The organism is Streptomyces malaysiensis subsp. samsunensis, from assembly GCF_024519315.1.
Classification (GTDB): Bacteria; Actinomycetota; Actinomycetes; order Streptomycetales; family Streptomycetaceae; genus Streptomyces; species Streptomyces malaysiensis.
Map to the genome: position 1 here is coordinate 114,213 of NZ_JANIIC010000014.1, position 57,210 is coordinate 171,422.

Annotated in this window: 46 protein-coding genes, 5 tRNA genes and 4 pseudogenes (1 of these 55 cut by a window edge); 25 read left to right on the forward strand and 30 right to left on the reverse strand. The window is 70.0% G+C overall.

The features are described from left to right. A protein-coding gene (locus tag NQU54_RS14725) for a lysophospholipid acyltransferase family protein (protein WP_257631449.1) crosses the window boundary here: on the reverse strand, nucleotides 1-698 show its 5' portion. Its footprint begins 61 nt before the window's first position; 698 of the gene's 759 nt are visible here — the first part of the coding sequence; the start codon lies at nucleotides 696-698; its stop codon lies off the left edge, out of view. Between the two features lie 170 nt (nucleotides 699-868). On the opposite strand from NQU54_RS14725, the pseudogene cofC reads away from it, so the two are divergent. Then, nucleotides 869-1,483, forward strand: a pseudogene (gene cofC / locus NQU54_RS14730) (2-phospho-L-lactate guanylyltransferase); the annotation flags it as partial. 474 nt (nucleotides 1,484-1,957) lie between these two features. On the opposite strand, the gene NQU54_RS14735 reads toward cofC, so the two are convergent. The 4 genes from NQU54_RS14735 to leuC all read right to left on the reverse strand — a co-directional run bounded on the left by NQU54_RS14735 (nucleotide 1,958) and on the right by leuC (nucleotide 5,060). Further along, nucleotides 1,958-2,533, reverse strand: coding sequence for an HU family DNA-binding protein (locus NQU54_RS14735; protein ID WP_257631450.1), 576 nt, complete (start codon nucleotides 2,531-2,533; stop codon nucleotides 1,958-1,960). Nucleotides 2,534-2,658: 125 nt separating this feature from the next. Next, a complete protein-coding gene (locus tag NQU54_RS14740; protein ID WP_257631451.1) occupies nucleotides 2,659-2,904 on the reverse strand; it encodes an SCO5555 family protein in 246 nt (81 codons plus the stop codon). A gap of 125 nt (nucleotides 2,905-3,029) precedes the next feature. Then, complete coding sequence (leuD, locus tag NQU54_RS14745) at nucleotides 3,030-3,623, reverse strand: 3-isopropylmalate dehydratase small subunit (RefSeq protein ID WP_257631452.1); 594 nt, start codon at nucleotides 3,621-3,623, stop codon at nucleotides 3,030-3,032. A gap of 6 nt (nucleotides 3,624-3,629) precedes the next feature. Further along, nucleotides 3,630-5,060 (reverse strand): 3-isopropylmalate dehydratase large subunit, encoded by a 1,431-nt coding sequence (gene leuC / locus NQU54_RS14750; RefSeq protein WP_257631453.1) that lies wholly within the window; start codon nucleotides 5,058-5,060, stop codon nucleotides 3,630-3,632. A gap of 141 nt (nucleotides 5,061-5,201) precedes the next feature. Between leuC and ndgR the strand changes: the two genes are divergently transcribed. Continuing rightward, complete coding sequence (ndgR, locus tag NQU54_RS14755) at nucleotides 5,202-5,918, forward strand: IclR family transcriptional regulator NdgR (protein WP_030834082.1); 717 nt, start codon at nucleotides 5,202-5,204, stop codon at nucleotides 5,916-5,918. Between the two features lie 17 nt (nucleotides 5,919-5,935). Here ndgR and NQU54_RS14760 read toward each other — a convergent pair whose 3' ends face one another. After that, nucleotides 5,936-6,427 carry a DUF4188 domain-containing protein gene (locus NQU54_RS14760; protein WP_257631490.1) on the reverse strand — a complete coding sequence of 164 codons (492 nt, stop codon included), beginning with the start codon at nucleotides 6,425-6,427 and terminating at the stop codon, nucleotides 5,936-5,938. Nucleotides 6,428-6,523: 96 nt separating this feature from the next. Here NQU54_RS14760 and NQU54_RS14765 point away from each other — a divergent pair, with 96 nt between their 5' ends. Then, the gene (locus NQU54_RS14765) at nucleotides 6,524-7,162 is read left to right on the forward strand and encodes a MerR family transcriptional regulator (protein WP_257631454.1); all 639 of its coding nucleotides are present in this window, start codon (nucleotides 6,524-6,526) and stop codon (nucleotides 7,160-7,162) included. Between the two features lie 53 nt (nucleotides 7,163-7,215). Here the strand turns inward: NQU54_RS14765 and NQU54_RS14770 are convergent. The 8 genes from NQU54_RS14770 to NQU54_RS14805 form a co-directional block, all read right to left on the reverse strand. Further along, nucleotides 7,216-7,291 (reverse strand) — tRNA-Glu (locus NQU54_RS14770). Between the two features lie 22 nt (nucleotides 7,292-7,313). Continuing rightward, nucleotides 7,314-7,385 (reverse strand) — tRNA-Gln (locus NQU54_RS14775). Nucleotides 7,386-7,398: 13 nt separating this feature from the next. Continuing rightward, a tRNA-Glu gene (locus tag NQU54_RS14780) sits at nucleotides 7,399-7,471 on the reverse strand. 32 nt (nucleotides 7,472-7,503) lie between these two features. Then, nucleotides 7,504-7,576 (reverse strand) — tRNA-Glu (locus NQU54_RS14785). Between the two features lie 50 nt (nucleotides 7,577-7,626). Further along, nucleotides 7,627-7,698: transfer RNA gene (locus tag NQU54_RS14790), tRNA-Gln, on the reverse strand. Nucleotides 7,699-7,865: 167 nt separating this feature from the next. Then, the gene (gene gltX, locus NQU54_RS14795) at nucleotides 7,866-9,353 is read right to left on the reverse strand and encodes a glutamate--tRNA ligase (protein ID WP_257631455.1); all 1,488 of its coding nucleotides are present in this window, start codon (nucleotides 9,351-9,353) and stop codon (nucleotides 7,866-7,868) included. Next, nucleotides 9,346-10,137 (reverse strand): fumarylacetoacetate hydrolase family protein, encoded by a 792-nt coding sequence (locus tag NQU54_RS14800; RefSeq protein ID WP_257631456.1) that lies wholly within the window; start codon nucleotides 10,135-10,137, stop codon nucleotides 9,346-9,348. Before NQU54_RS14800 ends, gltX begins: the two co-directional genes overlap by 8 nt. A 119-nt stretch (nucleotides 10,138-10,256) precedes the next feature. Next, nucleotides 10,257-10,472 carry a hypothetical protein gene (locus NQU54_RS14805; protein ID WP_102937196.1) on the reverse strand — a complete coding sequence of 72 codons (216 nt, stop codon included), beginning with the start codon at nucleotides 10,470-10,472 and terminating at the stop codon, nucleotides 10,257-10,259. A 592-nt stretch (nucleotides 10,473-11,064) separates the two neighbouring features. Between NQU54_RS14805 and NQU54_RS14810 the strand changes: the two genes are divergently transcribed. The 8 genes from NQU54_RS14810 (at nucleotide 11,065) to NQU54_RS14845 (ending at nucleotide 21,647) form a co-directional block, all read left to right on the forward strand. Then, entirely contained in the window at nucleotides 11,065-15,039 is a 3,975-nt protein-coding gene (locus NQU54_RS14810) for a sensor histidine kinase (RefSeq protein WP_257631457.1), read from the forward strand. Nucleotides 15,040-15,048: 9 nt separating this feature from the next. Further along, nucleotides 15,049-15,462, forward strand: a complete 414-nt coding sequence (locus NQU54_RS14815) for a roadblock/LC7 domain-containing protein (protein ID WP_020868201.1) — start codon at nucleotides 15,049-15,051, stop codon at nucleotides 15,460-15,462. A gap of 106 nt (nucleotides 15,463-15,568) precedes the next feature. Beyond that, on the forward strand, nucleotides 15,569-15,979 hold the full coding sequence (locus NQU54_RS14820; RefSeq protein ID WP_014055140.1) for a DUF742 domain-containing protein: 411 nt from the start codon (nucleotides 15,569-15,571) through the stop codon (nucleotides 15,977-15,979). Continuing rightward, nucleotides 15,960-16,544, forward strand: coding sequence for a GTP-binding protein (locus NQU54_RS14825; protein ID WP_257631458.1), 585 nt, complete (start codon nucleotides 15,960-15,962; stop codon nucleotides 16,542-16,544). Before NQU54_RS14820 ends, NQU54_RS14825 begins: the two co-directional genes overlap by 20 nt. A gap of 336 nt (nucleotides 16,545-16,880) precedes the next feature. Next, a complete protein-coding gene (locus tag NQU54_RS14830) occupies nucleotides 16,881-19,919 on the forward strand; it encodes a sensor histidine kinase (protein WP_257631459.1) in 3,039 nt (1,012 codons plus the stop codon). Between the two features lie 10 nt (nucleotides 19,920-19,929). Next, nucleotides 19,930-20,343 (forward strand): roadblock/LC7 domain-containing protein, encoded by a 414-nt coding sequence (locus NQU54_RS14835; RefSeq protein WP_020868201.1) that lies wholly within the window; start codon nucleotides 19,930-19,932, stop codon nucleotides 20,341-20,343. Nucleotides 20,344-20,425: 82 nt separating this feature from the next. After that, entirely contained in the window at nucleotides 20,426-21,088 is a 663-nt protein-coding gene (locus tag NQU54_RS14840) for a DUF742 domain-containing protein (protein WP_079153119.1), read from the forward strand. Continuing rightward, nucleotides 21,069-21,647 carry a GTP-binding protein gene (locus NQU54_RS14845; protein WP_075200410.1) on the forward strand — a complete coding sequence of 193 codons (579 nt, stop codon included), beginning with the start codon at nucleotides 21,069-21,071 and terminating at the stop codon, nucleotides 21,645-21,647. Before NQU54_RS14840 ends, NQU54_RS14845 begins: the two co-directional genes overlap by 20 nt. A 178-nt stretch (nucleotides 21,648-21,825) precedes the next feature. Here NQU54_RS14845 and NQU54_RS14850 read toward each other — a convergent pair whose 3' ends face one another. The 5 genes from NQU54_RS14850 to NQU54_RS14870 all read right to left on the reverse strand — a co-directional run bounded on the left by NQU54_RS14850 (nucleotide 21,826) and on the right by NQU54_RS14870 (nucleotide 28,339). Then, entirely contained in the window at nucleotides 21,826-22,065 is a 240-nt protein-coding gene (locus tag NQU54_RS14850; RefSeq protein ID WP_079153120.1) for an acyl-CoA carboxylase subunit epsilon, read from the reverse strand. A 57-nt stretch (nucleotides 22,066-22,122) separates the two neighbouring features. Beyond that, the gene (locus NQU54_RS14855; protein ID WP_069866523.1) at nucleotides 22,123-23,706 is read right to left on the reverse strand and encodes an acyl-CoA carboxylase subunit beta; all 1,584 of its coding nucleotides are present in this window, start codon (nucleotides 23,704-23,706) and stop codon (nucleotides 22,123-22,125) included. 378 nt (nucleotides 23,707-24,084) lie between these two features. Then, nucleotides 24,085-25,683, reverse strand: coding sequence for a citramalate synthase (gene cimA, locus NQU54_RS14860; RefSeq protein ID WP_257631460.1), 1,599 nt, complete (start codon nucleotides 25,681-25,683; stop codon nucleotides 24,085-24,087). Nucleotides 25,684-26,007: 324 nt separating this feature from the next. Further along, the gene (locus NQU54_RS14865) at nucleotides 26,008-27,093 is read right to left on the reverse strand and encodes a branched-chain amino acid aminotransferase (protein ID WP_257631461.1); all 1,086 of its coding nucleotides are present in this window, start codon (nucleotides 27,091-27,093) and stop codon (nucleotides 26,008-26,010) included. A 202-nt stretch (nucleotides 27,094-27,295) separates the two neighbouring features. Continuing rightward, nucleotides 27,296-28,339 carry a 3-isopropylmalate dehydrogenase gene (locus NQU54_RS14870; RefSeq protein WP_257631462.1) on the reverse strand — a complete coding sequence of 348 codons (1,044 nt, stop codon included), beginning with the start codon at nucleotides 28,337-28,339 and terminating at the stop codon, nucleotides 27,296-27,298. 127 nt (nucleotides 28,340-28,466) lie between these two features. Between NQU54_RS14870 and NQU54_RS14875 the strand changes: the two genes are divergently transcribed. Beyond that, nucleotides 28,467-30,056, forward strand: coding sequence for a purple acid phosphatase family protein (locus NQU54_RS14875; protein WP_257631463.1), 1,590 nt, complete (start codon nucleotides 28,467-28,469; stop codon nucleotides 30,054-30,056). On the opposite strand, the gene NQU54_RS14880 is transcribed toward NQU54_RS14875, so the two are convergent. The 3 genes from NQU54_RS14880 to NQU54_RS14890 all read right to left on the reverse strand — a co-directional run bounded on the left by NQU54_RS14880 (nucleotide 30,050) and on the right by NQU54_RS14890 (nucleotide 33,323). Further along, nucleotides 30,050-30,172, reverse strand: coding sequence for a hypothetical protein (locus NQU54_RS14880; protein ID WP_087684456.1), 123 nt, complete (start codon nucleotides 30,170-30,172; stop codon nucleotides 30,050-30,052). The genes NQU54_RS14875 and NQU54_RS14880 overlap by 7 nt on opposite strands. Before the next feature lie 536 nt (nucleotides 30,173-30,708). Beyond that, nucleotides 30,709-32,340: an L-glutamate gamma-semialdehyde dehydrogenase gene (gene pruA / locus NQU54_RS14885; RefSeq protein ID WP_257631464.1), complete on the reverse strand. Its 1,632-nt coding sequence runs from the start codon at nucleotides 32,338-32,340 to the stop codon at nucleotides 30,709-30,711. Between the two features lie 56 nt (nucleotides 32,341-32,396). After that, nucleotides 32,397-33,323, reverse strand: a complete 927-nt coding sequence (locus tag NQU54_RS14890) for a proline dehydrogenase family protein (protein WP_257631465.1) — start codon at nucleotides 33,321-33,323, stop codon at nucleotides 32,397-32,399. A gap of 165 nt (nucleotides 33,324-33,488) precedes the next feature. Here NQU54_RS14890 and NQU54_RS14895 point away from each other — a divergent pair, with 165 nt between their 5' ends. From NQU54_RS14895 to NQU54_RS14925, 8 genes and pseudogenes are all read left to right on the forward strand, one after another. Beyond that, nucleotides 33,489-34,775 carry a PucR family transcriptional regulator gene (locus NQU54_RS14895; protein WP_257631466.1) on the forward strand — a complete coding sequence of 429 codons (1,287 nt, stop codon included), beginning with the start codon at nucleotides 33,489-33,491 and terminating at the stop codon, nucleotides 34,773-34,775. Between the two features lie 118 nt (nucleotides 34,776-34,893). Continuing rightward, nucleotides 34,894-35,598, forward strand: coding sequence for a TnsA-like heteromeric transposase endonuclease subunit (locus NQU54_RS14900; RefSeq protein ID WP_257631467.1), 705 nt, complete (start codon nucleotides 34,894-34,896; stop codon nucleotides 35,596-35,598). Then, nucleotides 35,595-36,938, forward strand: a complete 1,344-nt coding sequence (locus NQU54_RS14905) for a helix-turn-helix domain-containing protein (RefSeq protein WP_257631468.1) — start codon at nucleotides 35,595-35,597, stop codon at nucleotides 36,936-36,938. The genes NQU54_RS14900 and NQU54_RS14905 overlap by 4 nt, the downstream gene beginning before the upstream one ends. Before the next feature lies 1 nt (nucleotide 36,939). Then, nucleotides 36,940-37,776: a hypothetical protein gene (locus NQU54_RS14910; RefSeq protein WP_257631469.1), complete on the forward strand. Its 837-nt coding sequence runs from the start codon at nucleotides 36,940-36,942 to the stop codon at nucleotides 37,774-37,776. Continuing rightward, a complete protein-coding gene (locus tag NQU54_RS14915) occupies nucleotides 37,773-38,909 on the forward strand; it encodes an ATP-binding protein (protein WP_257631470.1) in 1,137 nt (378 codons plus the stop codon). The genes NQU54_RS14910 and NQU54_RS14915 overlap by 4 nt, the downstream gene beginning before the upstream one ends. Next, nucleotides 38,906-39,325, forward strand: a pseudogene (locus tag NQU54_RS50085) (TniQ family protein); the annotation flags it as partial. The gene NQU54_RS14915 and the pseudogene NQU54_RS50085, both read left to right, overlap by 4 nt. A gap of 183 nt (nucleotides 39,326-39,508) precedes the next feature. Beyond that, nucleotides 39,509-41,569 carry a LysR family transcriptional regulator gene (locus tag NQU54_RS14920; RefSeq protein WP_257631471.1) on the forward strand — a complete coding sequence of 687 codons (2,061 nt, stop codon included), beginning with the start codon at nucleotides 39,509-39,511 and terminating at the stop codon, nucleotides 41,567-41,569. Nucleotides 41,570-41,893: 324 nt separating this feature from the next. After that, nucleotides 41,894-42,502, forward strand: a pseudogene (locus NQU54_RS14925) (TnsA-like heteromeric transposase endonuclease subunit); the annotation flags it as partial. A gap of 68 nt (nucleotides 42,503-42,570) precedes the next feature. On the opposite strand, the gene NQU54_RS14930 reads toward NQU54_RS14925, so the two are convergent. Continuing rightward, entirely contained in the window at nucleotides 42,571-43,443 is an 873-nt protein-coding gene (locus NQU54_RS14930; RefSeq protein ID WP_257631472.1) for a class I SAM-dependent methyltransferase, read from the reverse strand. 124 nt (nucleotides 43,444-43,567) lie between these two features. Continuing rightward, a complete protein-coding gene (locus tag NQU54_RS14935) occupies nucleotides 43,568-44,173 on the reverse strand; it encodes an XRE family transcriptional regulator (protein ID WP_257631473.1) in 606 nt (201 codons plus the stop codon). A gap of 86 nt (nucleotides 44,174-44,259) precedes the next feature. Here NQU54_RS14935 and NQU54_RS14940 point away from each other — a divergent pair. From NQU54_RS14940 to trxA, 3 genes and pseudogenes are all read left to right on the forward strand, one after another. Beyond that, nucleotides 44,260-45,264 (forward strand): annotated as a pseudogene (locus NQU54_RS14940) (NAD(P)/FAD-dependent oxidoreductase). A gap of 130 nt (nucleotides 45,265-45,394) precedes the next feature. Then, nucleotides 45,395-47,008 carry an MFS transporter gene (locus NQU54_RS14945; RefSeq protein ID WP_257631474.1) on the forward strand — a complete coding sequence of 538 codons (1,614 nt, stop codon included), beginning with the start codon at nucleotides 45,395-45,397 and terminating at the stop codon, nucleotides 47,006-47,008. 135 nt (nucleotides 47,009-47,143) lie between these two features. After that, the gene (gene trxA, locus NQU54_RS14950; RefSeq protein ID WP_257631475.1) at nucleotides 47,144-47,512 is read left to right on the forward strand and encodes a thioredoxin; all 369 of its coding nucleotides are present in this window, start codon (nucleotides 47,144-47,146) and stop codon (nucleotides 47,510-47,512) included. A gap of 582 nt (nucleotides 47,513-48,094) precedes the next feature. On the opposite strand, the gene NQU54_RS14955 is transcribed toward trxA, so the two are convergent. Beyond that, nucleotides 48,095-48,745, reverse strand: a complete 651-nt coding sequence (locus NQU54_RS14955; protein WP_257631476.1) for a TetR/AcrR family transcriptional regulator — start codon at nucleotides 48,743-48,745, stop codon at nucleotides 48,095-48,097. Nucleotides 48,746-48,841: 96 nt separating this feature from the next. On the opposite strand from NQU54_RS14955, the gene NQU54_RS14960 reads away from it, so the two are divergent. Next, nucleotides 48,842-50,470 (forward strand): MFS transporter, encoded by a 1,629-nt coding sequence (locus NQU54_RS14960; protein WP_257631477.1) that lies wholly within the window; start codon nucleotides 48,842-48,844, stop codon nucleotides 50,468-50,470. Between the two features lie 339 nt (nucleotides 50,471-50,809). Here the strand turns inward: NQU54_RS14960 and NQU54_RS14965 are convergent, their stop codons facing one another. Together NQU54_RS14965 and NQU54_RS14970 are read right to left on the reverse strand one after the other, a co-directional pair. Then, entirely contained in the window at nucleotides 50,810-51,394 is a 585-nt protein-coding gene (locus NQU54_RS14965; RefSeq protein WP_257631478.1) for a Uma2 family endonuclease, read from the reverse strand. A 111-nt stretch (nucleotides 51,395-51,505) separates the two neighbouring features. Further along, complete coding sequence (locus tag NQU54_RS14970) at nucleotides 51,506-52,120, reverse strand: TetR/AcrR family transcriptional regulator (RefSeq protein ID WP_306278721.1); 615 nt, start codon at nucleotides 52,118-52,120, stop codon at nucleotides 51,506-51,508. A gap of 71 nt (nucleotides 52,121-52,191) precedes the next feature. On the opposite strand from NQU54_RS14970, the gene NQU54_RS14980 reads away from it, so the two are divergent. Next, on the forward strand, nucleotides 52,192-52,776 hold the full coding sequence (locus NQU54_RS14980) for a peroxiredoxin-like family protein (RefSeq protein ID WP_257631479.1): 585 nt from the start codon (nucleotides 52,192-52,194) through the stop codon (nucleotides 52,774-52,776). Between the two features lie 92 nt (nucleotides 52,777-52,868). Here the strand turns inward: NQU54_RS14980 and NQU54_RS14985 are convergent, their stop codons facing one another. The 3 genes from NQU54_RS14985 to serA all read right to left on the reverse strand — a co-directional run bounded on the left by NQU54_RS14985 (nucleotide 52,869) and on the right by serA (nucleotide 57,031). Then, nucleotides 52,869-54,359: an MFS transporter gene (locus NQU54_RS14985; protein ID WP_257631480.1), complete on the reverse strand. Its 1,491-nt coding sequence runs from the start codon at nucleotides 54,357-54,359 to the stop codon at nucleotides 52,869-52,871. A 74-nt stretch (nucleotides 54,360-54,433) separates the two neighbouring features. Beyond that, nucleotides 54,434-55,219, reverse strand: coding sequence for a TetR/AcrR family transcriptional regulator (locus tag NQU54_RS14990; RefSeq protein WP_257631481.1), 786 nt, complete (start codon nucleotides 55,217-55,219; stop codon nucleotides 54,434-54,436). A gap of 210 nt (nucleotides 55,220-55,429) precedes the next feature. Beyond that, on the reverse strand, nucleotides 55,430-57,031 hold the full coding sequence (serA, locus tag NQU54_RS14995; protein WP_257631482.1) for a phosphoglycerate dehydrogenase: 1,602 nt from the start codon (nucleotides 57,029-57,031) through the stop codon (nucleotides 55,430-55,432). Nucleotides 57,032-57,210: the final 179 nt, after the last annotated feature.

Sequence of the window (57,210 nt, forward strand, 5' to 3'; positions counted from 1 at the left end):
CGGTCGTACCTCTGGGCGGGCGCCCGCTCTCCGCGCACCTCGGCGAGGAGGTCGGTGATGGCGTCCATGATGGTGTCGGTGGCCGCCCTGAGGACCTCCGCGGTGGGCTCCTGGCCGTAGAACCCGGACAGGTCCACCGGCGGCCCGGCGTGCACCTTGAGCGTCTTGCGCGGGAAGAGGCGGACCCGCTTCTCCTTGGCGTACGGCGGCACGGCCTCGTTGGCGCCCCATTGGGCGACGGGGATGACCGGTGCCTTGGTGAGCAGCGCGACCCGCGCCGCGCCCGTCTTCCCGCGCATGGGCCACATTTCGGGGTCCCGGGTGAGGGTGCCCTCGGGGTAGAAAGCCACGCACTCGCCCTTGTTGATGGCGTCCACGGCGGACCGGAAGGCGTTGGCGGCGTCGGTGGACTCGCGGTAGACGGGGATCTGGCCGGTGCCGCGGAGCATGGTGCCCACGAGGCCGCCTCTGAAGAGAGCGGCCTTGGCGAGGAAGCGCGGCACCCTTCCGGTGTTGTACTGGAAGTGCGCGTAGGAGAGCGGGTCGAGATACGAGTTGTGATTGATCGCGGTGATAAATCCACCGTCGGCGGGAATGTGCTCCATTCCGTGCCAGTCCCGCTTGAACAGAACCACCAGCGGCGGTTTGCACAAGACCGCTGCCATGCGGTACCAGAAGCCGATTCTGCGGCCGGACACTCGGAACATCCTCTCTTGGACCCTGCTGACCTGCTGGCTTGCTGCCGTTCGGGCAGCCGCACAAGTGTCGCTCCAGGCACCCCGTCTGTCGAGGACACCGTAACCCCGCACGTCTTCGGCGAGCCGGACAGCAGGTCAGAATGAGGCCCGTGGGAACAAACGGAGCCCCTGTGACCTGGACCCTCGTAGTGCCGCTGAAGCCCTTGTCACGGGCCAAGACCCGGCTCTCCGACGCCGCGGGGGACGGCCCCCGCGCCTCGCTCGCGCTCGCCTTTGCCCAGGACACGGTGGGCGCGGCGCTGGCGAGTCGGTGGGTGCGGGGGGTGACCGTCGTCACCGACGACCCGCTCGCCGGACGTGAGCTGTCGGCCCTCGGCGCCCGGATCGTGCCCGACTCTCCGGGGCGCGGGCTGAACGCGGCGCTCGCGCACGGCGTCCGCGCGGTCCGCGGGGAGCGCCCGGGGGCGGCCGTGGCGGCGATGAACGCCGATCTCCCCGCGCTGCGGACGGCGGAACTCGACCTGGTGCTCGAGGCCGCCTCCGGCTTCCCCCGCGCCTTTCTCGCGGACGCCGCGGGAGTGGGCACCACACTGCTCTCGGCGGCGGCGGGCGCCGAGCTGGCACCCGCCTTCGGGGGCCCCTCACGGGCCCGGCACCGGGCGTCGGGGGCGCGGGAGATCGAGCTCGCGGGGGTGGACTCGGTGCGGCGCGACGTGGACACGGCCGGGGATCTGCGCGCGGCGATGGCCCTGGGCGTGGGCGCCCACACCAGGGCTAGGCTGGCGGACATGCAGGGAACCGCCTATACGTACGACCCCGAGACCCGCGCCGGCAGCGTGCTGCTCGACGACGGCACCCCGCTGCCGTTCGACACCGCGGCGTTCGACGCCGGGGGGCTGCGGATGCTGCGCCCGGGGCAGCGGGTGCGGATCGAGGTGGCGGGCGAGGGCGAGCAGCGCCGGGTCGTCTTCGTCACGCTCCAGACGTTCTGAGCGCCGTAGAGGTCCTGAGCGCCGTGGACGTTGTGAGCAACGTAGGCGTTCTGAGCAATGTGGATGTTCCGAGCGCCGCGGATGTCCTGAGCGCCGTGGACGTTCCGCGGCCGTGGACGCGCTGAGCACCAACCCTTCCGGGGCTTCGGACGTTCCGGGCGGCCCGGAGCGGCGGCCCGGAACCGGGCGCGGACAGCACCGCGGGCCGGTCTCCCCTCGGGGAGCCCGGCCCGGCGCGGATGCGGTATGGCGCCTGTGCGCCGCCGGCTAGCGCTTCCTGGCGGTGGTCTTCTTCGCGGTGGTCTTGCGGGCGCTCGTCTTGCGCGCCGGAGCCTTCTTCGCCGTGGCCTTGGCCGGGGCCTTCTTGGCCGTCGTCTTCTTGGCCGCGGCCTTCTTCGCCGCCGCCTTGGCCGGCGCCTTCTTCGCTGCGGCGGCCTTCTTCGCGGGCGCCTTCTTCGCAGGAGCCTTCTTGGCGGTCGCCTTCTTGGCCGCGGCCTTCTTCGCCGCCACCTGGAGACTGCCCTTGGGAGCCTTCTTCACGGCGACCTCGCCACCGCGCGGGAGCTTCTTGGAGCCGCTCACCAGATCCTTGAACCCCTGACCGGGGCGGAAGCGGGGCACCGAGGTCTTCTTGACCCGCACCCGCTCCCCGGTCTGCGGGTTACGGGCGTAGCGGGCGGGCCGTTCCACCTTCTCGAACGAACCAAATCCAGTGACCGAAACTCGCTCCCCGGCGACGACCGCCCGGACGATGGCGTCCAGGACCGCGTCGACCGCTTCGGCGGCCGACTGTCGGCCGCCGAGCTTGTCGGCAATCGCTTCTACGAGCTGCGCCTTGTTCACGTCTTCCCCTTCGGAGACATTGCCAGAATCAATGTGTTCAAGCCTTTTCGCACGTTAGGCAGATATATACCGCAAATCAAACACGAAACGGGCTAATCACCCTTGTGCCGCAACGCACTCGATCGTCACGGACTTCCGTCGGTGTCGGGATCTTCGGGGAAACGCCCCTCGTCGAGGTCGTGCATCAACCGCTCCAGACGCTTTGCCGCATCTGCGAGATCGTGTTTCGCCGCTGAGGTGATGACCAGCAGCTTCCGGGACAGCGCCATCCGTACGCCCTCCGGGACTTGCAGTGCGCGCACCCTTGCGTGCGCTTCCTTGAGCCGGTCGGCGACGATGCCGTAGAGCTCGAGTTGGCCGTCGCGTTCCATGCACTGATTGTGCCATCTGAGGCGAGTTGTCGCTTCATGGGGCCTCAACATGCCGATGCGCCGCCGGTCCGAGGACCGGCGGCGCATCTTGCCAAACCCGCTCTGTACAGGGAGAACCGGGGGGGTCAGACCTCCACTGTGCGGGGCTTGAAGGAGGGGCGACGCGCCTCGTACGCGGCGATCGCGTCCTCCTCCCTGAGGGTGAGACTGATGTCGTCCAGCCCCTCCAGGAGTCGCCACCGAGCATTCTCGTCAAGCTCAAAATCAGCCGTGATGCCCTCGGCTCGGACCTGGCGGTCGACGAGGTCGACGGTGACCTCCGCGGTGGGGTCCGCCTCGACCAGCTTCCACAGCCGGTCCACGGTCTCCTGCGGCAGGACGACGGTCAGCAGCCCGTTCTTGAGGGAATTGCCGCGGAAGATGTCGGCGAAGCGGGACGAGATGACGGCCTTGAAGCCGTAGTTCTGGAGCGCCCAGACCGCGTGCTCGCGCGAGGAGCCGGTGCCGAAGTCGGGACCGGCCACCAGAACCGTTCCGCCCTTGTGCTCGGCCTTGTTGAGCACGAACTCCGGGTCCTTGCGCCACGCCTCGAAGAGCCCGTCCTCGAAGCCGTCGCGGGTGACCTTCTTCAGCCAGTGCGCCGGGATGATCTGGTCCGTGTCCACATTGCCGCGGCGCAGCGGAACGGCCCGGCCGGTGTGCTTGGTGAATGCTTCCATGACTTCTCAGGCCCCCACGGGAGTCGATACGGCGGCGTCGGACAGATCGGCGGGCGAGGCCAGATGGCCGAGCACCGCGGTGGCGGCGGCGACCTGCGGCGAGACCAGATGGGTCCGGCCGCCCTTGCCCTGCCGTCCCTCGAAGTTGCGGTTGGACGTGGACGCCGACCGCTCACCGGGAGCCAGCTGGTCGGGGTTCATGCCCAGGCACATCGAACAGCCCGCGTGCCGCCACTCGGCGCCGGCGGCGGTGAACACCTTGTCCAGCCCCTCCTCGACGGCCTGGAGGGCGACCCGCACCGAGCCGGGGACCACCAACATCCGTACGCCGTCGGCCACCGAGCGGCCGGACAGCACCGAGGCGGCCGAGCGCAGGTCCTCGATGCGGCCGTTGGTGCAGGAACCGACGAAGACGGTGTCCACCGCGATGTCGCGCAGCGGCTGACCGGCCGTCAGGCCCATGTACTCCAGGGCCTTCTCGGCGGCGAGCTGCTCGCTGGCGTCCTCGAAGGAGGCGGGGTCCGGGACCGACTCCGACAGCGGCAGGCCCTGGCCGGGGTTGGTGCCCCAGGTGACGAACGGGGCGAGCTCCGCGGCGTCGATGACGACCTCACGGTCGAAGACCGCGTCGTCATCGCTGCGCAGGGTGCGCCAGTACGCGACGGCGGCGTCCCAGTCGGCGCCCTGGGGGGCGTGCGGGCGGCCCTCCAGATAGGCGAAGGTCGTCTCGTCCGGGGCGATCATGCCCGCGCGGGCGCCCGCCTCGATGGACATGTTGCACACGGTCATCCGGGCCTCCATCGAGAGCTTCTCGATGGCGGAGCCGCGGTACTCGATCACATAGCCCTGGCCGCCGCCGGTGCCGATCTTCGCGATGATCGCCAGGATCAGGTCCTTGGCGGTGACGCCGTCGGGCAGCTCGCCCTCGACCGTGATCGCCATGGTCCGGAACGGCGCGAGCGGCAGCGTCTGGGTCGCCAGCACATGCTCGACCTGGCTGGTGCCGATACCGAACGCGAGCGCGCCGAAGGCGCCGTGGGTCGAGGTGTGGCTGTCACCACAGACCACGGTCGTACCGGGCTGGGTCAGTCCCAGCTGCGGTCCCACCACATGGACGACGCCCTGCTCGACATCGCCGAGCGGGTGCAGACGGACACCGAACTCCGCGCAGTTCTTGCGCAGCGTCTCCAACTGGACGCGGGAGACGGGGTCCGCGATCGGCTTGTCGATGTCGAGGGTGGGGGTGTTGTGGTCCTCGGTCGCGAGGGTGAGATCGGTACGACGGACCGTGCGGCCGGCCTTGCGCAGGCCGTCGAACGCCTGCGGGCTGGTCACCTCGTGCAGCAGGTGCAGATCGATGAAGAGCAGGTCAGGCTCGCCTTCGGCGTGCCGGACGACATGGTCGTCCCAGACCTTTTCCGCGAGTGTCCGTCCCATCGCTTTACCTCCGGCCGGCGCCAGTGCCGGCCCAACTCGTGTCGAGTGCGGACCCTGGTCATCGGGCCCGCCATTACAGAGTGGCGGGTCTCCCCGGAAATTGAACTTGCGTTTCACAGTGTGAGACGTGAGTATCGTCCCATGGACAACACTAGCGGTGTCGGCGTTCTCGACAAGGCTGCTCTGGTGCTGAGCGCCCTGGAGTCCGGTCCGGCCACCCTCGCCGGGCTGGTCGGGGCGACCGGCCTCGCCCGCCCCACGGCACACCGGCTCGCGGTGGCACTCGAGCACCACCGGATGGTGGCACGCGATATGCAGGGGCGCTTCATCCTGGGCCCCCGCCTGGCGGAGCTGGCGGCGGCCGCGGGCGAGGACCGGCTGCTGGCCACGGCCGGTCCCGTGCTCACCCATCTCCGGGATGTGACCGGCGAGAGCGCGCAGCTCTACCGCCGTCAGGGAGACATGCGCATCTGTGTCGCCGCTGCCGAGCGGCTGTCCGGACTGCGGGACACCGTGCCGGTCGGCTCCACCCTCCCCATGAAGGCCGGCTCGGCCGCCCAGGTGCTGATGGCCTGGGAGGAGCCCGAGCGGCTGCACCGCGGCCTCCAGGGGGCCCGCTTCACCGCCACGGCCCTGTCCGGCGTACGGCGGCGGGGCTGGGCCCAGTCGATCGGCGAGCGGGAGCCCGGCGTGGCGTCCGTCTCCGCGCCCGTGCGCGGCCCCTCCAACCGCGTGGTCGCCGCCGTCTCGGTCTCCGGACCGATCGAGCGGCTGACCCGCCACCCGGGCCGTATGCACGCCCAGGCCGTCATCGACGCGGCGGCCCGCCTGACGGACGCCCTGCGGCGGGGGAATTAAGCAGGCCCGGGGCCCCGTCACGCCCCCTTCAGCGACAGCCGGTCGGCCGCCCGGTCCCCGCGGCGGCCGACCGGGATGACCCCGGTGGCCTTGCCCAGACCGAACGCCGGCATATTGATGTAGACCGCCTCATGCACCCCGGCCGGTACGACATAGGTCTCGTGCCAGAAGCCGACCTTGCCCCGGCCCTCCCGCATCCGGCGGTTGAAGGCCGTCCAGGCGGGGCGGTGCTCCTTGTCCTGGGCCACCGCGTACCGCATCAGCTTCTCGTGCGAGCCCCAGTACTGGACCACATAGAAGACCCGGGGCGGGCCGAACAGCAGCTGATAGCCCAGCATCCCGCTCTCCCCGTCCCGCGACAGCTCCCGCAGCATCCGCGGCATCGCCCTGAAGACCGGCAGCCAGCTGCGCAGCGCACGGAAGCGGTTGATGCGCATGCCGATCAGGAAGACGGTGACCTCCCCGTCGGCCTCGGCGGTCATACGGCCGGCGAACGGCTCGGCACCCATGGTGATCCCCTCGTTCCGCACGTCTGGGATAGAGTTGGATAGCGGCGCTATCCGACACTTAGATAGTGCCACTCTCCAACGGAAGGTGCAACAGGGATGCGACTGGCGGAGCTCAGCGAGCGCAGCGGAGTGCCCACCGCGACGATCAAGTACTACCTGCGCGAGCGGCTGCTGCCGCCGGGAGAGCGGATCACCGCCACCAAGGCCGAGTACGGGGAGGAGCATCTGCGCAGACTGCGGCTGGTGCGATCGCTGATCCAGGTCGGCCGGATGCCGGTGGCCACGGCGCGCGAGGTGCTGGCGGCAGCCGACGATGAGTCGCTCGGCCAGAACGCCCGGATGGGAGCCGCGGTCTGGGCGCTGCCGCACGGCCCCGAACCCGAGGAGGACGATCCGCATGCGGCGCGGGCGCGCGAGCAGGTGGACACCGTGCTCCGCCGGATGGACTGGTCCCACGGCCAGGAACTGGGCGACAACGCCCCCGCCTACCGGACGCTGGTGGCGGCCATCGCCTCCCTGGACCGCCTCGGATACCCCCATGAGACCGAGCATCTGCTGGTGCACGCCCGGCTGGCGGGCGAACTGGCCGTCGCCGACCTGGATCTGGTGGAGACCTACGGCACCCCGGAACAGATCGAGGCCGTCGTGGCGCTGACGGTCCTCTATGAACCGGTGCTGCTCAGCCTGCGGCGGCTCGCGCAAACCGAGGAATCCAGCCGTCGCTTCAAGAAGTGACCGGGGCCCGGGGCACGAAAAAGCCCTCCGCGCTGTCGCGGAGGGCTTTTCGCTGGTACCCCCGACCGGATTCGAACCGGCGCTACCGCCTTGAGAGGGCGGCGTGCTAGGCCGCTACACAACGGGGGCCTGAATCAGCACAAGTGCTGCGCTGGGCTACCAGGACTCGAACCTAGACTAAATGAACCAGAATCACTCGTGCTGCCAATTACACCATAGCCCATGGTATAGACCAGTACCCCCGACCGGATTCGAACCGGCGCTACCGCCTTGAGAGGGCGGCGTGCTAGGCCGCTACACAACGGGGGCCCTAGCGATCTCCGTCTTTACGAAGAGATCCGTACCCCCGACCGGATTCGAACCGGCGCTACTGCCTTGAGAGGGCAGCGTGCTAGGCCGCTACACAACGGGGGCCTGGTCCTGCTTTGATCAAGAGATCCAACGGTCATATGAGAGATCTCTTGCTGGGGTACCAGGACTCGAACCTAGACTAAGTGAACCAGAATCACTCGTGCTGCCAATTACACCATACCCCACCAAAACGCCACCCCCGTAAGGGGTTTTGTTTGGTTTGCGCCTCCGGCTCAGCCTCTCGGCCGCCCGTCCGGCGCAGGAAGAACATTACCCGATGGTGGACGGGCCACCAAAACGAGTATCACCGCGAGTGGCGCCGCCTCGCGGGTGCGGACGGCGCCCCGCGTGCCTATCCCGCCAGCCTCGCCAGCGCCGCGTCGACACGGGCCAGTGTGCGCTCGCGGCCCAGGACCTCCAGGGACTCGAACAGCGGCAGCCCGACCGTGCGGCCGGTGACCGCGACGCGCAGCGGCGCCTGGGCCTTGCCCAGCTTGAGGCCGTGCTCCTCGCCGGCCGCGAGGACCGCGGCCTTCAGGGTCTCGGCGTCCCAGTCCGCCTCGGCGAGCCGGGTACGGACCGAGGCCAGGAGCGCGTCGGCGCCCGGCTTCATCGCCTTGGTCCAGGACGCCTCGTCCGCCACCGGCTCGTCGAGGAAGAGGAAGTCGACGTTGGCGGTGATGTCGGACAGGACCGTCAGCCGGGTCTGGGCCAGCGGCGCCAGCGCCTCGAAGGCGGCCGCGTCGAAGGCGTCCGGGGCCCATGGCGCGTGCGGGGCCCTCAGCCAGGGGTCGCACGCCTCGATGAACGCCTTCACATCCAGCAGCCGGATGTGGTCCGCGTTGATCGCCTCGGCCTTCTTGAGGTCGAAGCGCGCCGGGTTGGCGTTCACCGCCGAGATCTCGAACGCCTCGACCATCTCCTCCATCGAGAAGACGTCCCGGTCCGAGGAGAGCGACCAGCCCAGCAGCGAGAGGTAGTTGAGCAGCCCCTCGGGGAGGAAGCCGCGCTCCCGGTAGAGGTTCAGCGAGGACTGCGGATCGCGCTTGGAGAGCTTCTTGTTGCCCTCGCCCATGACGTACGGGAGGTGACCGAAGGCGGGCACCGCGCCGGAGCCCACGCCGATGTCGGCGAGCGCCCCGTAGAGCGCGATCTGGCGCGGGGTGGAGGAGAGCAGGTCCTCGCCGCGCAGTACGTGCGTGATCTCCATCAGCGCGTCGTCCACGGGGTTGACGAGCGTGTAGAGGGGGGCGCCGTTGGCCCGCACGATGCCGTAGTCCGAGACGTTCTCGGCGGCGAAGGTCAGCTCGCCGCGCACCAGATCGGTGAAGACGATCGGCTCGTCCGGCATCCGGAAGCGCACGATCGAGGCGCGCCCCTCGGCCTCGTACGCCGCGATCCGCTCGGCGGTCAGGGTGCGGCAGGTGCCGTCGTAGCCGGAGGGGCGGCCGGCCTTGCGGGCCGCCTCCCGGCGCTCCTCCAGCTCCTCGGCGGTGCAGTAGCAGCGGTAGGCGCGGCCCGCCTCCAGCAGCTTGTCCGCGACCTCGCGGTAGATGTCCATCCGCTGCGACTGGCGGTAGGGCGCGTGCGGGCCGCCGACCTCGGGGCCCTCGTCCCAGTCGAAGCCCAGCCAACGCATCGCGTCCAGCAGCTGCGTATAGGACTCCTCGGAGTCGCGCGCGGCGTCGGTGTCCTCGATGCGGAACACCATGGTGCCGCCCTGGTGGCGGGCGAAGGCCCAGTTGAACAGGGCCGTGCGGACCAGGCCGACATGGGGGTTGCCGGTCGGCGAGGGACAGAAACGAACCCGCACGGGGGCGGAGGAGGGTGCGCTAGCCACGCTTGATCACCTTGTTGGTGAGAGTGCCGATGCCTTCGATGGTGACGGCGACCTCGTCGCCGACGGAGAGCGGGCCGACGCCCGCCGGAGTGCCGGTGAGCACGACGTCGCCGGGGAGCAGCGTCATCGCCTCGGTGATGTGCACGATCAGGTCCTCGATCGGGCGCACCATCTCGCTCGTACGGCCGAGCTGACGCTGCTCACCGTTGACGGTGCACATGATGCCGAGATCACCGGCGCGCGTCAGGTCGATATCGGTCTCCACCCAGGGGCCCAGCGGACAGGAGGTGTCGAAGCCCTTGGCCCGTGCCCACTGCTTCTCGCGCCGCTGGGCGTCGCGGGCCGTGATGTCGTTGCCGCAGGTGTAGCCGAGGATGACGTCCTTGACGCGCTCGCGCGGCACCTCGCGGCACATCCGTCCGATGACCACGGCCAGCTCGGCCTCGTGGTGCACCTCGGAGGAGAAGGAGGGGTACGCGACGGGGTCGCCGGGGCCGACCACGGAGGTGGACGGCTTGAAGAAGACGACCGGGACGTCGGGGACCTCGTTGCCCAGCTCCGCCGCGTGCTCGGCGTAGTTGCGCCCGATTCCGACGACCTTGTTCGGCAGGACGGGCGGCAGGAGCCGGACCTTGCTCAGGGGGACCTTCTGGCCCGAGCGCTCGAATTCGGCGAAGGGATGGCCCTTGATGATGTCGATGACGGGGCCGTCCTGATCGGACGGCTCGCCCTCCACCACGCCGAAGGCGACGTTGCCGTCGATGGAGAATCTGGCGATGCGCACGGGAAGCCTTGGCTCCTGACTGAACTCGCTGGAGACTGACGCTCCAGGCTATCGCTCCGCGTCCCGCGCGCCGTCGTCCCGCCCGCTGCCGGTGGTGGCGTCCACCGTGGCCCCGGGGGTCAGCGGCCCGGGGTCTCGGTCAGCACGGTGCGCTTGGGGTTCGCGGTCCGGTTGGGCAGATCGACGCGGTGCTCCGGCTGCTCCTCGGGCGCGGCCGACGGCTCGTCGGCGTCCTTGACGTCCTGGGCGTCCTTGAGCTCTTGGACGTCCTTGAGATGGGCGAGGGTGGTGCGCCGCGGGTTGGCTATGGAGCGGAACATCATCGTCGTCTTCACGTGGTCTACGCCTCGTTCTTGTCGTTCGTACCGGCTCTGTAAAGCGTCAGGCTAGAGGCGGCCTTGCCCATGGATTCGCAGGAAAAGTCGCCACCAGCATGTGATATTGCTCACGAATGATCAGGCAAAAGGAACATAGAAGACAGTTGCCCAATCACCCTTAACGGACATCGCATACCCGAACCTGACGTTCCGCTCTTGATCATCGCTAGCCGGACACTGGATTCCGGCCCGCGATTCGCACCAGAAAGTCCGTTATCGCCGACATTGCTTTCTACGTCCCGTAATAAAGTCCGCACTGAGCGTCACGCGCATCACAGCCTTATCCATTGCCCTTGTTGCAGCATCCGGCACTGTGCTGGAATTCCCGGGACCGCCGCGGGAATCAACCGGCGCGCACGGGGGCGCAGCACTAGGGGCGCCGAGCGGCGGGGTGCTCCCCTTGTCGACACGAAAGGAAGCGCGCCGGTCACTCACGACCGCCAGGGGGGATCGCGGTCCCCCACGACTCGACACCGCTCCGCCGTCCGCCGGTGGAGCGCCTGGTCCAGAGGTTGCGACGCTAGTGCAGGGACGTTTCAAGAGGGATGGTATGGGGGCTCCGCAGGCCCGCCAGGGCCGAGGGGATGCTGCGGCGGACCCGGAGCCGCGCGGCGGGACCGACCGCGGCTCCTCGCCCCAGCGCGCCCAGGGCAGCAACGGCAGGACGCCGGCCGATCAGACCCCCGAGGCCGGTGCGCAGAGTGCTACCCGGATCAGTGTGCCCAGCGGCGGCAACGCCGGCGCCTCCGGCGGCGGAGACGCCCCGGAGCAGCCGGCCAAGCCGAAGACCCCCGCCGGCCCCACCGGTCCCGGCAGCCGCATGGCCCTGCGCAACTGGCGCATCAGCACCCGACTGGTCTCCCTGCTCGCGCTCCCGGTGGTCGCCGCGACCACCCTGGGGGCGCTGCGCATCGAGGGCTCGCTCGACAACATCAAGCAGCTGGACCAGATGAAGCTGCTCACCGAGATGACGCAGCAGGCCACCCAACTGGCCAGCGCCCTCCAGGAGGAGCGCGACAAGTCGGCGGGCCCGCTGGCCGGCAAGGGCAACGACAAGGACGACCGGGTCGTCTCCACGCGCGAGGACACCAACCGCGCGATCTCGGCCTTCCGCGAGGCCACCCATCAGATCGACCCCGGTGACCAGTCGCTGGCGGGCGTGCAGTCCACGCTCGTCAACATCGACCGCCAGCTCGGCAAGATCAACGAAGTCCGTGACACGGCCTACGACAACAGCCAGTACTACTCGTTGACGGTCCAGAACTACAACGAGCTGATCAACTCGCTGCTGTCGCTCTCCCAGGACATGGCGCAGGCCACCAGCAACCGCGCGATGATCAACAACACCCGCGCGCTCGCCACCTTCTCCTCCGCCAAGGAGTACGCCTCCATCCAGCGCGCGCTCATCAGCGCCGCGCTCGCCGACCCCAGGGGCGCCGACTTCTCCGCCAACGACCGCCGCTTCGCCAGGACCGCGGTGGACAAGGAGAACGAGGCGCTCGGCCGCTTCAAGCAGATCCGCCAGGGCAACTCCGAGGATCTGCTGGAACCGCTGGACAGCCGCCCCGACATCAAGGCGGCGACCATGTACGCCGACCGCGCGGTGCGCGACCCGGAGGGGCTCAAGGCGGAGAAGCGCACCGATCTGGACTGGTACGACCAGGACAGTATCAAGATCGAAGAGATGGGCAAGATCGAGCAGACGCTGCTCAGCGAGATGCAGCAGAAGGCTCGTGAGCTCCGCGACTCCGCCCAGCAGGACGCGATCATCAACGGTGCGCTGATCCTGTTGGTCCTCGGCGTCTCCCTGGTCGGCGCCTTCGTCGTCGCCCGCTCCATGGTCCGCTCGCTGCGCCGCCTCCAGGACACCGCGCAGGAGGTCTCCCAGAAGCGGCTGCCCGAACTGGTCAAGCACCTCTCCGAGTCCGACCCGCAGGACGTGGACACCTCCGTCGAGTCCGTCGGTGTGCACAGCCGGGACGAGATCGGAAAGGTGGCCACGGCCTTCGACGACGTGCACCGCGAGGCGGTCCGGCTCGCCGCCGAACAGGCGCTGCTGCGGGGCAACGTCAACGCGATGTTCACCAACCTCTCGCGCCGCAGCCAGGGCCTCATCCAGCGCCAGCTCTCGCTCATCTCCGAGCTGGAGAGCCGCGAGGCCGACCCGGACCAGCTCTCCTCGCTCTTCAAGCTGGACCACCTCGCCACCCGTATGCGCCGTAACGGCGAGAACCTCCTGGTCCTCGCGGGCGAGGAGCCCGGCCGCCGGTGGACCCGGCCGGTGCCGCTGGTGGACGTGCTCCGTGCCGCGGCCTCCGAGGTGGAGCAGTACGAGCGCATCGAGCTCAGCTCGGTCCCGGCGACCGAGGTCGCCGGCCGGGTCGTCAACGACCTGGTGCACCTGCTCGCCGAGTTGCTGGAGAACGCGACCTCCTTCTCCTCGCCGCAGACCAAGGTCAAGGTCACCGGTCACGCACTGCCCGACGGGCGGGTGCTGGTCGAGATCCACGACACCGGTATCGGGCTCTCGCCCGAGGACCTGGCGGCGATCAACGAGCGGCTGGCCTCCCCGCCCACGGTCGATGTGTCGGTGTCCCGGCGCATGGGTCTGTTCGTGGTCGGCCGGCTGTCGCTGCGCCACGGCATCCGCATCCAGCTCCGGCCGTCCGACTCGGGCGGTACGACGGCGCTGGTCATGCTGCCCGTCGATGTCGCCCAGGGCGGCCGGAAGCCGGCGCCGCAGGCCGCCGGTGGCAAGGCGGGCCAGGGCGGACCGGGCGCCGGTGGCAACGGCGGCGGTCAGGGCGGCGGAGCCGGGCTGCTCGGCTCGGCGCCCTCGCGGCGCCAGGTCCCGGGCTCCGGTTCGCGCGCCGCGCTGCCGGGCAACGGCGGCAGCGGACTGCCGACCCGGCCGGTCGGCGCCGGCGCCGGTCCCTCGGGCGGCGCCCCGGCCGGCGGCACCAACTTCTTCGAGGGCGGACGGCCTCCGGGCCCCCGGGGCAACGCCCCCTCGGGCCCCGGCGGTCAGGGCGGCGGCGCCGCCTCCGGCCGTCCCCCGCTCCCGACGCGCGGCGAGAGCCCGACCGTCGCCCCGCCGACCGGCGCCCCGGCCCGCGCCGACGGGGGCGACCAGGGCGGCCGCCCGCAGCTGCCCACGCGCGGCCCCGCGCCCGAACTTCCGGCCCCCGCCCAGCCCGGCACCAGCTGGGGCGCCCGCGCCGCGTCCGGCGAGGACGACTGGCCGGGCACTCCGCGCGACGCGGGCGACACCCCGCGCGGGCACGAGGAGTACGAATCCACGGGCCAGTTCGCCCGTCCGGAGCTCGGCGGCCCCACGAACCGGCGCGATCCGTTCGGCAACCGCGGCCCCGGCGACACCGGTGAGCTGCCGCAGCTGGGCGACGGTCCCAGCATGTTCGAGCCGCGCCGCGCGCCCGGCGGACCGCAGGGCGGCCAGGGGCTGTCCGACACCGGCCAGTTCAGCCGCCCGGACTACGGCCGCGGGCCCGGCGACACCGGAGAGTTCGCCCGTCCGGATCTCGGCCAGGGCCCGGGTGACACCGGTGAGTACGCCCAGCCCCGGTTCGAGGACGCCGCCCCGCGCGGCGGCCGCGGCCCCGGTGACACGGGCGAGTTCCCCCGCCCCGACTACAACCGTGGGCCGGGCGACACCGGAGAGTTCCCCCGGCCCGACTACAACCGCGGCCCAGGTGACACCGGCGAATTCCCGCGCCCCGACTACAACCGCGGGCCCGGCGACACCGGAGAGTTCCCCCGGCCCGACTACAACCGGGACCCGGGCGACACCGGCGAATTCCCGCGCCCCGACTACAACCGGGGCCCCGGCGACACCGGCGAATTCCCGCGCCCGGACATGAGCGGCACCGGCGAGTACGCGCTGCCCCAGAGCCCCCGGAACGGGCCCGGCGGGCGCGCGAACGACCCGATACCGGCCGCCGGCCCCGGCGACGGCCGTACGCCGATCTTCGACAACATCGAGTCGACCTGGCATCACAACCAGGTCGTGGACCCGGGCGCAGCGGGTTCCCAGGGCGGGGGCCGGTCGTTCCCGTCCGCGCCCGAGCCCACCCCCGGCCGGCCCGCCTCGGCCGTACCGCCCCCCTCGCACCGCGAGCCGCAGCCGGCGCCCCAGGGCCCGGGGGACTTCGAGGGGTCGGGTGCGGGCGGTGCCGGTCGGGGCGGCCGGACGGGTTCCCACTGGCGTACGTCGCCCCACAACGACGAGCGCTGGCGGCGCGCCGAGCAGGTCCGCGAACCCGCGGCCGGCGGTATCACGTCATCCGGGTTGCCACGGCGGGTGCCCCGCGCAAACCTCGTGGAGGGCGCCGCGCACCAGCCGCAGCAACCCGACCGGACTGGGCCGCAGGTGTCTCGCGCGCCCGATGATGTACGCGGCAGGCTGACCAACCTCCGCCGTGGGATCCAGCAGGGTCGCCGGGCCGGAACCGGACTCGGCGACAACCATGATCGCGGCATTGGCCCGACTTACCAGCAGGAGCGTTAGTTGAGCCCGATGAGCCAGGCGGCGCAGAATCTGAACTGGTTGATCACGAACTTCGTGGACAACACCCCCGGGGTGTCCCACACGGTGGTGGTCTCCGCCGACGGACTCCTTCTGGCGATGTCCGAAGGCTTCCCCCGTGACCGAGCCGATCAACTGGCGGCGGTGGCCTCCGGCCTGACCTCGCTCACCTCCGGAGCCTCCCGCATCTTCGAAGGCGGCGTGGTCAACCAGACCGTCGTCGAAATGGAACGAGGCTTCCTCTTCATCATGTCCATCTCCGACGGATCCTCCCTCGCCGTACTCGCCCACCCCGAGTGCGACATCGGCCTCGTCGGCTACGAGATGGCCCTGCTGGTCGATCGCGCGGGCAACGTCCTCACCCCCGACCTGCGTGCGGAACTACAGGGCAGCCTGCTGAACTGATCCATCGACCATCCGACGCCCGTCCACCCGGCCCCACGGCCGGGTGGACCCCTACCGGCACCGACCGACGGCACGACCGTCACCTTGTTGTCCGACCGGAGGATCCATGACCCCGCCCCCCGCCTCGCCCGGCCCGTACGGCGGCCATCACCAATCGCCGTACGGGGGTGAAGGCGACCAGCCATTGGTGCGCCCGTATGCCATGACCGGTGGCCGGACCCGGCCGCGCTACCAGCTCGCCATCGAGGCGCTGGTCAGCACCACGGCCGACCCCGTGCACCTCCAGGGGCTGCTCCCCGAGCACCAGCGGATCTGCCACCTGTGCCAGGAGGTCAAGTCGGTCGCCGAGGTCTCGGCGCTGCTGAACATCCCCCTGGGTGTGGCACGGATCCTGGTGGCGGACCTGGCGGAGGCCGGCATGGTGGCGATCCACCAGCCCGGGGGCGGTTCGGAAGCGGGCGGTACCCCGGATGTGACACTGCTCGAAAGGGTGCTCAGTGGACTTCGCAAGCTCTAGCGGCGCTCCTCCCGCACGCGCGACCACCTCGGCGAAGATCGTGGTGGCGGGTGGCTTCGGCGTGGGCAAGACCACGTTCGTCGGCGCGGTCTCGGAGATCAACCCGCTGCGCACCGAAGCCGTGATGACCTCGGCCTCGGCGGGGATCGACGATCTGAGCCACGTCCAGGACAAGACCACGACGACCGTGGCGATGGACTTCGGCCGCATCACGCTCGACGACGATCTGATCCTGTACCTGTTCGGTACGCCGGGCCAGGACCGCTTCTGGTTCATGTGGGACGACCTGGTGCGCGGTGCGATCGGCGCCGTGGTGCTGGTGGACACCCGCCGGCTCGCCGACTGCTTCCCCGCCGTTGACTACTTCGAGAACTCCGGGCTGCCCTTCGTCATCGCCCTCAACGGCTTCGAGGGACACCAGCCCTACGCCCCCGAAGAAGTCCGCGAGGCACTCCAGATCGGCCCGGACACCCCCATCATCACCACCGACGCGCGCCACCGCGGCGAGGCCAAGAGCGCGCTCATCACGTTGGTCGAGCACGCTCTGATGGCCCGGCTCAAGTAGCGGTCGCCGTCCGGAGGTTGTCGGAAACCCGACGGAGAGCGGGCTGTGTCGAACGACACGGCCCGCTCGTCATTCATAACGTTTCGACAGAGATATGACTCGGCCCCCGATACAGAGCGCGATCGCTTCACTCCGCTGCGCACTCAAATAGTTCGGTATTCGACATATCTCATCCGTAACGCCCCTTTTATCTCTGGTCCAGACAACGCACTGAGCGTTTTGCGCACTGTTTGGAAAGCACCGGCGTTGCGTGCTGGAATTCGCTGAACTGGGCAGTCAGGAGCTCAGCTGGGAACGGCACGAATCAGGTGCCGACGCCGAGAGGTTGTTGGTCGAGTGAGGCGAAGCAAGCCGGACCCCGCGCAAGAGACGCGAGGGAACTTCACCCCGCCGCCGCGTTCAGGTGCCGCGGCGTCGTCCGCCGAGGCAGCGGAGCCACCCGTACCCAGTGGTGGCCGCATCTCCCCTCGGAACTGGCGGGTGCGCGGCCGGCTGTACGCGATCCTGCTCATCCCCGTGCTCGTCGCCCTGGTCTTCGGTGGCTTCCAGGTCGCCTCCTCCGTCTCGACCTGGAACGAGGCACGGGACGCCGAGCGCACCGCCCGGGTCGTCCGGGCCGCCACCACCTACGCCCACGCCCTGGTCAACGAGCGCGATCTGAGCGCCGGCCCACTGCTCAGCGGCACCAACGAGGACATGGTGACCAAGGCGCGGGCCACCAGCGACGCGGCGAAGAAGGACTTCGACAAGGCCGTCGCCGATATGCCGCAGACGCCGACCTTGAAACGCCGCCTCGAAGCGTTCCGAGCCGCCGAACCTCAGCTGGCCGCCCTGCGCCGCAACGCCTACACCGACCGCCTGAACGGTGTGAAGACCGAAGAGGGCTATGTCACCGTCGAGCACGGGCTGACCGAGTTCGCCAATGAGCTGGGCCTGGGCACCGGCAATATCACGTCTTACGGCCGTACCGTCTACGCGGTATCCCTGGCCAAGGGTGCGGAGTCGCTACAGCGCTCCATCGGCACTCATCTGCTGGTCAAGCCCGGTCCGTCGGCGACCGACCGCAAGATCCAGCTCACCGCCTTCACCTCGTACGTCTACCTCGAGGGCATCGCCGTCGGGGAGTTCGAGGCCGCCGGCACACCGCAGGACGTGACCCGGCTCGAGGACACCCTCACCGCGTCCGGGAAGGATGCGCAGAAGCAAATAGCCGAGGCGAAGCGGAAAGCCGAGGCGGGCGGCAAGAAGTTCGTGCCGCCGCCCGGCATGGACCAGATGATCAAGGCCATGGGCAGCGGTGCGAGCCCCTCCGCGCTGGCCGCCCGGGGGGTCACCCCGGATGCCTGGTTCAGCGCCTCCACGGTCAAGTTCAACGCCTACCGGGACGTCGAGCAGACCCTGGTGAACCGGGCCGTGAACGAGGCGGCGCAGATCTCCTCGGACGCCCGGCGCGATGCGATCGTGAACGGCGCGATCGTGGTGCTGGCACTCCTCGCCGCCTTCTTCGTGGCCGGCCGGATGGCCCGCTCGATGAGCCATTCGATGCGGCAACTGCGCAACGCCGCCTTCGAGGTCGCCGACAAGCGGCTGCCGGCGGTGGTCGACCAGCTCTCCCGCACCGACCCCGGACGGGTGGACACCCGGGTCAGCTCGATACCGATCAACACCCGGGACGAGATCGGCGAGGTGGCCCGCGCCTTCGACCAGGTGCACCGCGAGGCGATCCGGCTCGCGGCCGAGCAGGCGATGCTCCGCGGCGGCGTCAACGCGATCTTCACCAACCTTTCCAGTCGCAACCAGGGTCTGATCGAGCGGCAGCTGACCCTGATCTCGGAACTGGAGAACCGGGAAGCCGATCCGGACCAGCTGGAGCACCTCTTCCGGCTGGACCACCTGGCCACCCGTATGCGGCGCAACGGCGAGAACCTCCTGATTCTCGCGGGCGAGGAGCCCGGCCGGCGCTGGAACCAGCCGGTGCCGCTGATCGATGTGCTGCGCGCCGCCTCCTCCGAGGTGGAGTCCTACGAGCGCATCGAGCTGGCGGGCATCTCCGAGAGCGAGATCCACGGCACCGCGGTCACCGACCTGGTGCACCTCCTGGCCGAGCTGCTGGAGAACGCCACCACCTTCTCCTCCCCGCACACCAAGGTGCGGGTCACCTCGACCCGGCTGCCCGACGGCCGGGTGGTGGTGGAGATCCACGACAAGGGCATCGGCCTGACCGCCGAGGACTTCGCCGACATCAACCACAAGCTGGCCAATCCGCCGACGGTGGACGCCTCGGTCTCCCAGCGCATGGGGCTCTTCGTGGTCGGCCGCCTCGCCGACCGGCACGGCATCCGGGTCCAGCTGCGCCCCTCCGGGGAGCAGGCGGGCACCACATCGCTGGTGATGCTGCCCGAGGCGATCACCCACGGCGGTGGCGGCGAGGAACTGCCCCAGGACGACTTCACGGTCTCCCGCCTGGTCCCCGAGCCGCGGCCCGCCCCGCCTTTCGGGGACGTGACCGAGCTGTCCTCGCGCACCGCCGCCGAGCTGGGCTTCGACGACTCCGCCTACGAACGGGACCAGGGGCAGAACCAGTTCCTGGGCCAGTACAGCGGAATGGGGTCCACCGCGCCCGAACAGGAGCCGCGGCATGACCAGGCAGCCGCCGATCCGCTGGCACAGTCCTCGTACCAGAATTCCGCCTTTTCACAACCGGAAGCGGATTACACAGCTCAAACGGAATCCGAACAGCAGCCGTACATCGGCTACAACTCACCCGCCCAGCAGGGAGAGTGGGGCGATTCCGGATCTTTCGAGATGCCCTACGCGTCGCAGTTCGGGACCGAAGCGGAATCAGGACCCGGCGCTCCCGAAGTTTCTCGGGACCGCGTAGAGTTCCACCGTCCGGGCCCTTCCCCGAGCGGAATCCACTCGATGACCGACGCCGGACTTCCGCGTCGGGACAAGCAGTGGCGGCCGTCCGAGGAGACAGGGACTCAGGGGATGGTCGGGGACCCGGCGGCGCATATGGCGCCGGAGCGGCCCCGGCAGGTCCCCCAGCAGCAGGAGGACGGTGCCCCGTGGCAGTCGGAGAACGACCAGCGCTGGCACCGTGCCGAGCAGCTGCGCGAGCCGAAGGCCGGCGGGATCACATCGTCCGGCCTGCCCCGGCGGGTGCCCAAGGCCAATCTGGTCGAGGGCTCCGCGGAGTCGGCCGGACAGGGCGGCCCCCACGTCTCCCGTGCCCCGGAGGACATCCGCGGCAGGTTGAGCAACCTGCGCCGCGGCGTCCAGCGGGGGCGCAGCATGGGATCCGGGACCCCCGGGCGTGACCAGCATGACCAACAGGGCTTCGGCCCCGGCAGCACCTACGATCAGGAGCGTTAGTGTGAGCCCGATGAGCCAGGCGGCGCAGAACCTGAACTGGTTGATCACGAACTTCGTGGACAACACCCCCGGGGTGTCCCACACGGTGGTGGTCTCCGCCGACGGACTCCTTCTGGCGATGTCCGAAGGCTTCCCCCGTGACCGAGCCGATCAACTGGCGGCGGTGGCCTCCGGCCTGACCTCGCTCACCTCCGGAGCCTCCCGCATCTTCGAAGGCGGCGTGGTCAACCAGACCGTCGTCGAAATGGAACGAGGCTTCCTCTTCATCATGTCCATCTCCGACGGATCCTCCCTCGCCGTACTCGCCCACCCCGAGTGCGACATCGGCCTCGTCGGCTACGAGATGGCCCTGCTGGTCGATCGCGCGGGCAACGTCCTCACCCCGGATCTCCGCGCGGAATTGCAGGGCAGTCTTCTCAACTAGCAAACATGGAGTGCGTTTCGCGCCACCGCGCCATAGGGTGCGGTGGCGCGACCGGCAAGACAGGCGAGTTGGAGGAGGACACGTGGCAACGCCCCCTAGCGGATATCCGTACGCCCACGGGCAGCCGTCCGAGCCGCGCGGAGAGGGTCCAGTGAAGCGCTTCAACTTCCCCTCCGCACCCAGCCGCCAGGCCCGCTCCCCACAGCAGCCGGAGCCACAGCGGGAGCAGCAGCCCCCGCGGCGGCAGCCGCAGCGGCCCCAGCAACAGCCGTACACGCCCTCCTACGCGCCTCAGGGGCCGTCGGAGGGGTCTTGGTACGACGCGCCTCCCGCGCCGCGTATCGAGCCCGTACAGCCGCCTGCGCGCCCCGCTCCGGAAACTTCCTCCCCCGCGGGCAGCACTCATAACCCTCTGGTGCGCCCGTACGCCATGACTGGGGGCCGAACCCGGCCCCGGTACCAGCTCGCCATCGAGGCGCTGGTGCACACCACGGCCGAACCCGCTCAGCTCCAGGGCCAGCTGCCCGAGCACCAGCGGATCTGCCAACTGTGCCGCGAGATCAAGTCGGTCGCCGAGATCTCCGCACTGCTCACCATTCCGCTCGGCGTAGCCCGCATCCTCGTAGCCGACCTGGCCGAGGCGGGGCTCGTCGCCATTCATCAGCCCGGCGGTGACGAATCCGCCGGCGGTCAGCCTGACGTGACACTGCTCGAAAGGGTGCTCAGTGGACTTCGCAAGCTCTAGCGGTGCAGCCCGCTCCACCACCTCCGCGAAAATCGTGGTGGCGGGCGGCTTCGGCGTGGGCAAGACCACGTTCGTCGGCGCGGTCTCGGAGATCAACCCGCTGCGCACCGAAGCCGTGATGACCTCCGCCTCGGCGGGGATCGACGATCTCACCCACGCACCGGACAAGACCACCACCACGGTGGCGATGGACTTCGGCCGCATCACGCTGGACCAGGACCTGATCCTGTACCTGTTCGGTACGCCGGGCCAGGACCGCTTCTGGTTCATGTGGGACGACCTGGTCCGTGGTGCCATCGGCGCGGTCGTCCTGGTGGACACCCGCCGGCTCGCCGACTGCTTCCCGGCGGTCGACTACTTCGAGAACTCCGGACTGCCCTTCGTCATCGCCCTCAACGGCTTCGACGGACACCAGCCCTACAACCCCGAAGAGGTCCGCGAGGCACTCCAGATCGGCCCCGACGCGCCGATCATCACCACCGACGCCCGCCACCGCAGCGAGGCCAAGAGCGCGCTGATCACGCTGGTCGAGCACGCGCTGATGGCCCGGCTGCGGTAGCCGAGGTCGGCGGCAGAAGCCAAAATCCCCTGCTCTCCCAGGAGAACAGGGGATTTGTGCGTTTCGGCGGGCGTCCGGCGCACTTCGGCGGGCGTCCGGCGCGCTCAAGCGCTCGGCGCGGGGCCGTGGCCACCGGGCGGTGTGCGGCCGTCCGGGGGCGGCGGGGCGCCGGGGGCGCTCAGCCCTGCCAGCTGTGCGGCGCGCTGAACGCCGGGCGGCGCTCCAGACGGCGCCAGCGGGCGGCGCTGCGGCTCGGGCGGGTGGAGCCGGCCGTCCGGTGGGTGCCGGCGGCCGCGCGGGCGAGCAGCACCGCGGTGACCGCGGCGAGCTCCTCGGCGTCGGCGTGGCCCTTCTCGACCCGGACCAGGGTGGCCGTCGCCGCGGCGGCGGGATCGGCGATATCGCTGGGTGTGCTCACGGTTGTCTCTTCTCCCTTGTCACGCGAGCGTCTCGCGCGAGGTCATGAACTCAGGGACTACTGCGGTGGGTTGCCGTGCTTACGGGACGGCAGGTCGGCGTGCTTGTCACGCAGCATCGCCAGGGACCGGATCAGGACCTCACGGGTTTCGGCCGGGTCGATCACATCGTCGACCAGCCCCCGCTCGGCCGCGTAGTACGGGTGCATCAGCTCGGACTTGTACTCCTTGACCATGCGGGCGCGCATGGCCTCGGGGTCGTCGGCCCCGGCGATCTGACGGCGGAAGATCACATTGGCGGCGCCCTCGGCACCCATCACCGCGATCTCGTTGGTGGGCCAGGCGTAGGTCAGGTCGGCGCCGATGGACTGGGAGTCCATCACGATGTACGCGCCGCCGTACGCCTTGCGCAGGATGACGGAGATCCGCGGCACGGTGGCGTTGCAGTACGCGTACAGCATCTTGGCGCCGTGCCGGATGATCCCGCCGTGCTCCTGGTCCACACCGGGCAGGAAGCCGGGCACGTCGAGGAAGGTGACCAGCGGGATGTTGAAGGCGTCGCACATCTGGATGAAGCGCGCGGACTTCTCCGACGCCTCGATGTCCAGCACCCCGGCCAGCGACTGCGGCTGGTTGGCGATGATGCCGACCACCTGGCCGTCGAGCCGGGTCAGCGCGCAGATGATGTTGGTCGCCCAGCGCTCGTGGACCTCGAGGTACTCGCCGTCGTCGACGATCTCCTCGATGACCTTGCGCATGTCGTACGGCCGGTTGCCGTCGGCCGGGACGAGGTCGAGCAGCGAGTCGCCGCGCCGGGAGGCCGGGTCGTCGGACTCGACGGTCGGCGGGTTCTCGCGGTTGTTCTGCGGCAGCAGCGACAGGAGGTAGCGGACCTCCTCCAGGCAGCTCTCCTCGTCGTCGTAGGCGAAGTGGCACACGCCCGAGGTCTCGGCGTGCACATCCGCGCCGCCCAGTCCGTTCTGGCTGACCTTCTCGCCCGTCACCGCCTGGACCACATCGGGTCCGGTGATGAACATCTGAGAGGTCTCCCGGACCATGAAGACGAAGTCCGTCAGCGCCGGGGAGTACGCCGCGCCGCCCGCGCACGGGCCGAGCATCACGCTGATCTGGGGGATGACACCGGACGCCTTGGTGTTCCGCTGGAAGATGCCGCCGTATCCGGCGAGCGCCGAGACGCCCTCCTGGATACGGGCACCGGCGCCGTCGTTGAGGGACACCAGCGGCGCCCCGGCCGAGATGGCCATGTCCATGATCTTGTGGATCTTGGTCGCGTGGGCCTCCCCCAGCGCCCCGCCGAAGATCCTGAAATCGTGTGCGTAGACGAACACCGTCCGTCCGTGGACGGTCCCCCAGCCGGTGACGACACCGTCGGTGTAAGGCTTCTTGGCCTCGAGCCCGAACCCGGTCGCACGATGCCGCCGCAGCGGCTCCACCTCGTTGAAGGACCCCTCGTCAAGCAGCAGATCGATCCGCTCGCGAGCCGTCAGCTTCCCCTTGGCCTTCTGAGCCTCGGTCGCCCGCTCGCTCGGGCCACGCCGAGCCTGCTCGCGAATCGCGTGCAGCTCGGCGACGCGCCCGCGAACGTCACTCGCCTCAGCAGGCGCACCTTCGAGATTGGTCATGCAATGACGGTACGTTCCCAGGCCCCCGGAAACGCATGTCAATTCCCTACAACGTCAAGGGCGTTTTGGTGGGCAGGCGGAACAGAACTGGACAGCGGCTTTCCCACTACCTGGTGTCCCAAAGGACTATCGGCCCTGTCGGCACCCCACAAACCTCCAGGCCGCGACCGGGTGAGGGGCAGGCGCGACCACCCGGATGGGCGGCAGCCGCCGGAGCGGCCGTGCGGCCGGATCGGGCAACGGAGCACGTCGGCCGACGCTCCGCTCCCCGCACCTTACTCCGGCCGCCGCCGATACCGCACCAACCGCATCCTCAGGAGCGTCGGGGCCATCGGGGCTGTCGGCGCCATCAGCGCTATCAGCCCTGTGGGGCCGAGGTCACTCCTGGGGATCCACCCCGGCCCGCAGCAGCCCGTAGGCGTAGGCGTCGTCCAGGGCCTGCCAGGACGCGGCGATCACGTTCCCCCCGACGCCGACCGTCGACCACTCCCCCTGGCCGTCCGCGGTGGAGACCAGCACCCGGGTCGTGGACTCGGTGCCGTGTTTGCCTTCCAGGATGCGGACCTTGTAGTCCACCAGCTCCATCGTCGCCAGCTGCGGGTAGATCCGCTCCAGCCCCACCCGCAGCGCCCGGTCCAGGGCGTTGACCGGGCCGTTGCCCTCGGCGGTGGCGACGATCCGCTCGCCCTTGGCCCACAGCTTCACGGTGGCCTCGTTGGCATGGGTGCCGTCCGGGCGGTCCTCGACGATCGCCCGCCAGGACTCGACCCGGAAGTAGCGGCGGGGGCGGCCTTCGACCTCCTGGCGCAGCAGCAGCTCGAAGGAGGCGTCGGCGGCCTCGTAGGTGTAGCCCGCGAGCTCCCGCTCCTTGACCCGTTCGACGATCCGGCCCACCAGTGCCCGGTCGCCGCCGAGGTCGAAGCCCAGCTCCTTGCCCTTGAGCTCGATCGACGCCCGGCCGGCCATGTCGGAGACCAGCATCCGCATGGTGTTGCCGACCCGCTCGGGGTCGATGTGCTGGTACAGATCCGGGTCGACCTTGATCGCGGAGGCGTGCAGCCCGGCCTTGTGGGCGAAGGCGGAAACACCCACATAGGGCTGGTGAGTGGACGGCGTCAGATTGACGACCTCGGCGATCGCGTGCGAGATCCGGGTCATCTCCTCCAGGGCGCCCTCCGGCAGCACCCGGCGGCCGTACTTCAGCTCCAGGGCCGCGACGACCGGGAAGAGGTTGGCATTGCCCACCCGCTCGCCATAGCCGTTGGCCGTGCACTGGACGTGGGTGGCGCCCGCGTCCACGGCGGCGAGGGTGTTGGCGACCGCGCAGCCGGTGTCGTCCTGGGCGTGGATGCCCAGCCGGGCGCCGGTGTCGGCCAGCACGGTGCGGACCACCGCGTCGATCTGGCCGGGGAGCATGCCGCCGTTGGTGTCGCAGAGGATCACCACCTCGGCGCCCGCCTCATGGGCGGTGGCGACGACCTGCTTGGCGTAGGCGGGGTTGGCCCGGTAACCGTCGAAGAAGTGCTCGCAGTCGAGGAAGACCCGGCGGCCCTGGGACCGCAGATGGGCGACGGTCTCGCGGACCATCGCGAGGTTCTCCTCGAGCGTGGTGCGCAGGGCCAGGTCCACATGGCGGTCGTGGGACTTCGCCACCAGGGTGATCACCGGCGCCCCGGAGTCCAGCAACGCCTTGACCTGGGGGTCGTCCTCGGCGCGCACCCCCGCCTTACGGGTTGCGCCGAACGCCACCAACTGGGCGTTCCGGAAGTCGATCTCGGCGCGGGCCCGGGCGAAGAACTCCGTGTCGCGCGGGTTGGCGCCGGGCCAGCCGCCCTCGATGAAGCCCACGCCGAAGTCGTCCAGGTGACGGGCGATGGTCAGCTTGTCCGCGACCGTCAGGTTGATGCCCTCGCGCTGCGCTCCGTCGCGGAGCGTGGTGTCGAAGACGTGGAAACCGTCGTCGGGCAGATCCTTCATGGTTGGTCTGGCTCCTGTCGGATGGATCTCGGTCTACCGGAATGTCCGGTTCCGCGCCCCTCCTATGATCCCTCACGCTTCGCGTCCGGTGGGATGGTCCGGAAAACGAAAAGACCCCTCGCGGGTGCGAGAGGTCTGCGCGCGGGTCTGGGGCACGGTGGCCGTCCCGTACCGGGTCGTACGGGCGGTCACTGCGGACCGGCGCGCCTGCTGCCAATAATCATGGCGAACGAGAGCACGGAGGCAGTGTGGCACATTCCGCCCCCGCGCTCCCATCCGTCTCAGGATGCGAACCGCCGGTGTCAATGAGGTGACGCCCGCGGATCAGCCCAGGGGGTGCATCCAGCCGTGCGGGTCCGGGGCGACACCGGTCTGGATGTCCAGCAGCGCCTTGCGCAGCCGCATCGTCACCTCGCCCGACTTCCCGTCGGCCACCGTCCAGTTCGCACGGGCGGACTTGACCGAGCCGACCGGGGTGATCACGGCCGCCGTACCGCAGGCGAAGACCTCGGTGAGGGTGCCGTCGGCGTTGCCCTCGCGCCAGTCGTCGACGGAGATCCGGCCCTCACCGACCTCGTAGCCGAGGTCGGCGGCGATCCGCAGCAGCGAGGCGCGGGTGATCCCGGGCAGCAGCGAACCGGACAGCTCGGGGGTCACGATGCGGTTCCCGTACACGAAGTACAGGTTCATCCCGCCCATCTCCTCGATCCAGCGGCGCTCGATCGCGTCCAGCCAGACCACCTGGTCACAGCCCTGCTCGGCGGCCTGGGCCTGGGCCACCAGGGAGGCCGCGTAGTTCCCGCCGGTCTTGGCCGCGCCGGTGCCGCCGGGGGCCGCGCGGACGTACTCCTCCGAGAGCCACACCGAGACCGGCTGCACACCGCCGGGGAAGTAGGCCCCGGCCGGGGAGGCGATCACCACGAAGAGGTATTCGTTCGAGGGCCGGACGCCCAGCCCGACCTCGGTGGCGAACATGAAGGGCCGCAGGTAGAGGGACTCCTCGCCATGGCCCGGGACCCATGCCTTGTCCTGGGTGACCAGCGCGTCACACGCCTCGATGAAGGTCTGGACGGGGAGCTCGGGCATGCCCATGCGGCGCGCGGACGACTGGAACCGCTCGGCGTTCTGCTCGGGGCGGAACGTGGCCACGGTGCCGTCGGGCCGGCGGTACGCCTTGAGCCCCTCGAAGATGGTCTGGGCGTAGTGCAGCGTCATGTTCGCCGGGTCGAGCGAGAGCGGGGCGTACGGCACGAGCTGGGCCTCGTGCCAGCCGCGGCCCTCCGTCCACTTGATGGTCACCATGTGATCGGTGAAGTGGCGGCCGAATCCGGGGTTGGCCAGAATCTTCTCCCGCTCAACGGCCGGGAGGGGGTGGGAGGAGGGCTTGAGCTCGATCGTGGGCGTCGTCATGGCAGGTAGTCCTTCACCTTCGGTTGTGGCGGACCGCGCTCACACCATCCTGCCCGTGGATCGGTACTAGGACGTCCAAGCTCTTCTTCACACAGCGGCCCCACCGGGGATTATCTCCTGGGTGGGGCCGGGGAAGGAACGTTGTGAAACGCGCGGCCCAGGTCGATGGTCGCACCCAGCCGCGCGCTGGCACAGGCTGGGGTCAGCCGGATACTCGGGCGGCGAGCGCGTCGCCGATCTCGTCGGTGGTGCGCGGCGTGTCGCCGGTCCGCTCCGCGAGATCCTGTGCGACGGAGGTCTCGATACGGGCCGCCTCGGCCTCGTATCCCAGGTGCTGGAGCAGCAGGGCCACCGACAGGACGGTCGCCGTCGGGTCGGCCTTGCCGGTGCCCGCGATGTCCGGCGCGGAGCCGTGGACCGGCTCGAACATCGACGGGAAGGCGCCGGAGGGGTTGATGTTGCCGCTCGCGGCGAGTCCGATGCCGCCGGTGACCGCGGCGGCGAGGTCGGTGAGGATGTCACCGAAGAGGTTGTCGGTGACGATCACGTCGAACCGCTCGGGCTGGGTGACGAAGAAGATCGTCGCGGCGTCGACATGCAGATAGTCCGTGGTGACCTCGGGGTACTCCTGGCCGACCCGGTCGAAGATGTTCTTCCACAGGTGGCCGGCGTGCACCAGGACGTTGTTCTTGTGCACGAGGGTCAGCTTCTTGCGCGGCCGGGAGTCGGCACGCTCGTAGGCGTCCCGGACCACGCGCTCGACACCGTAGGCGGTGTTGACGCTGACCTCGGTGGCGACCTCGGCCGGGGTGCCGGTCCGCAGGCTGCCGCCGTTGCCCGTGTACGGGCCCTCGGTGCCCTCGCGGACGACCACGAAGTCGATGTCGGGGCGGCCGGCCAGCGGGGTCGGGGTGTTCGGGAAGAGCTTCGACGGACGCAGGTTGACGTAGTGGTCGAAGGCGAAGCGCAGCTTGAGCAGCAGCCCGCGCTCGAGCACGCCCGAGGGCACCGACGGGTCGCCGATGGCGCCGAGCAGGATCGCGTCGTGGTTCTTCAGCGACTCCAGGTCCGCGTCCGGCAGGGTCTCGCCGGTGGCGTGCCAGCGCCGGGCGCCGAGGTCGTAACTCCGGGTCTCCAGCTTCACGTCCTGCGGAAGGGCGGCGGAGAGGACCTTCAGGCCCTGGGCCACGACTTCCTGGCCGATACCGTCACCGGGGATCACTGCGAGGCGAATGCTGCGAGACATACCCGGACCCTACCGCTCGTCCCATGGATTGACATAGCCGTCCGCCATTCGGACAGCCGCCCAGCGGCAATCATCCGTTCACCCCCTGTACGGTGCGCCGTTGACCGCCCGGGGGACATTCCGGTCCATGGACACACCACGGTTCGGTATACCCGAGCGGCTCGCCCGGCGGATGACCCTGGCGGAGCAGCACGAGTATCTGCGTGACCGGCTCTCCCGCCGCCGGGTGCTGCGCGGGGGCGCCGCCGCGGCGGGCACGGTCGCGGGCGCGGGGCTGCTGGGCGGGGCGGCGTGCGCGGCCGACGCCAAGCCGGCGCCGGCCGCGACCCGGAGGCCGGGGCCGGGGGCAGCCACGGTGGACGGTGCGCGGGTCGCCCCGTTCGGCCGCCATCTGGCCTTCGGCGCCGATCCGCGGACCCAGATGCGGATCTCCTGGCAGGTGCCGTTCGCGGTGCGGAAGCCGTTTGTGCGGATCGGCACGAGCCCGCTGGAGCTCACCCGCAAGGTCGAGGCCGAGGTCCGCCATCTGCACACCCCGTCGCTGGGCGGCGAGCTGCCCGCGGTGGACCAGTTCTATCTGCACGCCGGGGTGGAGGGCCTGCGTCCCGGGGTCATCTATTACTACGGCGTCGGCCACGCGGACCGCGACCCGGCCGAACCGCGTCACTTCGCGTCCGTGGGCACCTTCCGCACCGCGCCGGAGCGGCCCGGGAAGTTCGTCTTCACCGCCTTCGGCGACCAGGGCGTGAGCTATGACGCACTCGCCAACGACCAGCTGATCCTTGGCCAGAATCCGTCGTTCCATCTGCACGCCGGGGATCTGTGCTACGCGGACACCACCGGCCATGGGAAGAAGTCCGACCTGTACGACGCCCGGGTCTGGGACTCCTTCCTCGCCCAGACCGACTCGGTCGCGGCGAGCGTGCCGTGGATGGTGACCACCGGCAATCACGACATGGAGGCGTGGTACTCCCCCGACGGCTACGGCGGCCAGCTGGCCCGCTGGTCGCTGCCGGACAACGGCCCGGACCCGCGCAAGGCGCCCGGCGTCTATTCGTTCGTCTACGGGAACGTGGGCGTGATCGCCCTGGACGCCAATGACGTGTCGTACGAGATCCCCGTCAACAAGGGGTACACGGACGGCGCCCAGACCCGCTGGCTGGACCGGCGCCTGGGGCAGCTGCGCGACCGGCCCGGCATCGACTTCCTGGTGGTCTTCTTCCACCACTGCGCCTACTCCACGACCAGCGCCCACGCCTCGGACGGCGGAGTGCGCGACACCTGGGTGCCGCTGTTCGAGAAACACCAGGTGGACCTGGTCATCAACGGCCACAACCACGTCTACGAGCGGACCGACGCCATCCGGGGCGGCAAGGTCACCCGCCGGGTCCCGGTGGAGGGCGGCGCCGACGCGGTGCGCGACGGGATCGTCTATGTGACGGCGGGCGGGGCGGGCGCGAAGCTCTACGAGTTCCCGGTGCCCGACAGCTACGAGGGGCATGTCAAGGACCTCGACGAGGTGAAGAGCTACCACTGGACGGAGGACGGGGAGAAGAACCGGGCCGGCGTGGACTGGTCCCGGGTCCGCTACACCGGCTTCTCCTTCCTCGCGGTGGAGGTGGAGCCGGGTCCCCGCCCCAGGCTGACGGTCACGGCCCTGGCGGAGTCGGGCGAGCGGGTGGACCGCTTCGAGGTCACCCGGCCCGGAGGTCAGTGACCGGTCGCACCGCCGTTGTCCCTGCGGTCCAGGGCGCGCTGGAGCGCGGCGGCCGCCTTCTTGCGGTCCGTGTCGTCGGTCTTGCGGCGGATCCTGCGGACAGTCGTCTCGGCCATGATCACATCTCCTCTGCTGAACCCCGGTGGACCGGGAGGAAGGAAAGCTTCCCGAGAAGGTGGCTGCCGGAAGGGGCGGGGGCCTGGGTGCGGCAGGGGTCACCTGCGCGATTGCACCGGCCGCTGCCGCCATCGCTGGATCCAGCGAGACGTTCGGCTTCCACAAAAGTAAGGCAGCGGAGCGTCAGTGTCTGCACAATTAGTCGGACGTCCTACTATCTGAGACGCGAACAGCGTGACATCGGCCACTGACCCAGGGTGAGCACATTTCGGCGTCGCGCCGGTGATCGAGGCCGACCCCCGTCCGGCCTCGACCAACGGCGGCCGATCGCATCCGTGGGCCGTCCCGCGCCTGGTTACCCACGTAAACTGCGGTAAATAGTGCCTACTTGACTGGTTGACGCTAGCACCGCCGCGTATCGGGCGTCCACAGATTTCCCCCTACGCGCCCCCTGACAGCACCGTGCCCCCGGACCACACGAAAGCGGTCCGGGGGCGGGGTTGCGGGGCGTGCGGGACGGCCCCTTCGGGCGGGGTCAGCCCATGTGCGGGTAGCGGTAGTCGGTCGGCGGGACCAGGGTCTCCTTGATGGAGCGGGTGGAGGTCCAGCGCATCAGGTTCTGCTTGGCGCCAGCCTTGTCGTTGGTGCCGGACGCGCGGCCGCCGCCGAAGGGCTGCTGGCCGACGACGGCACCGGTCGGCTTGTCGTTGATGTAGAAGTTGCCGGCCGCGAAGCGCAGCGCCTCGCAGGTGGCGGCGGCGGCCGCGCGGTCCTGCGCGATCACGGCGCCGGTCAGCCCGTACGGGGCGGCCGACTCCATCTGCTGGAGCATCGCGTCGTACTCGCCGTCCTCGTAGACGTACACCCCGAGGATCGGGCCGAAGTACTCGTCCTTGAAGATCTCGTTCTCCGGGTCGGTGGAGACCAGCACGGTCGGGCGGACGAACCAGCCCTCGCTGTCGTCGTAGGTGCCGCCCGCGACGATCTCGACCGTCGGATCGGACGCCGCCCGGTCGATCGCCGCCTTGTTCTTGGCGAAGGCGCGCTCGTCGATGACCGCGCCCATGAAGTTGCCCAGTTCGGTCACATCGCCCATGGTCAGCCCGTCGACCTCGGTGGCGAACTCCTCCTTGAGGCCGTTCTCCCACAGGGAGCGCGGCACATAGGCACGGGAGGCCGCGGAGCACTTCTGGCCCTGGAACTCGAAGGCGCCGCGGGTCATCGCCGTCTTCAGCACCGCCGGGTCGGCGGACGGGTGGGCGACGATGAAGTCCTTGCCGCCGGTCTCCCCGACCAGCCGCGGATAGGTCTTGTAGTTCTCGATGTTGTTGCCGACCGTCTTCCACAGGTACTGGAAGGTCCGGGTCGAACCGGTGAAGTGGATGCCCGCGAGGTCCGGGTGGGCCAGCGCCACCTCGGAGACCTCCTTGCCGTCCCCCGTGACCAGGTTGATCACGCCCTTGGGCAGCCCGGCCTCCTCCAGCAGCTCCATCAGCAGCACGGCGGCGTGCGTCTGGGTCGGCGACGGCTTCCAGATCACCACATTGCCCATCAGGGCGGGGGCGGTCGGGAGGTTGCCCGCGATGGCGGAGAAGTTGAAGGGGGTGATCGCGTAGACGAACCCCTCCAGCGGCCGGTGGTCGGTGCGGTTCCAGACCCCGGGCGAGTTGGTCACCGGCTGCTCGGCCAGGATCTGACGCGCGAAGTGGACATTGAAGCGCCAGAAGTCGATCAGCTCACAGGGGGTGTCGATCTCGGCCTGCTGCGCGGTCTTCGACTGGCCCAGCATGGTGGAGGCGGCCAGCTTCTCCCGCCAGGGGCCGGAGAGCAGATCGGCGGCCTTGAGGATGACCGCGGCGCGGTCGTCGAAGCTCAGCGCGCGCCACGCCGGGGCCGCGGCCAGGGCGGCGTCGATCGCGTCCCGCGCGTCCTGCCGGGTGGCGTTGGCGTAGGTGCCCAGGCGGGCGGAGTGGTCGTGCGGCTGGACGACGTCGAAGCGCTCCCCCGCTCCCATCCGCTTCTCACCGCCGATGGTCATCGGCAGGTCGATGGGGTTCTCGCCGAGCTCCTTGAGCCTGGTCTCGAGGCGGGCGCGCTCCGGGGTGCCGGGGGCGTAGCTGTGCACCGGCTCGTTCACCGGCACGGGGACCTGGGTGACGGCGTCCATGATGGCCGTTGTCTCCTTCGATCGTCGGGTTGCGAGGTCTGCGATGGCGGGAGCGGTCAGCGACGGCCGACCAGCGAGCGCAGGAAGAATGTGAGGTTGGCGGGGCGCTCCGCGAGGCGGCGCATGAAGTACCCATACCAGTCTGTGCCATACGGGACGTAAACCCGCATACGGTGACCTTCGGCCACCAGCCGCTCCTGCTCCGCCGCGCGGATCCCGTACAGCATCTGGAACTCGTACTCGTCCAGCTTGCGCCCGAGCCGGTGCGCGAGGTCCTGGGCGATGGCGACCATGCGCGGATCGTGCGAACCGATCATGGGGTAGCCCTCACCGGCCATAAGGATCTTCAGGCAGCGCACATAGGCCCGGTCCACCTCGCGCTTGTCCTGGTGGGCGACGCTCGCCGGCTCCTTGTACGCGCCCTTCACCAGCCGCACCCGGGAGCCTTCCCCGGCCAGTGCCCGGCAGTCGTCCTCGGTCCGGAAGAGATAGGACTGGAGGACCGCGCCGGTCTGCGGGAAGCGGCCGCGCAGCTCGGCGAGGACGGCGAGGGTGGAGTCCACCGTGGTGTGGTCCTCCATGTCGAGGGTTACCGTGGTGCCCGCCGCGGTGGCGGCCTCCACGACCGGGGTCACATTGGCCAGCGCCAGATCGTGGCCCCCGGGCAGCGCCTGTCCGAAGGCGGAGAGCTTCACGGACATCTCCGCGCGCCCCGCGAGCCCCTCGGTGGCCAGCGCCTCGGTCAGCGCCAGATAGGCGTCACGGCTGCGCAGCGCCTCGGCCCGGTCGGTCACGTCCTCGCCCAGATGGTCCAGGGTGACCTCCAGGCCGCGGGCGGTCAGCGACCGCACCGCCCCCAGGGACTCGGCCAGCCGCTCCCCGGCGATGAAGCGGTCCACCATCGGGCGGGTGACCGGCGCGGCCGAGACGATACGGCGGATGGCGGCACTGCGCGAAGCGGCGAGCAGCACGGGTCCCAGCATCGGGGCACCTCCACGATGACGGCCGATGAACGGCATCGACGACTCACCGTGAAACCTAAGGATGGCGCGGATCCCGGACCATCGACAGCTGTCACGCATCCGTGGCCGGGATCTCAGACACCTGTATGAGAATGTGAGGGGCGAATCCGGGAAGAGGCGGGACCCATGCGCGACGACTACCAGCAACTGGTGGACGAGATCACGGCGGTGCTCCGGGCACCCGCGACCCTGGAGAACCGGGACTTCGCACTGATCGCCTTCGGCGCCCAGGACAGTGAGGACGGCGAGGACACGGAGGAGCCCGCGCTGGACCCGGTGCGCACCCGCTCGATCCTCCAGCGCCGCTCGACCTCGGCGGTACGGGCCTGGTTCGAGGCGTTCGGGATCGCACGGGCGCAGGCGCCGCTGCGGATTCCGCCCGACCCGGCGGCCGGGGTGTTCATGGGACGTATCTGCCTGCCCGTCCGGCACCGCGGGGTGGTGCACGGCTATGTCTGGCTGCTGGACGACGGCCATCTCTCCGATCTGGAGCTGGGCGGCCCCACGGGCGCCCCCGACCCCCGGCTGGCCCGCGCCATGGAGACCGCGGCCCGCATCGGGGCACTGCTGGCGGCCGAGGCGCGGGCCGGGGAGGAGCTCGGCGAGCTGCTGCGCGATGTGCTGACCGCACCGCCGGCCGGACGGGACGCCGCCCGCACCCAGCTGCGGACCGCGCTGCGCGGAGCGGCCGACGGGCCGCTGGCGCTGGTGGCGGTGGTGCCATGGACACCGGGGACCGGCGAGGACGCGGACCACCCGGGCCTCCCCCACCTCCCGGGCATCGTGGCCGCGTGCGCGCTGCCCGGGGACGCGACGGCCGGGGCGGGGCTCGCGGCGCTGGTCCGGCTGCGCGCGGCCACCGCCCTGGACCCGGCCCGCACCACGGCCGAACAGCTGCTGCGCTCCCCCCGGGCCACGGCCGGTGGTACGGCTGCGGCCGTGGCCCGGGGGGAGCCGCCGACCAAGGCGGCCGCGGGGGTCAGCGCGCCCCGGCGCGGACTGGAGGAGCTGCCCGCCGCCTGGCAGGAGGCCCTGGCCGCCGCGCGGGCGGCCCACGCCGACCCGCGCCTGGGGCCGGTCGCGGAGTGGAGTGCCATCGGCCCGTACCGGCTGCTGGCCGCCCTGCCCGCGCTCCAGCCGGACGCCGCCGTACGGCCCCTGCTGGAGCCCGCCCACGCCGAACTCGCCCGCACCGCCGAGACCTTCCTCGACTGCGCGGGCCAGGCCGGACGCACCGCCCAGCGGCTGGGCATCCACCGGCAGACGCTCTACTACCGCCTCTCCCGGGTACGGCAGCTGACCGGTCTCGACCTGGACGCGGGCGAGGACCGGCTGCTGCTGCACATGACCCTCAAGGCCGCGCGGCTGGGGCCGCCTGTAGGTTCCGCAATTAACCGCGCACTGTACCCGTGAGATGCGCACCGAATGCGCAATTCCAAGGTTCTGTGCGCACTGACTCCGCAGGGTAACTAGCTTCCGACCTATGGCCATTCAGAGTCCAGCCCGGGTGCGTGGGAAGTACGAACAGCCGATGGCGTCAGTCCGCTACGACGACGCGTCCGTACGGAAGGTCCCGTTCAAGGATCTGCGGTTGGCGGATTTCACATGGTCGGTTCCATGGCGGAGGTTTCGCTCGGTCCACGGCCAGGCGCACTACTCAGGGCGGTACGCGTCGGCAACGATGGCCGGGCCCGTGGTCTATGAGAGCCGCTTGGAGCTGGCACGGCTTCTCCTGGCTGACATGGATCCTGCCGTGCGTGGGATCTATGCCCAGCCGTGCCACTTGACCGCCCGGGTTGGCGATCGGGTACGTCGGCATGTGCCGGACTTCCTGCTGGTCATGGAGTCGGGGGTGGTGCGGGTGGTGAACGTCAAGCCTGCGGATCGGCTCACTGATCCGAAGATCGCGGAGGCGTTGGCCTGGCCGGGTGAACTGGTCGAACGGCACGGTTGGGAGTACGAGATCTGGTCCGGGGCGGACCGGGTAGTCCTGGAGAACGTCCGGTTCCTCGCGGCCTACCGTCGCCCGGGCGTGGTCCCGGAGGTCGAGATCGAACGTGCTTGGGAAAGTGTGCAGGACGGTGACCGACTCGGCGTCGCCGAGCGACGGCTGGCAGCTGGGCGCCCCGACCACGAGGCGCGACCTCCGCTCTTGGCGCTGGTGTGGTCGGGCCGGCTGACCACTGATTTGTCCCGCCCGCTGAGTGGCGACTGGGTTCTGCGGAGGTCAGTGTGAACGCCTGGACAACGACTCTTCGGACAGGTCTGCCGCTCACCTATGACGGCGAGCAGTTCACGATCGCGGAGATCGAGGGCCGCCGCATCCTCCTTCAGCAGATGTCGGCAGAGGGCCGCCCCACTTGGCGGCAGGTCGACTTGTCGGTGCTGCTGGCACACCCCTCTACCGAGTTCCTGGTGGAGGCCTCGCCTGCGGAACCGGCAGCCGCAGTGTTGCTGGGCGGTCTCAGTAGTGCGGAGGACGACGGGCTCACCGTTCGGTTCCGGCATGTGCAAGAAGTTCGCTTCGGCTTTCAACTGGGTTCTTCCGAGCTGGCCTTGGAGGGTGAGCCACGGCCGGACTATGCGCCAGGGGTGCCTTTGATGCACCGGTACCGCGCAAAGGCCGCCGAGCTCGGAGTCGACCCAGCGACGGTGCGCCGTTGGGTGTCCAAGGTCAAGGAGGCCGGGCCAGCCGGGCTGGTGAGCAAGCGCCAGCCCAAAAGCGTGCTGGATCGGGCAGATCCGCGCTGGTTGGACATGGCACGCACGGTGATCGGGGGCCTGGAGAAGTCCAGCCGCCCGGTTCGTGGCCTGGTGTTGATGGAGATCGAAGAACGAGTGGCCAAGAAGTACGGCCGCGATGTGGTGAGGGTTCCGAAGCAGACCACGGGCTACGAACTGCTGAAGGAACTCAGCCGGGGAACCAACGCGTTCGAGGGCAGCACGAAGGGGAAGCGGTCCATCGCGAACCGCCCGCAGGGGGTCTTCGGCAAGCTGCGGGCGACGCGGCCGGGTGAGTACATCGTGCTGGACACCAACAGCCTGGATGTCTTCGCAATGGAGCCGGTGACCTGCCGGTGGGTGCAGTGCGAACTTACCGTGGCCATGGACCTCTACAGCAAGGTGATCACCGGGTTGCGTCTGACGCCGGTATCGACGAAGTCGACCGATGTGGCCGGTGTCCTGTTCGAGACGATCCGACCGCGGGAGGTGTCGTCTGCCGGAACGGGCGAGCCGCTTCCGTACTGCGGGGTTCCTTCCACGGTGGTGTTCGACGCGGAGAAGCTGGTGGACGCGCACGGCCAGCCGCTGCTGCCCGCAGTCGCAGCGGAGACGATCATCTACGACCACGGCAAGATCTACGTCTCGAACCACATCGCGAGCGTCAGCGCGAAGCTCGGCATCTCCCTGCAGCCGGCTCGCCCCTATACGCCTACCGACAAGCCGGTGGAGCGGTGGTTCAAGACGTTGAACCAGGGGCTTCTGGCGGCACTTCCCGGCTACAAGGGGCCGGACGTGCACAGCCGGGGAGAGAAGGTGGAGGACGAGGCCGTACTTCTTCCTGGACGAGCTTGAAATGATCATCCGCGAGTGGATCACTTTGATCTATCACAGGCGGCACCACCGAGGGCTGACTGTCCCGGAGATCCCGGGTCTGAAGCTGAGCCCGCTGGAGATGTTCGAGCACGGTGTGAACCGGGCTGGGCCGTTGCGCATCCCGTCCAGGCCGGGCCTCACGTTCGAGTTCCTGGAAGAGGAGTGGTGCCCCATCCACCACTACGGGGTGGAGATCAACGGGCTCCGCTACAACGGGGACGGGCTCGACGACTACCGCAATCAGATCAGCCCGCACCGCGGCGAACAGGCCGGTAAATGGCCCGTCGCCGTGGATCGCGGCGACATCCGGAAGATCTACTTTCAGGATCCGAAGCAGCCACACCTATGGCACACCCTGGACTGGGAGCATGCCCCGGCATTGGATGGGCCGGCCAGCTTGGAGGCGTTGAAGTACGCACGTCGGATCGCGGCCAAGACGCATCGTTTCCCGGACACCAAACGCGCCCTGATCGAGTTGCTGGAACGCTGGGGTGCCGGGCTGACCGAGGACCGGACCGAGCGGCGCATGGCGGTGCGCTTGTCGCAGGACCGGCTGCGGCTGGTCGGCGAAGACGACCCCGAAGTCGACGAGATCGCCGCGCTTCCCTCCGTGCGCCGTCTGGCAGCGCTCGGTTCGCCGGACGCGGGAGCGGGTCGGGAGGCAGTATCAGATCTGCAGTTGGTCGCGCCTGCGGATGAGGACCTGGGCGGAGACGACGACGAGGACGAGGAGTGCGAGGCAGCCCCGGCAGACGAGGAGTCCTCGGGACCGGTCGATGAGGATGAGTACTACTCCGACGTCTGGGAGAGCCGTTGAGTCCGGCCGAGGGCCTCGTGCCGTTCGAAGGCGACGACCGCCAGTACTCGCCCACCCGGCTTCCGGGCTGGCTGCAGGAGGTCAACGGCCCGGACCGCGTCAAGCCCAAGCAGCTCACCCGGGCCGAGCTCGCCGGCCTCTCGCCGCGGGATTTGTTGGTGCACAACGACGGCCGGGAGGTCTGGCACGCCAATATCGGCCCGATCGACACGCCCCAGCTCCTCGCGCTGCACGATGGGCTTGCGGAGATCGTGGAGTCGAACCGGCACGACGGCGACAAGACCAAGCCGGCCGCGCTGGTGGACGCGTATCCGGGGCTGGGGAAGAGTACAGCAGTGCGGGCTTACGGCTGTGGGCTCTACCGCAAGCAGGTCGCCCTGCGAGGGGAGACCACGCCCAGCGGGGACCGCAGGGTCCCGGTGATCTACATCGCTCTCAGCGGCAATACGCAGATCCGCGGGCTGAACGCCTCGATCTGCCGCTTCTACGGCCTGCCGGTCACCGGGGACGCCGACACTCTGGCCGAGCGGGCCGTCGACGCGGTGCTGAGCATGAAGACCACCGCGATCATCGTGGATGATGTGCACTTCCTGGCGGGCTCGAGGACCAACTCGTCCAGGATGGCCAACCAGTTGAAGTATCTGTCGAACGTCTTCCCGGTCACCTTGATCTATGTGGGTGTCGGAGTCCAGCACCGCGGCATCCTCAAGGAAGGGCTGGGCCACGGAGACTCTCTCTTCGCCCAGTTCGGGCGCCGCACCACCCCGCTGACCCTGCGGCCTTTCGAGGTCGAAAGCGAGCAGGGCCGTCTGCGGTGGAGGACGCTGCTGAAGACGATCGAACAGCAGCTGGTCCTCGCGGAGAAGTTCCCCGGCATGCTGGCCGAGGACCTCTCGGACTACCTCTACGCCCGCTCGACCGGGCACTTCGCCTCGCTGATGTCGCTGATCAACCGCGGCTGTCTGCGGGCGATCCGCCACGGTCACGAGCGCCTCGACGAAGACCTGATGAACCAGGTCAAGAACGACGCGGCGGCGGAGGAGGCCCGCGTGGAACTCGAGGCCGCTATCAAGGCAGGGCTTTTGACCACGCGCCCGGTTACGCGCTCACCGTCCCTGAAGCGGCCGGCATGACGCTCTGGACTCCCGACCGCATCCCCCTCGTGGTCACGCCGCTGCCCGGCGAGGCACTGGAGAGCTGGATCGGCGCCTACGCCCGACGTCTCCGCGTCACCAACAGCGTCTTCCTCGAAGCCGCCGGGCTGCCCGGTGCCCGCACGTCACACCTTGCGTTAGGGCTCACCGCCGACGAAGCGGCCGCCTTGGAGCGGGCCACCGGCGTCGAACGGCAGGTACTCACCCACATGACGCTCGAACCCTACGACGGACTGGCAGTGGCGATCCTGCCCGACCGGCGCAAACTGACCAGACCACCGGCCTGGAGATTCAGCGGAAGCCGAGCCCGCTACTGTCCTGGGTGCCTGGGCGAGAACGCCGGCCGCGGACCGGTCTTCTGGCGCCTCCCGTGGGCCTTCGCCTGTCCCAACCACAACACGCTGCTGCTGGACTTCTGTCCCGACTGCCACCAGCCCCCGCATCCCTGGAAAGCAAGGCGGCTCGGCCCCCGCGCAACGGGCACCTGCACGCGAGCCCACAAGAGTCTCGGTCTCAGAGCGGCCTGCGGGGCTGACCTCACGCAGGCCCCGGCCACCCCGCTGCCCGCCTCGGGACTCGTGCTGGCCGCCCAGCGGTACATCACCACCCTGCTGAACGGCGAACCAGCCGCAAGGCCGACCGCACTGGCCGAGGTCAAGCAGCGCTACGCTCTGGCCTGGCGCATTCTGCGTGGCCTGCACACCATCGCTGACCGGGCACCGGAAGTCCTGCACACCGTGGTGACCGAATGCGGCGGAGAGTTACCACAACTGACCAGCGAAGATGTCGGGCACGACGCCCACAACGCCGCCATCGGCACCGCACTGGCCCGCATCGCCCTCCACCCCGGCCATGCCGACCACGAGGCACTCTTCGAGTGGATCCTCGAAGCCGACCGCTCACTGCTGAAGACCTCGAAGAACAACATCGGCGCGATGGCCGACCGATGGACCTGGAGCGGTCCCGAACTGGTCGGGCGCGTGCTGGCCAAGCTCGACCCCCAGGCCACCTTGCACGCCCGGCTTCGTTACGCCAGCGCGAGCCCCCGACCGCGCTGGCCGGACCTCCACGCCGACGCCATCACCCGTCGGGCGACGATGATCCCTGCCATGCTCTGGCCCGGATGGACGATGCGCCTGCTCCCGCGGCCCAAGGACAACAAAGACCCTCGCGCGGGCACGTTCCGGCGTGGCTGCAGCAGCTTTCTCCTGCTTCCCGGCGGGCCGCCCCAACTGAACTTCGAACGTGTCGGCCCGCTCCTGGGCAATCACGAGATCAATACCGATCGTGACAGCATTGAACGACGCCTCTATCTCGATCATGACCTGACACCCCTGGCATCCACACTGGCCCAACTCGCCCGCGCCTTGGACCAGCACGGCTCTCCCATCGACTACGCCCGACGGCGAGCCCCCTTCACCAGCACCACGGTCACCCTCGATCTCGATAGATATGCACGGTTATGCGCCCAGCAGGGCTGGAACCCCGGTCAGCGGCATCGCGTCCTCCTCATGCGCGCGTATCTGCTCATGCTGCTGACCGGCGAGGTTCGTCCCCCGCCCGAAGGGGCGTCCTACCGATTCGCATGGCACTGCTCGGAGTTCCGGTTCCATGCGCCCCGCGCCCTCCGCTCATTCCTTCGCCAGCAGGCCGAAGACAACCTCACCCACCACAAGATCATCGAACCCGTCACCTGGGAACCACCCCAGGCATGGGTGGCCGGCGTCCGATGGCCCGGCCTCTCGCCCACAGACGTCGTCACAGCCGAATTCCGTGACCTGCTGGCAATGGCCGGCACCGTCCATGAGGCCGCTGACGCTCTCGGCCTGGCCACCGAACACGTCCGTCTCTACTGCGATCTCACGGAAACCGGCGCAGCCACCCCAAGCCACGTGATCGGCAAGCACCTCAGCACACGCACCGTGAGAAAGGCCAAGATCCGCGAAGGCGTCCTTGCCCCGGACCAACTCCGTGACCTCTACGTGAACCAGAAGCTGGAACTCACGCACATCGCCAACCTGGCGTCCTGCAGACCCGGCACAGTCCGCCGACTCCTCCGGCAAGAAGGCATCCCACTCCGCCCCCGGCCACGACGGATCCCGGACCGCCCCGGCATCACCCGCGAATGGCTCCACAACGAGTACATCGAACGCCAACGCGACATCGCCAACCTCGCCCGCGAACGCGGCGTCACCCATTACCACCTCACCAAGATGGCCAAAGCCTGGGGCATCCCGATCCGTCCCTCCGGAGGCCACTGCTACAGCGCTGTCGGACACCTGGACCTTCGCCATCCCCTGTCGGAGGACATGCGCAAAGTGGTCATGACCGCGCAGGCCATCGACCGGCTTCGGGCCGTCACCCAAGTCCCCGGTCACGCCAGCTTCGCCGCCGCCGCTCGGAGGAACTCCACGGGAAGCGACCACGCCTTCCGCCAGCGAGTGATCCGGATCGAAAAGACGGTCGGGTTCCAGATCATCGACCGTGCCGCCAAGCCCCTCGCACCCACCGAACGCGGACGCGAGTTCCTGCGCGAAGCCCACGAGATCCTCCACACCGCGGACGCCGTCCAAGAACTGGCCAGGCCCGGATCCAGAAGAGCCGCCCCTGACCCTCGCCATCAGATCACCGATCAGTGACGAGTACGCCCAGTCATCACAATCCGTCACCACGGCAGCCGCCCAGCCACGGGCAACTACCACTGATTGCTTACAGCGGACCGACGCAACCAGTGCTCACAGACCCCGGATTCCAGCGTTTCCGCAGGAACCAATGCTCACGAATCTGCGGAACCTACACGCTGATCTGGGTTCCGCAGTTCCGCGAGCACTTCCACGTGATCATGAGCACCGATCGAGCATTTCCGCGTGATCATGGGCAGCGGTAACGTTCAGTAGCGGTCAGTTGTCGACTGTTAACGATCTCCCGGTTTGGGTGATGCGCCTGCTTCGCACCGTTCAAGTATGGCCGGACAGCGCCCGCGAAGAAGCCGCAGCAGGCACAACACCCCTACCGCGTCGATTCGGTACGTCGACGGGTCGACTCGCGAAGTCCCCTTCGACCTGTTGCGGTTGAAGGACTTCGACGAGTCGGACCCGTGGCGCCGGGTCCGTTCCGTACACGGGATGGCGCACTACTCGGGCGACTACGCCTCGGCGACGACGGGTGGCCAGGTCGTCTACGAGAGCCGCCTGGAGCTCGCCCGTCTACTGCTCGCCGACTTCGATCCGTCGGTGTGCGGCATCTACGCTCAGCCCTTACGCATGGTGGCGCGGATCGGAGAGAGGGTACGCAGCCACGTCCCAGACTTCCTCCTGGTGATGCGCTCGGGGACGGTGCGGGTCGTCAACGTCAAACCGGCTTCGCGCCTGCAGGACCCCAAGGTCGCGCAGGCGTTGGCGTGGCCAGGGCAGTTGGTCGAGCGGCACGGCTGGGAGTACGAAGTCTGGTCGGGCGCCGAGCCGACCTTGCTGGAGAACATCAGGTTCCTCGCCGCCTATCGGCGCCCCGGCGTCGTGCCCGCCGACGAAGTCGAGCGGGCCTGGCAGGAGGTCGTCGACGGGGAGGAGGTGCGAGCGGGCAGGGTCGTGCCCGGCCGGCGCGGATGGTGCTCGGCGGACCGTCGTGGTTGCGTCGGGTGTCAGGGGCGGCGGGCAGCCCAGACAGTGCGCTCGGTCCGCACGGCGAGGTCGCCGCGGCGGGCGATGCTGTGCGGGCCGCTCTCGTCCAGGAGGGCGTCGAGGGCGGCGAGGTCCTCGGCGTCCAGCCCGGGGGCGGCGACGCCGCGGATGCGCTCAAGGCTCCGCAGGGCGTAGCGGCCGACCGCGTCGCTGCGGGTGCCGTCGATGTTGACGGTGACGGTGCGCTCGTCCTCGACGTCGAAGCCGGCGGCGGTCAGCATCGGCCCCCAGTCGGCGCCGCGGTGCGGGACGTGTTCGGCGTGGAAGTGGTCGGTCGCGGCGTGGGCCCGCTCCTCGAGTCCGGGCCGGTCCTCGGGGGCGTGGGCGGGCAGGAAGCGGGGGAAGCCGTCGAGCTCGACGACGGCGAACAGCCCGCCGGGGCTGAGGAGTTCGTGGACGGTGCGCAGGGCGCGGTCGGGGCGGGCCATGTGGTGCATCGAGGCCGAGGCCCACACCAGGTCCGGCCGCCCGAGGTCGGGCCAGGCGTCCGCGTCGAGGTCGGCCTCGACGGTGTGCACCCGGCCGTCGAGGCCGCGGGCGCACGCCTTCTCCCGCAGCAGCGTGAGGTGGCCGGCGGAGGAGTCGACGGCGGTGACGTGCGCGTCGGGGAAGCGGTCCAGGAGGGCGAAGGTGCCCGCTCCGGTTCCGGAGCCCAGGTCCACGATCCGGCGCGGTTGCGCGGTGAGCGGCAGCCGGGCGGTGATGTCCGCGATGTGCGCCGCGAGGACCTCCGCGTCCAGGTCGAGGATCTCCGCCTGCCCGGCGTCGTCGTGCTCCTCGCCGTGGCGGTGCGGTCCGTCGTGGTGGGAGGCGTGCCCGTGTTCTGAGGTCATGCCCCCACCGTACGACCGTCATGCGCCAAGAGCACTAAACCTTGCGTATTACGCATGGAGGAGGTGCGGTGGACTGCTCGTGGCGCAAGTCCGGCGGCCTCTGCGGGGGCCGGGCCGCCGACGTTCAACGGCAGGAGCCCTCGGTACGGTCGCAGTCGGCGCTGTCGCCTGCGGTGTCGCGGTGGCCGCGGCGGGCGTCGCGGTCGAAGATGCCGATGATCTCGCACGGTCCACCCTCGGCCCCGATCGCGTGCGGCATCATGGTGGGGAACTCGGCGGCCTGGTTGGTCTCGATGCGGAAGCGGCGGTGGCCGAGCATCAGGACGGCGGTGCCGGAGAGCACGACGAGCCACTCGCGGCCCGGGTGCGCACGCATGCGGGCGGGATTGTCCGGCGGCGGTTCAGTCATCCGCTGCCGCATAACGCTCATGCCGGGGTCACCCTTCATCGGCCAGCGCATCAGGCCGTGGGCGCCGTCGATCATCGGGCTGATGACGACGTCGTCGGCGGCATTCTCCACGAGCTGGTCGAGCGTGGTGTCCAGGGCGCGGGCGAGAGTGACGAGCTGGTCCAGGGCCAGGCGGCGCTGACCATTCTCGATCCGGCTCAGCGAGGACTGACTCAGGTTGGCCCGGGTGGCCAGCTCCTCCAGCGACCAGCCCTGCGCGACGCGCAGGGCGCGGATGCGTTTGCGTACGAGGCTGTCCAGCGCTCCATCTTCTTGCGTCATAGGCAACAGTCTATGCCCTGGCTGCAAGGCGGGCTTAGTGTCGGAGCCAGATGTTGAACCGGGGGCACGGACGAAAGGGGCGCGACATGTCTGCGCAGACCTCCCACTACAGCGGCGATTCCTGGCCCGGCGGCACGGTGGACGTCGTGGTGATCGGCGGCGGTGCGGCCGGCCTGAACGGCGCGCTCATGCTCGCACGTTCCCGGCGCTCTGTCCTCGTCGTCGACAGCGGCACTCCGCGCAACGCCCCGGCCGAGGCCATGCACGGCTTCATCGTCCTGGACGGCATCGCGGCCGTCGGAGATCCTCGCGCGCGGTCGGGAGCAGGTCCGCCACTACGGCGGGCGGGTCGTCTTCGGCGAGGTCGCCTCGGTCGAGCCCGCGGAACCGGTCGCCGGCGATCTGCGGTTCGCCCTCACTCTCGCCGACGGCCGCAGCGTGAGCGCGCGCCGGGTGCTGGTGGCGACCGGGCTGCGGGACGTACTGCCCGAGGTGCCGGGCCTTGCCGGGCACTCGCCGCGTGGTGCACTGCCCCTACTGCCACGGCTGGGAGGTGCGCGACGAGCCGATCGGAATCCTCGCCACCGGACCCGGCTCCCCTCCACCACGCGCTGCTGTTCCGGCAGCTCACCGACGACCTCGTCTACTTCTCCAACGGCACGCAGGTGGACCAGGACACCCGCGGCCGCTTCGCCGCCCGCAATATCCGCGTCATCGACACCGCGGTGACCGAGATCGTGGCCGACGACGGCGCGCTGGCCGGTGTGCGGCTGGCCGTCGGCACGGTCGTCGCCCGGCGGTTGCTCGCCGTCGCCACGCAGATGCAGGCCCGCACCGAGGGCCTGGACGGGCTGAAGCTGCCGATGGAGGACCTGCCCGACGACATGGGCCGCCGGTTCGCCTCCGCCATGGCCGGCACCACCGACGTCCCCGGGGTGTGGGTGGCCGGCAACGCCACCGACCTGACCGTCCAGGTCGGCGCCGTCGCCGCGGCCGGCGCCCTGGCCGGTGCCCACATCAACGCCGTCCTCGCCGCCGCCGACACCGACGCGGCCCTCACCGCCACCCAGGCCGGGGCCACCCCGGCCTGACCCCTCCCGCGCGGTCGCCGCGGCACCGCTCCCGGCGGTGACCGCGGCCAACGCCCCCCGCTCCACCTCCCCCTCATGCGACCGGACCTGTTCCGGCGCCGAGCCCGCATGCCCTTTTCGGAAGGACGACATGAGCATCAACCAGCCTCCCCAGGCGGCGCCCCAGCCGGCGAGCGACGGGGGCGCACCGGACGCGCGTCAGCTCCGCGCGATCCTGATCACCGTCTCGATCGCGCTGATGGCCGTCATCGCCTCGGTGTCAGGGCTGAACGTCGCCCAGACCCACATGGCCGTCGAGTGGGGCGCCTCCCAGACCACCGTCCTGTGGATCATCAACATCTACACCCTGGCCCTGGCCGCCCTGCTCCTGCCGCTCGGCGCGATCGGCGACCGGCTGGGCCGCAAGCCCATGCTGATCACCGGCCTGATCGTCTTCGGCGCGGCCAGCGTCGTGTCCGGGCTCGCCCCGTCGGCCGCGGTGATGATCGGCGCCCGCGTGGCCGCCGGCGTCAGCGCAGCGATGATCATGCCGATCACGCTGTCCGTCATCACCTCGACCTTCCCCGAGGAGGAGCGCGGCAAGGCCATCGGCGTGTGGACCGGCGTCGCCGGCGGTGGCGGCATCCTGGGCATGTTCCTCTCCGCCCTGCTGGTGGACGTCGCCGACTGGCGGTGGCTGTTCGTACTGCCCGTCGTCCTGGTCGCCGTCGCCCTGGCGATGACGTTCAAGTCGGTGCCCGACTCCCGCGAGCACGCCACCCACCCCTTCGACACCGTCGGCGCGCTTCTCTCCGTCGTCGCCGTGGTCGGGCTCATCTTCGTGCTGCAGGAGGGCCCCGAGCGCGGCTGGACCGACCCGGTCACCCTGGCCAGCCTCGCCGTCGGCGTGATCGCCTCAGCGGTGTTCGTCGCGTGGGAGCTGCGCCGTCGCGACGCCTCGCTCCTGGACGTACGCCTCTTCCGCGAGCGCGGCCTGGCCGGAGGCTCCATCACCCTGCTCGTCGTCTTCGGCGTCCAGGCCGGCATCGCCGTCGTCCTCTTCCCCTTCTTCCAGGCCGTGCTCGGCTGGTCGGGGCTGCTGTCCACCGTGGCGATGATGCCCATGGCCGTCATGATGATGATCACCTCCGGCCTGGCCCCCAAGATGGCCGCCAAGACCGGCGCCCGCTCCACCATGAGCGTCGGCATCACCCTGTCCACCCTCGGCCTCGCCCTGATGGCTCTGTTCGTCTCCGTCGACGGCGGCTACCTCTCCATCCTGCCCGGCATGCTCGCCATGGGCATCGGCATGGGCCTGGCGATGACCCCGTCCACCGAGGCCATCACCAGCTCCCTGCCCCGCGCCAAGCAGGGCGTCGCCTCCGCCCTCAACGACGTCACCCGCGAACTCGGCACCGCTCTGGGCGTCGCCCTGCTCGGCGCTCTCCTGGCCAGCGGCTACCGCAGCGCCATCGACGGCAAGCTCGCCGACATCCCCCAAGGGGCGGCCGACACCGCCCGCGAAGGCATCGCCAACGCCGTCGAGGCCGCACCCGGCACCGGCAACCACGCCCAGGACCTCATCGACGCCGCCCAGCAGTCCTTCGTCGACGGCTGGCAGCAGACCATGTGGGCAGGCGTCGCCGTCATGGCCGCCCTACTCGTCTACATCGCCCTACGCGGCCCGAAGAACACCGCCCCCCTCCAGACCGACGACGAGGCAGCCCCCGCATCGGCGACCGCCGGGAACGTCACCGCCCGCTGACCCCACGAGCAAGCACCGTGCGAAGCCCGCACGGCGAACGGCCGTCGGGCCCGGCACCCTCGTGCCGGGCCCGACGGCCGCACAGCGCCCCGAGCAGCGCCCGGCCCTCTCCCACCCCACACAGGAGCAACCCCCATGAGCACCATCGAGCTGACCGCGGACAACTTCGACGAGGTCATCAGCGGCAACGACTTCGTGATCATCGACTTCTGGGCCGAATGGTGCGGCCCCTGCCGCAAGTTCGGGCCCGTCTTCGAGCGGGTGTCCGAGACGATCGAGGACGTCATCTTCGCCAAGGTCGACACCGAGGCCCAGCGCGAACTGGCCCAGGCGTTCGAGATCACGTCGATCCCCACCCTCATGATCGTGCGCGAGCAGATCGCCGTCTTCCGCCAGCCCGGCGCCCTGCCCGAGGCCGCCCTGACCGGACTCATCCGACGGGCCCAGGACCTCGACATGGATGAGGTGCGCGCCCAGAGCAACGCCCCGAGCAACGAGCAGTAAGCGCCAACACCCCCAGGAAGCGCGACACTTCAGGCGTCGCAGGCCCGTCTCCGCCAGCACCCCGTCCGCCGCCGAGCCCTCCAGCAGAGGCGCAACATAGACGACGATCGCCGGTTAGGGAAACCGGCGATCGTCGAGACACTTGAAGTACCGGCCCAACCACTGCGCTCCGACTTCGGTCAGCGCTGCGCTCCCCCGATCGAAAGGCGCCTCATCACAAATCATCCTCGACGCGCTGTCGTTGCACGACCGCCCTGGAACAGGAAGGCGCAGGCTACAGAGAGTTGCAACCCCCTCCGGCTCGATACGACGGTCTGCTCATGATCGTCACCCGCGCGCTGTGCTCACCGGCAGCGGAATACCCGATCCACGCAGCAGCCGGTGCTCACCAAAACGCGGAACCTACACCGCCGCGGCGCTGAGCGCCAAGCGCTCCGCCGGAACTGCCCTGACCTGCCGTCGATCGTCAGCGGCACCGTCGTGGCTGGCCGCGCTCACGCGGCGGAGCCGCGCATACCCCGCGCCCCTTTCGGGGCGCCACCGAACCGCGGCCGACCAGCGCCGATCCGCTCAGGGCCGAGTTCAGCTCGCGGGGGCCTCGGGGGCTGCGGGAGTCGCGGGGGTCTCGGGCGCCTCGGGCGCTGCGGGCGCCTCGCCGAGGATCCGCCGCATCGCCTCGACCAGGTCGTGGGCGCTGGGCATGAGGTCGGGGTCGATGGCCATCTGGACGATCATCCCGCTCACCAGGGTCATGTAGAACGAGCCCATGACCCGCGAGGTCTCCTCGTCGACCTCGCTCTCGTCAACGCCGTGCATCATCCCCACCAGCCCCTGGCGCCCCTCCGGCTGGGCCCGCCCGAAGGCCGCGCGCAGCTCGGGGTCGTGTCGAACCTGGAGGATCGCCTCCAGCTGGGACCGCCACACCCCCTGGTGCTTGTCGAACAGCTCGAGCACCCGGGTCCACCGGGTCTCGAACCGCTCCCGCAGCCCGGCGTCCCGGCCGCCGCCGGCCGGTTCGTCCGCCTCGAAGGACCGCTGGACGTCATCGGCCCAGTCGCTCATGGAGGCGAAGAGCGCCTCCCTCATCAGGGCGTCCTTGGAGCCGTAGTGGTAGCCGATGGAGGCCAGATTGGCGCCCGAGGCGGCCACGATGTCCCGCGCCGTCGTACGGGACCAGCCCTTCTCCTCGAGGCAGCGCTTGGCCCCGGTCAGCAGATCCTCTCGATGTCCCATGCGGCCAGGGTATCCCGATCCCATACGACCGTCCTAGACGTTTGTTTTACACAGCCGTACTAGACGCTTGTTTAAGACGCTCGTATAGTCCCTGGCATGATCTCGACTTCCACCGGCCTCCGCGCCGGGCGCAGGGAATGGACCGCCTTCGTCGTCCTGATGCTTCCGCTCCTCCTGGTTTCCATGGATGTGTCGGTGCTGTACTTCGCGGTGCCGGCCATCAGCCGGGAGCTGCACCCCAGCTCCACTCAGCAGCTGTGGATCTTCGACATCTACGCCTTCGCCCTCGCCGGGCTGCTCATCACCATGGGCGCGCTGGGCGACCGCTTCGGGCGGCGGAAGCTGCTGCTGTTCGGGGCCGCTGCCTTCGGCGCCGCGTCGGTCGCGGCGGCGTACGCGCAGAGCGCCGAAATGCTCATCGCCGCACGGGCGGTGCTCGGAATCGGCGGTGCCACGCTGATGCCGTCGACGATGGCGCTGGTCCGCAATCTCTTCCTCGACGAGAAGCAGCGGGCCAAAGCGATCGCGATCTGGGCATCGGCCATGGCGGGCGGTGTCGCGCTGGGCTCGGTGATGAGCGGGGTGATGATCGAGCACTTCTGGTGGGGCTCGGTCTTCCTGATCAACGTCCCCGCGATGGTGCTGCTGCTGGCGCTGGTGCCGCTCCTGGTACCGGAGTTCAAGAACCCCGCGCCCGGTCCGTTCGACCTGCCGAGCGTGCCGCTGTCGATGGCCGCCGTGCTCCCGGTGATCTACGGACTGAAGAAGACGGCTGCCGACAACGGCCTCGGCCTGATCCCGGTGCTGTCCATCGTGGCCGGTCTCGCCATCGGCGCCGTCTTCGTACGGCGCCAACTCACCCGCCGCGCCGCGATGATCAGCCCCCAGCTGTTCCACCACCGCGGCTTCGGCCCGTCGATCGCGCTCAACGCGCTGGCCACCTTCGCCATGATGGGCTCGGCCTACTTCACCACCCAGTACCTTCAGTCGGTGCTCGGCAAGGGCGTGCTGGAGGCGGCGCTGTGGAGCCTGGCCCCGTCCGTCTGCGTCGGCATCGCCGGACCGGCGGCGGCCGCGGCGGTCCAGCGCGGTGCCAACCGGGCCTCGGTGATCGGCGCGGGCTTCGTCACCGGGGCCATCGGCTACGGGATTCTGACCCTGGCCGGGCCGGACTCGCTGTGGACCGTGCTGATCGGCGCCGCCGTCCTGGCCAGCGGGATCGTCGCGGTGATGTCGCTGGTCACCGACATGGCGATCGGCACCGTCCCGCCCGAGCGGGCCGGTTCGGCGGCCGCGCTGCTGGAGACGGGCCAGGAGTTCGGCGGGGCGATGGGCATGGCGGTGCTCGGCAGCGTCGGCACCGCCGTCTACCGGAGCGACGTCAAGGACTCGTTGGGCGGCGGACCGCCCACCGACGGGCTGCCCACCGACGCGCTCGACCGGGTGCGCGAGACGCTGGGCGCGGCCGTCGCGGTGGCCGGCCGGCTGAAGGGACAGGCCGGGGACCAGATGCTGGACGCGGCGCGCGAGGCGTTCACCCACGGGATGCGGATCGCGTGCGGCGCCGGGGCGCTGGTCCTGGTGGCGGCCGCGGTCCTGGCCCTGGTGACGCTGCGCCGGGTCGGGCCCGCCGGGCCCACGGCCGGGGGCACGCCCTCGACCGGCGGGGACGCGACGGCGGAGGGCGAGGAGACGGCGGGCCGCGAGGTGGCGCCGAGCCACTGAGCGGAGGAACGCCGGAGGGGACCTCGCCACGGTGAGGTCCCCTCCGGCGTTGTGCGCGAGGCGAGTTGACCGCCGCGCGGCGGCGCCTCACGGCCGTCCGCACACCGAATCCCCTTCGAACAAGGCGGCAACCATTTCCCGCTCGGCGGCAACCAGAGAACGGCGGCCGGACATGGCAGCCGAAGAGCTGAGCAGCCCCACGCGAGAGGAGTGACGCACCATGCGCATCCCGGCGAAGTAGACGGCTGCGCGGGCCCGGCGGGCACCTTCTCCCCGGACTACGCGTACGAGTTGGCGGGCTGACGGCCGGTCGACGCGGCCGCCTGCCCGCCGCTCCGGTCAGAGGTGGTCGATCTCCGTAAGGTCGATGTCGATCGTGAACGGGACCGAGACCTTCAGGCGGTCGCGGTAGATGCCCGTCGGCACGTAGGCGCGGGTCACCGGGTCCAGCTCGAAGACGTGGACCACCGGACGGCGCCCCTGCCCCTTCTCCACCAGCCAGAAGTACCGGATCCCCGCCTCGGCGTAGAGCTGCGGCTTGCGCTTGCGGTCGCGGTCCTCGGACTCCGGGGACACGACCTCCACCGCGAGCACGGCGTCGGCCGCGTCATACCCCGTCTCATCCGCCTCGGCCGATACTGCCTCCGCGCGCAGGACGGAGATGTCGGGCTCGGGGCGGTTGCGCTTGTCGAGGGCGATGGTCATCTCGCGACAGACTCGGAGCGACTCGGGCACCGATGCCCGGAGCCCCTTCTCCAGCAGATACATGGCCAGCGAATGAAAATGCCTCTGCGGGCTCACGAAGACGAGGCTCCCGTCGATCAGCTCAGTGTGCGGCGGGAGATCCGGCATGCGGTCAAGATCATCTGCGGTGAATCCGCCCGGGGGCGGAAAAGCCCAGGCCGGAAGCGGTTCAGCAGTCATGGTTCCTCCCATGGACGGGATTCTGGCCGCGTCACCAAGAGTAGCGGGCAGGAACGCCGGGGAGGCCACCCACACAGGTGAGCGGCGGCCCCGGCGTTGACGCGGACCCGGCTATGCGCCCAGCCCGCACAGGAAGACCTCCAGGCCCCCGAAGAACTCCCGCTCCGCCCCCACGCTCCGCGCCTGTCGTGCGGTGTCGGCCAGGTACGGGAACTCATCGGACGGCAGCTCGGAGATCGTGACCGTGCCCGCGCCGGACAGCGGTCCCAGGTGTTCGAGCTGGATCGCGCCGATCACATAGCCGAGCAGGGCGCGTAGGGCGAGCACTCGGCGTTCGCCGTCCAGGCCCGCCTCGGTGAGGATCGCGAGCACCGTCTCCGCCCACCGCAGTGAGCTGGGGGAACGATGCCGGTGGGCGAGGGTCAGCGGGAGGACCGCGGGGTGGGCGCCGACCGTGTCGCGCAGTCGGCCGACCATGGTCCGGAGCCGTTCGTCCCATGGGGCTCCGGAATCGGGCGGCGTGGTGTCGACGGCGCCGAGGACGCGCTCGACCACCAGCCCTTCGAGCTCCTCGCGGTCGTCCACATAGCGGTAGAGCCCCATCGTGCTCATTCCGAGTTCCTTGGCGACGGCGCGCATCGAGAGCCCGGCGAGCCCCTCGCGGTCGAGGACGGCGAGGGCGGCCGAGGCCAGCTGGTCGGGGGCGAGGGAGCGAGGTCGTGGCATGGCGGTTGACAGCGTACGGCATACGCCTACGCTGGTAGGCGTATGCCGCACGCTTACGAAGGGGGGCTCCCATGGAGCCCGGTTCCGTCATCTCCGCCCGTACCCTCACCCCGGTGACCGGGCCGGCCGTCGCCGTGCCCGACTCCAGCCGGCTGATCCACCTTCAGTTCCGGCGCTTCGCCGGATGCCCCGTCTGCAATCTCCATCTGCGGTCGATCGTGCGGCGCCACCAGGAGATCGAGGCGGCCGGAATCCGGGAGGTGGCGGTCTTCCACTCCCCCGCCGAGGAGCTGCGGAAGCACACGGACGACCTGCCGTTCGCCGTCATCGCCGACCCCCGGAAGCGGCTGTACCGGGAGTTCGGGGTGGAGCAGGCGCGCAGGGCCCTGCTCAGCCCGCGCGCCTGGGGGCCGATCGTATGGGCGCTGGTCACCGGGGTGTGGGCGGTCCTCCGCGGCCGGGAGAAGCTCCCCGCGCCCAGCCAGCCCGGGGGCCGTCTCGGACTGCCCGCGGACTTCCTGATCCTCGGGGCCGGCATCGGCGGGGACGGCCGCGTCGTCGCCGCCAAGCACGGCGAGCACGCCTATGACCAGTGGTCGGTGGATGAGCTGCTGGAGCTGGCCGCCCGCGCGCCGCGCCCCGACCCCGCCCCCTGACCCACCACCGCCGGAGGCCCTCCGCTCCGGCGATGGAGCGAAGGGCCCCCGGTCGCCCGGAATGTCCGGGACATCCCGGGTCCGAGCCGCCGTCAGCCCATATGCGCGGGCAGCGGGGTGGCGCCTTCGGCGCCCGGCTGCCGTACGGGACGCGGGGTGTTCATCAGCAGCGCCACGACCACCGCGGCGCCCACCAGGATCAAGGAGGAGACCACGAACGCCTGGGAGAAGCCCTCGACCAGACCGGCCTTGGCGGTCCGCGGTGTCATCTGCCAGGCGTGCGAGGCCATGTAGTCGGAGGTCACGCTGGTGGCGATGGTGTTGAGCATCGCCGTACCGATCGAACCGCCGATCTGCTGGGCGGTGTTGACGGTGGCGGACGCGATGCCCGCGTCCCCCTCCTCCACCCCATGGGTCGCGTAGTTCATCGCGGGCGCCATCACCAGGCCCATGCCGAAGCCGACCAGGAGCTCGGGGAGCAGCAGCCCGACCGCGTACGAGCTGTCGACGTCCAGGGGCACCAGCAGCGCGACACCCGCGGCCGCGATCAGCAGACCGGGCGCCACCAGCGGCCGCGGCGGCACCTTGGGGATGAGACGGGAGGCGACACCGCCCGCGCCGATCAGCACCGCCCCGGTCATCGGCAGGAACGCCACACCGGTGAGCAGCGCCGAGTATCCCTTGACGAGCTGCATGTAGTACGTGAGGAAGAGGAACATCGCGAACATGCCGACCACCGAGAGGCCGACCGCCAGATAGGCGCTGCCGCGGGTGCGGTCCGCCAGCACGCGCGGCGGCAGCAGCGGCCGCGCCACGCTCCGCTCCACCAGGACGAAGGCGACGAGCAGCACCGCGCCCAGGATGAGCAGTCCGGTCACCAGCCGGGAGTCCCAGCCCTTGGACTCGGCCTCGCTGCATCCGTAGACCACGGCCACCAGCCCGCCCACCGCCAGCAGCACTCCGGGAATGTCGAATCGGGCGCGGCCCTCGGTGCGGGTGTCGGCGGGCAGTACCGACCAGCTGATGGCGGCGACGATCGCGATCGGCACATTGACGTACAGGCACCAGCGCCAGTCGAGGTACTCGGTCAGCAGGCCGCCGATGACCAGTCCGATCGCACCGCCGCCCGCCGCGATCGCGCCGAAGATGCCGAACGCCTTGGCGCGCTCACGGGCCTCGGTGAAGTTCACCGCGAGCAGCGACAGCGTCGCGGGGGCCAGCAGCGCGGCGAACCCGCCCTGGAGGGCGCGGGCCGAGAGCAGCATCTCGAAACCGGAGGCGGCGCCGCCGAGCGCGGAGGCCCCGGCGAACCCCAGCAGGCCGATGAGGAAGGTGCGCTTACGGCCCGTGTAGTCCGCGATCCGGCCGCCGAGCAGCAGCAGACTGCCGAACGCCAGGGTGTAGGCGGTGATGACCCACTGCCGGTCGCCGTCGGAGATGCCGAGGTCCTTCTGGGCCGACGGCAGGGCGATGTTCACGACGGTGATATCGAGGACGATCATCAGCTGGGCCAGGCCGATGAAGACGAGGGCGAGCCAGCGCCGGGGATTCACCTCGGGCGGCGACTTCGAGAGCTGGGACATGGCGATGCCTTTCTGGTCTTGCGGAAGGCGAGCGGAGAGGAAGATCGGGAAGAGGAGGCGCCCGCGTCGGCGCCTCAGTGCGCGTCGGAACCGTCGTCCGGCCGGGCGTCGCGGGCGCCGCGAGCATCACGGGCTTCGCGGGCGTCGCGCGCTTCGCGGGCGTCGCGGGCGTCGGCGATCACTCGTTCCCGGAGGCGCTGGAACGCCACGGCATCGACGGCCGGACCGCCGAGCGGAGTGGTGGGGCGCGGGGTGCCGGTGGGGCGCAACCCGTCGATATAGACATCCAGTTGGCGATGGGCGAGGGCGTCATCGGCGGCGAACCGGCCGCCGCCGGGCAGCGGCCGCGACAGCCGGATGATCATCAGCGTGATGTCGCCGAAGACGACATCGAGCCGGATCAGCCCCTGGGCCTGGGCGCGCAGGAGCAGTGCGTCGATCGGGTCGACGGCATCGCCGGGGACGCCGTCGAGGATCTCGTGGACGGAGAAGCGGCCCAGCAGCGCGGGCATCACCGAGCCGAGCTTGAGATCGAGGGCGGCGTGCATGAAGCGGCGCAGCGCCAGATACGGATCGTCCTCCTCGGCGGCGGCCCGGTGCGCGGCCTCGCCCAGTGCGGTCAGCACATCGATGGCGACCCCTCGGTGCAGATCGACGCGCTGCGGAAACCGCCGGTAGAGGGTCGCGATCCCGACCCCGGCCCGCCGGGCTATCTCATCCAGCGGGGCGTCCGGCCCCTGATCGACGAAGACCTCGCGGGCGGCGCGCAGGATCTGCTCCCGGTTGCGCCACGCGTCGGCGCGCATGGGCGGCGGCACCGGGGAGTCGGCAAGGGCGTCGGCGTCGATGTGTGCGGACACGGGGCTCTCCTGACAGCGCATACCAAAGCTATGTGGAGAAATTTTCTCCACATAGCGATGAGCGTAGCGAGCCGACATCCATTATTCAACACATGATGAAAAAGATCCGGAACCCCTTCGGCACAGCTGTCGCCCAGGCCACACAACGATCTGGGCCCGGCCCCCCGCCGAAGCGGGGACCGGGCCCAGATGGGTGAGTGCCTACGCGGCTCAGACCAGATTGACCGAGCGGGCCGAGCTGGCGCCGATCTCCTCGGCGATCTCGGTGAGCACGGGCTGCGGAATGGTGTCGTCCACCGTGAGCGCCACCAGCGCGGCACCGCCCGCCGCCGCCCGCGAGACCTGCATCCCCGCGATGTTGATACCCGCCTCGCCCAGGATGCGGCCGAGCGTGCCGACCACACCGGGGCGGTCGGTGTAGCGGAGGAAGGCCATGTGGTCGGCGAGCGCCAGATCCACGTCGTACTCCCCAACCGCGACGATCTTCTGCTGGTGCTTGGGGCCGGCCAGCGTGCCGGAGATCGAGACCTCCTCGCCGTCCGACAGGGTGCCGCGCACGATCACCACATTGCGGTGTTCGGTCGACTCCGAGCTGGTGGTCAGCCGCACCTCGACACCGCGCTCCTGCGCGAACAGCGGCGCGTTCACATACGAGACGGTCTCGTCGACGATGTCCTCGAAGACGCCCTTGAGCGCCGAAAGCTCCAGCACCTTGACGTCATGCTGGGTGATCTCGCCGTACACCTCGACATCGAGGCGGACCGCGACCTCACTCGCCAGCGCGGTGAAGATCCGCCCCAGCTTCTCGGCCAGCGGCAGCCCGGGCCGCACCTCCTCGGCGATGACGCCACCCTGGACGTTCACCGCGTCCGGGACCAGCTCACCGGCGAGCGCCAGCCGCACCGAACGGGCGACGGCGATCCCCGCCTTCTCCTGGGCCTCACCGGTGGAGGCGCCCAGATGCGGGGTGACCACCACATTGTCGAACTCGAACAGCGGGGACTCGGTGCACGGCTCCTGGGAGAAGACATCCAGCCCGGCTCCGGCCACCCGGCCCTCCTTGAGGGCGGCGGCCAGCGCCACCTCGTCCACGATCCCGCCGCGCGCGGCGTTGACGATCCGGACGTCGGGCTTGACCTTGTGCAGCGCCTCGTCGCCGATCAGGCCGAGGGTCTCGGGGGTCTTGGGGAGGTGGACCGTGATGAAGTCGGAGACCTCGAGCAGCTCGTCCAGCGAGAGCAGCTTCACACCCATCTGGGCGGCCCGCGCGGGCTGCACATACGGGTCGTACGCCACGACCTTCATGCCGAAGGCGGACATCCGCTGGGCCACCAGGACACCGATGCGGCCGAGGCCGACGACGCCGAGGGTCTTCTCGCTCAGCTCCACACCGGTGTACTTGCTGCGCTTCCACTCGCCGTTCTTCAGCGCGGCATTGGCCTGCGGGATGTTACGGGCCGTGGCCACCAGCAGACCGCAGGCGAGCTCGGCGGCGGTGACGATGTTGGACGTCGGCGCGTTGACGACCATGACGCCCGCCTTGGTGGCGGCCGAGACATCGACATTGTCCAGGCCGACGCCCGCGCGAGCGACCACCTTCAGCTTCTTCGCGGCGGCGATGGCCTCGGCGTCCACCTTGGTCGCGCTGCGGACGAGGATCGCGTCCACATCGGCGAGGGCGGGAAGGAGCTCGGCTCGGTCCGCCCCGTTGCAGTGCCGGATCTCGAAATCCGGGCCCAGGGCGTCGACCGTCGCCGGAGAGAGCTCTTCGGCGATGAGTACGACGGGCTTACCAGTGGAAGCAGTGCTCACGTGGTCTTCAGTCCTCACTAGTCCTCAGCGGACGGCCGTCCCGACGGCCGCTGGCGGTGAAGGGGTCAGCCGCGTGGAAGACGCACGACGCTGTGAGCCTGACGCGCTTGCTGCTGATGAGTGTAGTGGCGGGGTGGGCTGCGTCCTTGGTGGGGGTGGGGGGGGGAACCCCGCGGGGG

Bases quoted from the DNA above. Each gene is read 5' to 3' on its own strand.
- NQU54_RS14980 (WP_257631479.1), top strand. From the start codon at position 52,192: ATGGAGCCCGGTTCCGTCATCTCCGCCCGTACCCTCACCCCGGTGACC.
- NQU54_RS14880 (WP_087684456.1), bottom strand. From the start codon at position 30,172: ATGGCCGAGACGACTGTCCGCAGGATCCGCCGCAAGACCGACGACACG.
- NQU54_RS14985 (WP_257631480.1), bottom strand. From the start codon at position 54,359: ATGTCCCAGCTCTCGAAGTCGCCGCCCGAGGTGAATCCCCGGCGCTGG.
- NQU54_RS14875 (WP_257631463.1), top strand. From the start codon at position 28,467: ATGGACACACCACGGTTCGGTATACCCGAGCGGCTCGCCCGGCGGATG.
- NQU54_RS14960 (WP_257631477.1), top strand. From the start codon at position 48,842: ATGATCTCGACTTCCACCGGCCTCCGCGCCGGGCGCAGGGAATGGACC.
- NQU54_RS14870 (WP_257631462.1), bottom strand. From the start codon at position 28,339: ATGTCTCGCAGCATTCGCCTCGCAGTGATCCCCGGTGACGGTATCGGC.
- NQU54_RS14930 (WP_257631472.1), bottom strand. From the start codon at position 43,443: ATGACCTCAGAACACGGGCACGCCTCCCACCACGACGGACCGCACCGC.
- NQU54_RS14910 (WP_257631469.1), top strand. From the start codon at position 36,940: ATGATCATCCGCGAGTGGATCACTTTGATCTATCACAGGCGGCACCAC.
- cimA (WP_257631460.1), bottom strand. From the start codon at position 25,683: ATGAAGGATCTGCCCGACGACGGTTTCCACGTCTTCGACACCACGCTC.
- NQU54_RS14820 (WP_014055140.1), top strand. From the start codon at position 15,569: ATGACCCCGCCCCCCGCCTCGCCCGGCCCGTACGGCGGCCATCACCAA.
- NQU54_RS14965 (WP_257631478.1), bottom strand. From the start codon at position 51,394: ATGACTGCTGAACCGCTTCCGGCCTGGGCTTTTCCGCCCCCGGGCGGA.
- NQU54_RS14760 (WP_257631490.1), bottom strand. From the start codon at position 6,427: ATGGGTGCCGAGCCGTTCGCCGGCCGTATGACCGCCGAGGCCGACGGG.
- NQU54_RS14835 (WP_020868201.1), top strand. From the start codon at position 19,930: ATGAGCCAGGCGGCGCAGAACCTGAACTGGTTGATCACGAACTTCGTG.
- NQU54_RS14970 (WP_306278721.1), bottom strand. From the start codon at position 52,120: ATGCCACGACCTCGCTCCCTCGCCCCCGACCAGCTGGCCTCGGCCGCC.
- ndgR (WP_030834082.1), top strand. From the start codon at position 5,202: ATGGACAACACTAGCGGTGTCGGCGTTCTCGACAAGGCTGCTCTGGTG.
- NQU54_RS14740 (WP_257631451.1), bottom strand. From the start codon at position 2,904: ATGGAACGCGACGGCCAACTCGAGCTCTACGGCATCGTCGCCGACCGG.
- NQU54_RS14895 (WP_257631466.1), top strand. From the start codon at position 33,489: ATGCGCGACGACTACCAGCAACTGGTGGACGAGATCACGGCGGTGCTC.
- NQU54_RS14810 (WP_257631457.1), top strand. From the start codon at position 11,065: ATGGGGGCTCCGCAGGCCCGCCAGGGCCGAGGGGATGCTGCGGCGGAC.
- NQU54_RS14935 (WP_257631473.1), bottom strand. From the start codon at position 44,173: ATGACGCAAGAAGATGGAGCGCTGGACAGCCTCGTACGCAAACGCATC.
- trxA (WP_257631475.1), top strand. From the start codon at position 47,144: ATGAGCACCATCGAGCTGACCGCGGACAACTTCGACGAGGTCATCAGC.
- leuC (WP_257631453.1), bottom strand. From the start codon at position 5,060: ATGGGACGGACACTCGCGGAAAAGGTCTGGGACGACCATGTCGTCCGG.
- NQU54_RS14815 (WP_020868201.1), top strand. From the start codon at position 15,049: ATGAGCCAGGCGGCGCAGAATCTGAACTGGTTGATCACGAACTTCGTG.
- leuD (WP_257631452.1), bottom strand. From the start codon at position 3,623: ATGGAAGCATTCACCAAGCACACCGGCCGGGCCGTTCCGCTGCGCCGC.
- pruA (WP_257631464.1), bottom strand. From the start codon at position 32,340: ATGGACGCCGTCACCCAGGTCCCCGTGCCGGTGAACGAGCCGGTGCAC.
- NQU54_RS14945 (WP_257631474.1), top strand. From the start codon at position 45,395: ATGAGCATCAACCAGCCTCCCCAGGCGGCGCCCCAGCCGGCGAGCGAC.
- NQU54_RS14855 (WP_069866523.1), bottom strand. From the start codon at position 23,706: ATGACCAATCTCGAAGGTGCGCCTGCTGAGGCGAGTGACGTTCGCGGG.
- NQU54_RS14955 (WP_257631476.1), bottom strand. From the start codon at position 48,745: ATGGGACATCGAGAGGATCTGCTGACCGGGGCCAAGCGCTGCCTCGAG.
- NQU54_RS14900 (WP_257631467.1), top strand. From the start codon at position 34,894: ATGGCGTCAGTCCGCTACGACGACGCGTCCGTACGGAAGGTCCCGTTC.
- NQU54_RS14765 (WP_257631454.1), top strand. From the start codon at position 6,524: ATGCGACTGGCGGAGCTCAGCGAGCGCAGCGGAGTGCCCACCGCGACG.
- NQU54_RS14865 (WP_257631461.1), bottom strand. From the start codon at position 27,093: ATGACGACGCCCACGATCGAGCTCAAGCCCTCCTCCCACCCCCTCCCG.
- NQU54_RS14890 (WP_257631465.1), bottom strand. From the start codon at position 33,323: ATGCTGGGACCCGTGCTGCTCGCCGCTTCGCGCAGTGCCGCCATCCGC.